This window comes from Streptomyces sp. NPDC002309 (assembly GCF_053593375.1).
Genome location: NZ_JBSFCI010000002.1, coordinates 65,761 through 123,431, shown reverse-complemented (window position 1 = coordinate 123,431; position 57,671 = coordinate 65,761). Strand labels below are relative to the sequence as shown.

Here is a 57,671-nt window from a genome sequence, read left to right as displayed (position 1 = left end):
CGAACCGTCCAGGGGGATCTGCCGAGATGTCCCAAGGACGACCGCTCGATAGCTAGGTGCTGGAGGATCCGTGGACCTGTCCCTGTCGACCGAGACCATCGGCGATCGCACGATCGTCAGGGTCGGTGGCGAAATCGACGTATATACCGCGCCCAAGCTGCGCGAGCAGCTGGTCGAGCTGGTGAACGACGGCAGTTTCCACCTCGTCGTCGACATGGAGGGCGTGGACTTCCTCGACTCCACCGGGCTCGGCGTGCTGGTCGGCGGCCTGAAGCGGGTGCGTGCCCATGAGGGCTCGCTGCGCCTGGTCTGCAACCAGGAGCGCATTTTGAAGATCTTCCGCATCACCGGCCTCACCAAGGTGTTCCCGATTCACACCTCGGTCGAGGAAGCGGTGGCGGCCACCGACTGATCACCGTGCCCGGGCCGAGGCCCCGGGGCGGCAGCTTCTTACAGGGGGTCCGGGCTTTCGGCGGCCCGGACCCCGGGCACGCCCGTAGCTCAGAGGGGGATGCATGGCCACCGTCGAACTCCGCTTCAGCGCGCTGCCAGAGCATGTCAGGACCGCCAGGTTGGTGGCGGCCGCGGTGGCACGCAGGGCCGGGGTGGACGAGGCCGTCCTCGACGAGGTCAGGCTCGCCGTCGGCGAGGCGTGCTCGCGAGCCGTGGGGCTGCATCAGCTCCACGGGATCACGGCGCCGGTCAAGGTGGCGCTGATCGAGGAGGAGAAACAGTTCTCCATCGAGGTCGGCGACGAGGCGCCGCACGCTCCGACCGGGGTCCGGGCATCCGGCGCAGCCGCCGACGACCCCGACGCGGAGGCCGAGGAGGACGAGATGGGCCTCGCGGTCATCAGTGGTCTCGTCGACGACGTCGAGGTGACGGCCGGGGAGCACGGCGGCCTGATCCGCATGACGTGGCCGACCACCCCGCAGCCGGCCGAGATGCTGCCCTGACGTCACTCCATCGGAGCAATCACAGCGAGGGCCCTGCCGAAGCAGGGCCCTCGCTGTTTCCCCTCTGAAGCGGCCCGGAATTCGTGAAGGAATTCACGACCGAAGTGGATCAATTGCCTGATCAGCGGCGCCGCAATTCGATCAAGCGTGCACACTTCTGGGGCGTTACCACTTTCGGGTTCGCGGCCTTCCTGCGATCATTTGCGGTGAAGTACGGGACGGCTAATTCCGCTTGCCGCGCCCTGTTTTGATCAGGACCGGCTCCCTACAATCCGTCCACATCTTGAGCTCAGCCCAAGCGTCAAGGAGGACGAATGGCGGGGCTTTCTACCCCTCATCAGCTGGACCGTCTGGACCACTCGACAACCTTCGCAGCCGCGGTGCTGACCGACGACAACCGCGTCATGGTGATGGTCATCGCGGCCGTCGCCCTGGCCGCCCTGGTCGTCGCCGGCGTGCTGCTGCGTCAGGTGCTCGCGGCAGGCGAGGGCACCGACAGCATGAAGGAGATCGCGGCGGCGGTGCAGGAAGGCGCCAACGCCTATCTCGCACGGCAGTTGCGCACGCTCGGTGTATTCGCCGTCGTCGTGTTCTTCCTGCTCCTGCTGCTGCCCGCGGACGACTGGAATCAGCGCGCCGGAAGATCCATATTCTTCTTGATCGGCGCGGCGTTCTCGGCGGCCACGGGCTATATCGGCATGTGGCTCGCCGTGCGCAGCAATGTCCGGGTCGCCGCGGCCGCCCGGGAAGCGACTCCGGCGGAGGGTGAGCCGGAAAAGGATCTCACTCTCGTCTCCCACAAGGCGATGAAGATCGCTTTCCGTACGGGCGGCGTGGTCGGCATGTTCACGGTGGGCCTCGGTCTGCTCGGCGCCTCCTGCGTGGTGCTGGTCTACACGGCCGACGCGCCGAAGGTGCTGGAGGGCTTCGGACTCGGGGCCGCCCTCATCGCGATGTTCATGAGGGTGGGCGGCGGCATCTTCACCAAGGCCGCCGACGTCGGCGCCGACCTGGTCGGCAAGGTCGAGCAGGGCATTCCGGAGGACGATCCGCGCAATGCCGCGACCATCGCCGACAACGTCGGCGACAACGTCGGGGACTGCGCGGGCATGGCGGCCGACCTCTTCGAGTCGTACGCCGTGACCCTGGTCGCCGCGCTGATCCTCGGCACGGCTGCCTTCGGCGACTTCGGTCTGGCCTTCCCGCTGCTGGTCCCCGCGATCGGTGTGATCACCGCGATGATCGGCATCTTCGCCGTGGCCCCGCGACGCGCCGACCGCAGTGGGATGAGCGCGATCAACCGCGGGTTCTTCATCTCCGCGGTGATCTCCCTCGCGCTGGTGGCGATAGCCGCCTTCGCCTATCTGCCCTCGTCCTACGCTGAACTCGACGGCGTCACGGATCCGGCCATCCTCGCCAAGGGCGGCGACCCGCGCGTCCTCGCGCTCGTCGCGGTGGCCATCGGCATCCTGCTCGCCGCCGTGATCCAGCAGCTCACCGGCTACTTCACCGAGACCGACCGGCGCCCGGTGCGCGACATCGGCAAGACCTCGCTGACCGGCCCGGCCACCGTCGTCCTCGCCGGAATCTCCGTCGGTCTCGAATCGGCCGTCTACACCGCCCTGCTGATCGGCCTCGGCGTCTACGGGGCCTTCCTGCTCGGCGGTGCGTCGATCATGCTGGCGCTGTTCGCGGTCGCGCTCGCCGGCACCGGTCTGCTGACGACGGTCGGTGTGATCGTCGCCATGGACACCTTCGGGCCGGTCTCCGACAACGCGCAGGGCATCGCCGAGATGTCCGGCGATGTCGAGGGCGCGGGCGCGCGGGTGCTCACCGACCTGGACGCCGTCGGCAACACCACCAAGGCCATCACCAAGGGCATCGCCATCGCCACCGCCGTGCTCGCGGCGGCGGCCCTCTTCGGGTCGTACCGTGACGCGATCACGACCGGCGTGCGGGACGTGGGCGAGAAGCTCAGCGGTGAGGGCGCGCCGCTGACCCTGGCGATGGACATCTCGCAGCCCAACAACCTCGTCGGTCTCATCGCGGGCGCGGCGGTCGTCTTCCTCTTCTCGGGGCTGGCGATCAACGCGGTCTCGCGGTCGGCGGGTTCGGTGGTGTACGAGGTGCGGCGGCAGTTCCGCGAGCATCCCGGGATCATGAACTACACCGAGAAGCCGGAGTACGGGAAAGTCGTCGACATCTGTACGAGGGACGCGCTGCGGGAGCTGGCCACACCGGGTCTGCTCGCGGTGATGGCGCCGATCTTCATCGGGTTCACGCTGGGCGTCGGCGCACTCGGCGCGTTTCTGGCGGGCGCGATCGGGACCGGCACCCTCATGGCGGTCTTCCTCGCCAACTCCGGCGGCGCCTGGGACAACGCCAAGAAGCTCGTCGAGGACGGTCACCACGGTGGCAAGGGCAGCGAGGCCCACGCCGCGACGGTGATCGGCGACACGGTCGGCGACCCCTTCAAGGACACCGCCGGCCCGGCGATCAACCCGCTGCTGAAGGTGATGAACCTGGTCGCGCTGCTCATCGCACCCGCGGTGATCAAGTTCAGCTACGGGGACGACGCGAGCCTGGGCATACGGATCCTGACCGCCGTGCTGTCCCTGGCCGTGATCGTCGGGGCGGTGTACGTCTCCAAACGGCGCGGTATCGCCATGGGCGACGACGACGCCGAGCCGACGGCCAAGTCGGCCGATCCGGCGGTGGTTTCGTAGCTCGTCCCACCCGGCTCCATCCAAGGGGCGGGCGGGAGGCGCGCATTGACGCGTCACCCGCCCGCTCCTTCGTGTGCGCGCCCGCACCGTGAGCCTTCTCTCTCTTGGTGCAAATGGCTGCAATAAGGTGAATATAGGACCTCGGTCATGCGATTGCTGTGCGCTTGGCGTGTATGTTCCGGGGCCGAGAGCCATGGAAGGGGCCGAACCGGTGAACAAGAAGCTCGCGGCCGCGCTGTCCGGCGGCGCGGTACTGGTGCTGGCGCTGTCGGGCTGCAGCAGCGACGACGGCAACGAGAAGCTGGACGCGTGGGCCAAGCAGGTCTGTGACGACCTGCAGCCGCAGGCCAGGAAGATCGCGGCCGCCAACTCCGCGATCCAGAAGGAGACCTCGGACAACAGCACGCCGGAAGAGGTCCAGAAGACCGACGCGGCGGCCTTCCAGGACATGTCCGACGCCTACAAGGCGATCGGCGTCGCCGTGAGCAAGGCCGGCGCGCCCGACGTCGAGAACGGCGAGAAGAAGCAGCAGGACGCGGTCAAGGAGCTCAACACCATCTCCTCGTCCTACGCCTCCCTGCGCAAGCAGGTCGACGACCTCGACACGAAGGACCAGGCGAAGTTCGCCGACGGCCTCAAGGGGATCGCCACGGAACTGGACAAGCTCAGCCAGAGCGGCAACGACGCGCTCACGCGGCTGGAGGAGGGCGAGGTCGGCCAGGCGATGGCCAAGCAGGAGACCTGCAAGAGCGCCGCGTCCACGCCGCCGGCGGCCCAGGGCTGACGTTCGCGGAGGCCGTGCCGCACGGTCACAATGGGGGGCGTGAGCAACGCCAGCCTCTCCGCCCTGCCGTCCACCGACCGCCCCGACGTCACCGCGCGACTGCGGGAGGCCCTCCTGGGGGCCGCCTTCTCCGCCGACGGACTGCTCGAACTGCTCGGCGCACCCGCCTACGCGGCCCTGGCGCGCAGCGAGGTGGTCCCCGCGCTCCGGGCGACACGCGGGGACACACCTCTGGAGGTGCTCGTACGGCTGTTCCTGCTGCAGCAGCCCGTGCCGTACGCGCGCGTGGAGGGTGTCCTGCCCGTCGACGTGTGTCTGGAGAGCGGATGGCTGACGCGGGTCGGCGGTGACGAGATCGCCGCCACCGTGGACGTCCGGCCGTACGGCGGGCTCGACGGCGAGGACTGGTTCATCGTGTCCGACCTCGGCTGCGCGGTCGGCGGCGCCGGTGGCATCGGAAGCCAGGACGAGGGCGTCGTGCTGGGTGTCGGCGGCGCGTCGACGACACTGGCCGGGATCACGGTCCGCACGCCCGTCTCCGCGGCCCTCGACCTCGGCACCGGGTCCGGCATCCAGGCGCTGCACGCGGCACAGCACGCCACACGCGTCACGGCGACCGACGTCAACCCGCGCGCGCTGCACATCACCGCGCTCACCCTCGCGCTGTCCGGCGCGCCCGCCGCGGACCTGCGTGAGGGCTCGCTGTTCACGCCGCTCGCCGACGACGCGACGTTCGACCTGATCGTGTCGAACCCGCCCTTCGTGATCTCCCCGGGCGCCCGGCTGACCTATCGCGACGGCGGCATGGGCGGGGACGATCTGTGCCGCACGCTCGTTCAACGGGCGGGGGAACGGCTGAACGAGGGCGGGTTCGCGCAGTTCCTCGCCAACTGGCAGCACGTCGAGGGGGAGGACTGGCAGGAGCGGCTGAGGTCCTGGGTGCCGCAGGGCTGCGACGCGTGGATCGTGCAGCGCGAGGTGCAGGACGTCACGCAGTACGCCGAGTTGTGGCTGCGCGACGCGGGCGACCACCGGGGCGACATGACCGAGTACCAGGCGCGGTACGACGCCTGGCTGGACGAGTTCGAGGCGCGCAAGGTGCGGGCGGTCGGGTTCGGCTGGATCACCCTGCGCAAGCGGGGGGCGGCGGTGCCTTCGATCACCGTGGAGGAGTGGCCGCACCCGGTCGAGCAGCCGCTCGGTGACACGGTCCGGGCGCACTTCGAGCGGCTCGACTATCTGCGCTCGCGCGACGACGCGGCGCTGCTGGAGGAGCGCTTCCGGCTCGCCGTCGAGGTCGTGCAGGAGCAGGTCGGGCTGCCCGGGGCCGAGGACCCCGAGCATCTGGTGCTGCGGCAGAACCGCGGGATGCGGCGCGCCACCAAGGTGGACACGGTGGGCGCCGGGTTCGCCGGCGTGTGCGACGGTTCGCTGACCGCGGGGCGGATTCTCGACGCCATCGCCCAACTGGTCGGCGAGGATCCGGTGTTGCTGCGGGACCGGACTCCGGCGCAGATCCGGCTGCTCGTGGAACAGGGGTTCCTGGAGCCCGCGGGCTGAGTTCCGGGGTCTGCGGGGTGGTTCCCGGGGTCTGCCGGCTGATTCCCGGGAGTCTGCGGGGTGATTCCCGGAGTCTGCCGGCTGATTCCCGGGAGTCTGCGGGGTGACTCCTGGAACCTGCGGGTGAACGGGGGCGCATTCGGCCGCGTGGGTGGGGCGGGGTGCTGGAGCGGGGCGGCCGTGGGGGTGGGTGCCCCGCGGCAGATGTGCCGTATGGGGCGCGTACGCCGGAGTGGCCGCCCGGGACAGGTGCGGCGCGCTGGCGCGGGCGCCCGCGCACCCCTGCCCTCCGACGCGGACCCCCTTCGCCGAGGGCGATGAAGCGCGATCGCCCGCTCGGCTCGCTCGGATCGCAGGGTTCTCAAGGGGAGTCGCCGGAGCACGACCGGACGCCGGTGACCCGCGCGCCCGGCCCGCGCGGGAAGGGAAACCGGCCAACATCCCGCTCCCGCGTTTCCCGGCGCCCCCGCAGTCGATCATGGAACTCGGGCCGGCGGGATCATGCGAGGAGCCGATCCTGATCATGGCCGGGGATCGCCTCAGGGAGCGGCGGCCGAAAACCGCTGAAAAAACTTTTCGAAAGTCCCGGCGCGGTGAGCCGGGCCATGGCCGGAAGTAGACGCACCGTCCCGTCGACGCCCCGTTCACATCAGGTTCGCCTGGAAGAAGTCCGTAGGTGTCAACCTCCCGGAAATCGAACTCTCACCGATGGGAAAAGGGGGCGCACGGAGCCATGGAGAGTGGACCGGCGATCTTCGCGGGGACGGTGTTCGCCCTGTTCGGAGGCGGCCTGCTGGTGTGGACGGCGACTCGGGTGCGTCGTCGCGAGCCGGTCGCCCATGGTGTGAACCCCGTCGCATCGGCGACCCTCGCGACCGTCGCCGCGGTGATCGCGCTGACCCTCGGAGCGTGGTGCTTCACGCAGCTCTGACAGCCGGGTAGGCGTTCCACCTGGGGTAATCGGTAGGACACGCTCCGGATGGAACCGGTCGGTTCGGTGGACACTCCGGGCGGCAGGAATGGCGGTAGTCGGGTTACCGTTCGAGTGGCCGTTGCGGGCTTTTCCCGTTTGACACGGGGGCGGGATGTACCGTCACACTCCGCAGCGTCACCAGCGAGTGAGCCATGAAAGGTGCCCTGACCCCAGGGAGTGCAAGGCCTGGGGAGGCCCCAGCGTCGACCGGAGAGAAGAGCGAAGTTGTCCCCGACCAGCGAGACCGCACAGGGCGGCCGCCGACTCGTCATCGTCGAGTCGCCTGCCAAGGCGAAGACGATCAAGGGCTACCTCGGCCCCGGCTACGTCGTCGAAGCGAGCGTCGGGCACATCCGCGACCTCCCCAACGGCGCGGCGGAGGTGCCGGAGAAGTACACCGGCGAGGTCCGTCGTCTCGGCGTGGACGTCGAACACGATTTCCAGCCTATTTATGTGGTCAACGCCGACAAGAAGGCGCAGGTCAAGAAGCTCAAGGATCTGCTGAAGGATTCCGACGAGCTCTTCCTCGCCACCGATGAGGACCGGGAGGGCGAGGCGATCGCCTGGCATCTCCAGGAAGTCCTCAAGCCCAAGGTCCCGGTCAAGCGGATGGTCTTCCACGAGATCACCAAGGCCGCGATCCAGGCCGCCGTGGCCAACCCGCGCCAGCTCAACCAGAAGCTCGTCGACGCCCAGGAGACCCGCCGCATCCTCGACCGCCTCTACGGCTACGAGGTCTCGCCGGTGCTGTGGAAGAAGGTCATGCCGCGGCTGTCGGCGGGCCGCGTCCAGTCGGTCGCCACCCGGCTCGTGGTGGAGCGGGAACGCGAGCGCATCGCCTTTCGTTCGGCTGAGTACTGGGACCTGACAGGCACCTTCGCGACCGGCCGCGCGGGGGACACGTCGGACCCGTCGTCGCTGGTCGCCCGCCTGCAGACCGTCGACGGCAGGCGGGTCGCGCAGGGCCGCGACTTCGACTCCCTGGGACAACTGAAGAGCGCGAACACCCTCCACCTCGACGAGGCGAACGCCCGCGCCCTCGCCGCCGCCCTGGAGGACACCCGGTTCTCCGTCCGCTCCGTCGAGTCCAAGCCCTACCGCCGCTCGCCGTACGCCCCGTTCCGTACGACGACGCTCCAGCAGGAGGCCAGCCGCAAGCTCGGCTTCGGCGCGAAGGCGACCATGCAGGTCGCGCAGAAGCTGTACGAGAACGGCTTCATCACGTACATGCGTACGGACTCCACGACCCTGAGCGACACGGCGGTGTCCGCCGCCCGCGCCCAGGTGACGCAGCTGTACGGCGCCGACTACCTGCCCGACCGGCCGCGGACGTACGCCGGCAAGGTCAAGAACGCGCAGGAGGCGCACGAGGCGATCCGGCCCTCGGGTGATCGTTTCCGTACGCCCGCCGAGACGGGCCTGACCGGCGACCAGTTCAGGCTCTACGAGCTGATCTGGAAGCGGACGGTCGCCTCCCAGATGAAGGACGCGACCGGCAACAGCGTGACGGTGAAGATCGCCGGCGCAGCGGCCGACGGCCGGGACGTCGAGTTCAGCGCGTCCGGCAAGACGATCACGTTCCACGGCTTTTTGAAGGCCTACGTCGAGGGCGCCGACGACCCGAACGCCGAGCTGGACGACCGCGAGCGCCGGCTGCCGCAGGTGAGCGAGGGTGACCCGCTGTCGGCCGAGGAGATCACGGTCGACGGACACGCCACCAAGCCGCCGGCCCGCTACACCGAGGCCTCGCTGGTCAAGGAGCTGGAAGAGCGCGAGATCGGCCGCCCGTCGACGTACGCGTCGATCATCGGCACGATCCTCGACCGGGGCTATGTGTTCAAGAAGGGCACGGCACTCGTGCCCTCCTTCCTGAGCTTCGCGGTGGTCAACCTCCTGGAGAAGCACTTCGGCCGGCTCGTCGACTACGACTTCACCGCCCGGATGGAGGACGACCTCGACCGCATCGCCCGCGGTGAGGCGCAGGCGGTGCCGTGGCTGAAGCGGTTCTACTTCGGTGAGGGCACCGTCGCGGCCGTCGCCGCGGACGCCGGCAACGGCGACGGGGACCACCTCGGCGGCCTCAAGGAACTGGTCACCGACCTGGGCGCGATCGACGCGCGCGAGGTGTCGTCGTTCCCCGTCGGCAGCGGCATCGTGCTCCGCGTCGGGCGCTACGGCCCGTACATCGAGCGCGGCGAGAAGGACACCGAGCAGCACCAGCGCGCCGACATCCCGACCGACCTGGCGCCGGACGAGCTGTCCGTCGAGCTCGCGGAGGAGCTGCTCGCCAAGCCGAGCGGCGACTTCGAGCTGGGCACGGACCCGTCCACCGGCCACACGATCGTCGCCAAGGACGGCCGGTACGGCCCCTACGTCACCGAGGTGCTGCCCGAGGGCACCCCGAAGACCGGGAAGAACGCCGTGAAGCCGCGGACGGCCTCGCTGTTCAAGTCGATGGCGCTGGACACGGTGACGCTGGAGGAAGCCCTCAAGCTGATGTCGCTGCCGCGTGTCGTCGGCAAGGACGCGGAGGGCGTGGAGATCACCGCGCAGAACGGGCGCTACGGGCCGTACCTGAAGAAGGGGACGGACTCGCGGTCGCTGCAGACCGAGGACCAGCTCTTCACGATCACGCTGGAGGAGGCCGCCGCGATCTACGCGCAGCCGAAGCAGCGTGGCCGTGCCGCCGCCAAGCCGCCGCTGAAGGAGCTGGGCGAGGACCCGGTCAGCGCCAAGCCGGTGGTCGTCAAGGACGGTCGCTTCGGTCCGTACGTCACGGACGGCGAGACCAACGCGACCCTGCGGTCCGGTGACAGCGTCGAGGAGATCACGCCGGAACGTGGTTTCGAGCTGCTCGCGGAGAAGCGCGCGAAGAGCCCCGTGAAGAAGACGGCCAAGAAGGCCCCCGCCAAGAAGGCCCCCGCGAAGAAGGCGACGGCGGCGAAGAAGACGGCCGCCAAGAAGACCACGACGGCGAAGAAGACGACGACCGCGAAGGCGGCGGCCGCCAAGGCGACCACCGCGAAGAAGACGACCGCCAAGAAGGCGGCCGCTTCGAGGACGACGTCGGAGGACTGAGCGGGCAGGTTCCGGCACTTCGGGCGGCCGGACGGTCCCGCCCGGCCGGCAACGGCCGTTCCTTCACGCGAGGTTTGCGAGACGCGCGCCCCGGCACCACATCGGTGCCGGGGCGTGCGGACGTTCGGGCGGACGCACTGGAGTGTCGGTCCGGCCCGATAGGCTGAAAGCATGACGCGAGCCGAGCAGCCAACGGCCCATCACCCGGCCCCCGACGAAGCCCTGGTCGCGGACTCCCGCGAGCGTGCCGTGCGCGCGCTGTTGCGCCGGCCACAGCTGAAGCGGCTGTGGAGCGCACAGCTCGTCAGCGGCATCGGCGACATGCTGGCCCTGCTGGTGCTGGTCCTCCTCGTTCTCCAGGCGGCGATCGCCGAGGGGTCGTTCGGTGGCGGGTACCGGGGCGTGGCGTTCGCGGTCGCCGTGGTCTTCGCGGTGCGCGTCCTCGCGACGCTGCTCTTCGGCGCCGTGCTCCTCGGGCCGCTCTCCGCGCTCACCTCGCAGGACGGCCCGCTCGACCGCCGCTGGACCATGGTCGGGGCGGACGGGCTGAGGGTCGCGCTGCTGATCGTCGCGCCGCTGTGGATCGACTGGACGCCGGACGACGCGCTCGCCCTGCTGCTGGTGACCGTGTTCGTCACGGGTGTCGCCGAGCGGTTCTGGACGGTGTGCCGCGAGAGCGCCGCGCCCGCGCTGCTGCCCGCGCCGCCGCCGGAGGGCGCGACGGTACGGCCGCTGCCGGACCACATGGACGCGCTGCGCCGCCTGTCGCTGCGTACGGCCTTCGTGACCGTGCCCCTCGCGGCCGCCGCACTGGTCGTCGCGGGACTGTTCAACAATCTGCTCGGTGCCGGGATCGACTGGTTCGGCCAGCACCAGGCGGCCCTCTCCTCGTACGTGGCCGCGGGCCTGTTCGCCGCGTCCCTGTCCGTGCTGACCTTCCTGGAGGTCCCCGGAACCCGCACCCCGCGCGCGCGGTCCCCGCTGGAGGGGCTGCGCCGCCCCCGCACGACCGACGGCGCCGACAAGGGCCGCACGGGTGCGATGACGCTGCTCGTCCTGGCCTGCGCGGTCGTCGCCGGCGCGGTGGCCGCGGCGGTCGCGGTGTCCGTGCTGCACGCCAAGGACCTGGGAGGCGGCCCCGTGACGTACGGGCTGCTGGTGGGTCTGCTCACTGGCGGTGTCGTCATCGGGGTGCGTACGGCGCCCAAGGTGCTGGTGTCGCTGTCGCGGCGCCGGCTGCTGGCGCTGGCGATCGCCTTCACCGGCGTCGCGCTGCTGGCCGCCGGGCTCGTCCCGGACGTCGCCACGGTGCTGCTGATCGTCGCGCTGGCCGGCGTCGGCGCGGGTGTGGCGGCCAACACCGGGCACACCCTGCTCGACCAGGAGGCCGAGGACTCGCGCCGGGCCCGCACGACGGAGCACCTGCACGCGATGGTGCGGGTCTTCGTGGCGCTCGGCGTGCTGGTCGCGCCCCTGGTGGCGGCGCTGATCGGGCCGCACCGGCTGGAGAACGGCAAGTTCGTGTTCGCGCACGGCGGCGCGGCGTTCACTCTGATGCTGGTCGGCGCCCTGCTGCTGCCGGTGGCCGCGCTGGTGCTGGCCAAGCTCGACGACCGCTCCGGGGTGCCCCTGCGGCAGGACGTGCGCCACGCGCTGCTCGGCGGCGACGACCCGGAGCCGACGCCCGCCGCGGGCGGGTTCTTCATCGCCCTGGAGGGCGGCGACGGCGCCGGCAAGTCCACCCAGGCCGAGGCGCTCGCCGAGTGGATCAGGGCCAAGGGCCACGAGGTCGTGCTGACCCGCGAGCCCGGGGCGACCCCGGTGGGCAAGCGGCTGCGCTCGATCCTGCTGGACGTCTCCAGCGCCGGGCTCTCGCACCGCGCCGAGGCGCTGCTGTACGCGGCGGACCGTGCCGAGCACGTCGACACCGTGGTGCGGCCCGCCCTGGAGCGCGGCGCGGTCGTGATCTCCGACCGGTACATCGACTCCTCGGTGGCGTACCAGGGGGCGGGCCGTGACCTGTCCCCGACCGAGATCGCCCGCATCAACCGCTGGGCGACCCACGGTCTCGTCCCGCACCTGACCGTCCTGCTGGACGTCTCGCCCGAGGCCGCGCGCGAGCGGTTCACCGAGGCACCCGACCGGCTGGAGTCGGAGCCGGCGGAGTTCCACGCGCGCGTGCGCTCCGGCTTCCTGACGCTGGCCGCGGCCGACGCCGGGCGGTATCTGGTCGTCGACGCCGGGCAGGAGGCCGAAGCCGTCACGACGGTGATCCGCCACCGCCTCGACCAGCTGCTGCCGCTGTCCGAGGCCGAGGTGAAGGCCCAGGAGGAGGCGCGCCGCAAGGCCGAGGAGGAGGCCCGCCGCAAGGCGGAGGAGGAGGCCGCCCGCAAGGCCGAGGAGGAGCGTCTGGAGCGGGAGCGCCAGGAGCAGCTCGCCCGGCTGCGCGCCGAGGAGGAAGAGCGCAAGCAGCGCGAGCTGGAGGAGGCGCAGCGGCGCGAGGCCGAGCGGCAGGCGGAGGAGGCCCGGCAGCGGGCCGAGGAGGCCCGCCGCCGCGCCGACGAGGAGCGGGTCCGGCTCCTCGCCGAGGAGCAGGCGCGCGCCGAGGAGGAGGCCCGCCGCAGGGCCGAGGAGGACCGGCGCCGGCAGCAGGCCGAGGAGGAGGCCCGGCTGCGCGCCGAGGCCGAGGAGCGCCGCATGGAGAAGCAGCGCAAGGCCGAGGAGGCGCTGCTGCGGGCCGAGGAGGCACGCCGGGCCGCCGAGCAGGCCGCGTCGGCGGCAGCGGCGGGACCCCGGCCGACTGCTCCCGCGACGCCGGCGGCGCCGTCGGACGCGCTGACCGTGCCGACGCCGGTGGTGACGCCGGCCGCCGAAGGGTCCGGCGGCTCCGGCGTATCCGCGGAGGACACGGCGGTACTGCGGCCGGTGCGGCCTTCGGCCGACAAGCCCCAGGCGCCCGCCGACGCCGCCGTGTCCGACGCCGAGGTGACGGCGGAGCTGCCGCAGCCGGGGACGGCCGCGCGGGCGGCGGACGAGACGGCGGTGCTGCCGCCGGTCCGGCCGTCGGACGGCGCGGCGGACGAGACGGCCGTACTGCCGCCGGTCGTGCCAGGGGCCGCCGACGAGACCGCGGTGCTGCCGCCGGTCGTGCCAGGGGCCGCCGACGAGACCGCGGTGCTGCCGCCCGTGCGGGACGAAGCCCCCGCCGACCGGGTACCGCCGGGGTTCTTCCGGGACGAGCGCCGGGGCGTGGGTCCGGACGTGAGCGAGGACCGCACGCGGGAGCTGCCCCAGCTCGACGCCGACGGCAGGCCGCAGCGGCGGCCGCGTCCGGACTGGGCCGAGGAGACCCCGCTGGACGACCTGCCGACGCTGGCCGACGAACTGCTCGGTCCGCATGACGGCGGGTACGACGAGGAGCAGGACGGGCGCGGGAAGCGCCGCGGTCGCTGACGCGGGGCGGCGGGCGGCAGGGCCCGGGGCCCTGCGCGGCGCCGGCCGTCCGTCGGGCGGCGGGACGGCCCGGGAGCCCTGCGGCGCCCGGGCCGTCCGGCGTTGTCGGTGGTCGCCCGCACACTTGTCAGTGGTCGCCCGCACAATGGACGGCGTACGGCGGAATGTGACGGAAGGGCGGCGTGACCCATGAGCGTCTGGGACGACCTCGTCGGGCAGGAGCGGCTGAGCGAGCAGCTCACCGCCGCCGCCCGGGACGCCGACGCGCTGGTCACCGCCGCCGCGGCCGGCACCCCGCCGCCGGCGGCGTCCAGCATGACGCACGCCTGGCTGTTCACCGGGCCGCCCGGCGCGGGTCGGGTCCAGACCGCACGGGCGTTCGCGGCGGCGTTGCAGTGCGTCAGCCCGGACCGCGCGCTGGGCGGCGCCCCCGGGTGCGGGTTCTGCGACGGGTGCCACACGGCGCTGATCGGCACGCACGCCGACGTCTCCACGATCGTCGCGGTCGGCGCGCAGATCCTGGTCAACGACATGCGGGACACGGTCCGCAAGTCGTTCACCTCTCCGGCGAACGGCCGCTGGCAGGTCATCCTCGTCGAGGACGCCGAGCGGCTGAACGAGAAGTCCGCCAACGCCGTCCTCAAGGCGGTCGAGGAGCCAGCCCCCCGTACGGTCTGGCTGCTGTGCGCCCCCTCCCTGGAGGACGTGCTGCCCACCATCCGCTCCCGCTGCCGCCATCTGAACCTGAACACGCCCTCGGTGGCCGCCGTCGCCGACATGCTCGTACGCCGCGAGGGCGTCGAGCCCGCCGTGGCCGCCGCGGCCGCCCGCGCCACGCAGGGGCACGTCGACCGCGCCCGCCGCCTCGCCACCGACCCGGCGGCGCGGGAACGCCGGGCGGCAGTGCTGAAGCTGCCGCTGCGCGTCGACGACGTCGGCGCCTGCCTCAAGGCGGCGCAGGAGCTGGTGGACGCGGCGGCGGAGGACGCCAAGCAGCTCGCCGAGGAGGTCGACGGCAAGGAGACCGAGGAGCTGAAGGCGGCGCTGGGCGCGGTGCAGGGGGGCCGGATGCCGCGGGGGACGGCGGGCGTGATGAAGGACCTGGAGGAGAAGCAGAAGCGCCGGCGCACCCGCACGCAGCGCGACAGTCTCGACGTCGCCCTCACCGATCTCACCGCCTTCTACCGCGATGTCCTCGCCCTCCAGCTCGGCTCTCGCGTCGCGCTCGCCAACACGGACGCCGAGGACGCGCTGGAGCGGCTCGCGCGTGGCAGCGCGCCCGAATCCACGCTGCGCCGCATCGAGGCGATCGCCGCCTGCCGGGACGCGCTCGACCGGAACGTGGCGCCGTTGCTCGCCGTGGAGGCGATGACCATGGCGCTCAGGGCGGGGTGAGCGGGGCCCGCCGGAGACGGGAGCGGGCCTCACACCCCTGCCCCCCGCGTTGACGACGTACCTCGTCCGTGGGACAGCCCGCACTCGTCCGGGGCACAAGGCGTACGCAGGGCACCCAGACGGTCGCGCAGCGTTACGCTCGCGGGATGCACACAAGGCGCACCCACCGCAGGTCCAGGTCCGTGTTCAGCGTCAGGTCCCGCACCGGAGCCGGCTTCCTCGCCGTCGCGGCGCTGGTCGCATCCGCCTGCTCCTCCGGGAGCTCGACGGGTTCCGCCACTTCGCCGGCGGCCCGGGCGGTGCTCGCGGCGCTGCCCCAGGCGGCGTCCTCCGGGCTGACGTCGTACTACGGGCAGAAGCCGGGCTGGCACTCCTGCGGTGTCCCCGGCTTCGAGTGCGCCACGCTGCGGGCGCCGCTCGACTACGCCAGGACCGACGCCGGCGACGTGCGGCTCGCGGTGGCCCGGAGGAAGGCCACGGGGCCGGGCGAACGGCTGGGCTCGCTGCTGGTGAACCCGGGCGGGCCGGGCGGCTCGGCGGTCGGCTACCTCCAGGCGTACGCCGGGATCGGCTACCCGAAGGAGGTGCGCGACCGGTACGACATGGTGGCGGTCGATCCGCGGGGAGTCGCCCGCAGCGAGCCCGTCGAGTGCCTCGACGGGCGGGAGATGGACACGTACACGCAGACGGATGTCACGCCGGACGACGGGCGCGAGGTCGACGAGCTGGTGGCGGCGTACAAGAAGTTCGCCGAAGGGTGCGGTGTGGACGCGCCCGAGCTGCTGCGGCATGTCTCGACCGTCGAGGCGGCGCGGGACATGGACATCGTGCGGGCCGCGCTGGGGGACCGGAAACTGACCTACGTGGGGGCGTCGTACGGGACGCTGCTCGGGGCGACGTACGCCGGGCTCTTCCCGAAGCAGGTGGGGCGGCTGGTGCTGGACGGCGCGATGGATCCGACGCTGCCGGCCCGCCGGCTGAACCTGGACCAGACCGCCGGGTTCGAGACGGCGTTCCGGGCGTTCGCGAAGGACTGCGTCCGGCATACGGACTGCGCCGTCGGGAGCCGTGGGTCGAAGCCGGAGCAGGTCGGCCGGAACCTGAAGGCGTTCTTCGACAGGACCGACGCGAAGTCGCTGTCCACGGGGGACAAGGCGGGCCGCCGACTCACCGAGTCCCTGGCCACCACCGGCGTGATCGCCGCGATGTACGACGAGGCGGCCTGGCCGCAGTTGCGCACGGCGCTGAACGCGGCCGTGAAGAAGAAGGACGGCGCGGGGCTGCTCGCCCTGTCGGACAGCTACTACGAGCGGGACGCAGAAGGCCGCTACTCGAACCTGATGTACGCGAACACCGCCGTGAACTGCCTGGACCTCCCGCCCTCCTTCGACACCCCCGACCAGGTGCGCGAGTCCCTGCCCGCATTCGAGAAGGCGTCCCCGGTCTTCGGTGAATCCCTCGGCTGGGCCGCCCTGAACTGCGCGTACTGGCCGGTCGCGCCCACGGGCGAGCCGCGCCGCATCGAGGCGAAGGGCGCGGCGCCGATCGTGGTCGTCGGCACCACCCGCGACCCGGCGACGCCGTACCACTGGGCGCAGAGCCTGTCCCGCCAGCTCTCCTCCGGCCGCCTCCTCACCTACGACGGCGACGGCCACACCGCGTACGGACGAGGCAGCGCGTGCATCGACCGTACGATCAACGCATACCTCCTCCGCGGCACGGCGCCGTCGGACGGAAAGCGCTGCTCGTAGCGGTGTCCCGGCCCTGGATCCGTACGCTCCGGGGCCGGTGCGGAGCACCCTTGGAAACTGTGTAGACTTACCGACGTTGCTGATCGCACCATGGTGCGGACAGCGCGCCGCCTTAGCTCAGATGGCCAGAGCAACGCACTCGTAATGCGTAGGTCTCGGGTTCGAATCCCGAAGGCGGCTCTGTGGTGAACCCCAGGTTAGGCCTCTGACCTGGGGTTTCTTGTTTTGGTTGACCTTGGAATCTCGGTAGATCGGGCAACTGTCTGTCTGTGCATCGTAATGCGTGGGTCTGACGTTTGGTTTCTGTGTCAAGATCGACGATCTAACGCTCTGACCTGGTCTTTTCTTGGTCTGAAGGGGATGGGTCGGGCCTGCGCGCAGGGTCCCGGTGGACAACCGGTGGACAGCCGTGCGTGACACTCCATCAGGCACTCTTGCTGTTCCTGGGGCGATGGCTGGAATTTACCGGTCTCCGATGGGACGACGGCGTTGTCGGGACTGTCCGGTCCGGACAGGTCTCGCGTCCGGCTCGGGTCCTGGCGTTGGTTGGCCATGAGTGCAGGCAGTAGCCGATCAGGGCAGGGAGATCGACGGAGCGGCCGCATCCTGTCCAAGCCGGACCTGCGCGACCGCGTTCAGGCCGTCGTCCTCCCGTACGAGACGGGACTTGCCGCGCTCGCCGGAGCGGACCAGCACCCGTGGCGGCACCCAGGCCTCCGCCTCACGCGGCGGCCACTGGGCGGGACACCGTGGCTGGCGGCCCCTCATGGTGCCGGTCGACGAGCGGCAGACGAGCATCCCCCTGAACGAATGCCACCCCGGGTCTCCACGTCGCCCGCTGCCGGCTTCTCAGCCGTCCTTCACTCGTTTCCGTAGTCCTCGACATAGGTGGCGATCAGTGCGAGGAGTGCGTCGGCGCGGTGTCGGTCCTCTCGCTGGGCGCGCAGGGACCTGTCGGCGGCCCGGAGGCGGGCCAGGGCCGCCGGTTCGCCGTCCACCACGTCGTCGAGCAGCGGTGGGGTGATCAGGTCCATACGACGTTCCGCTGCTCACGTTCGGCCGTCCGAACGGAGTCGCCGGAGCCAGGGATGTCCGGGCACGGTCAGTTTGATGGCGTTCGCGAGCCACGAGCAGGCGGGAGCGGTGAGCAGGGGCAGTACAGCCTCGAAGTCGGTTTCGTCCTTCTTCCGGGTCGCTTTTGCCTTGTAGAAGAGCTGGACCTCGGGGGCGAGATACGGAATTCCTGTCTCGCTCGTTCGTCCGATCCGGTCGATCGGAAGCCGGACCGCAGGGTTCCGCCGGGAGACCCACTGCGTGCCCTCGGCCTCGTCCAGCATGAATTGCACAGACCAGGGTGCTTCTGGTCTTCGTCTGCACCAGATGTCGTGGAGCGGTGGCTGAAGAACTTCTCCGGGGCGCCACGATCGGAGTGTCCCCTGACCGGGCGGGTCCGCGACGTAAAGGTCCCAGCCGGACAGCAGGTCTTGTGTCAGGGTTTGGTCCCGCCGGAGGACGAGGACGTCGAGATCGCCGTGTGCGCGTAGCTCGCGGCCGACCGCGAGTTCGATCGCGTAGCCGCCGGCGATCCACCATGGGAAGTCCGCCGTGGCGAAGGCCGTGGCCATGTCCTCGGGACGATCCGGCACCCAGCGTTCCGACGTCTCAGTACTCACCCGCCCATATTGCGTGTCATTCACTACACTTCAGCAGTCGGTCGAGGCCGTGTTGTCGCGCGGCCATGGGCAGGGGTTCGGCCGGTGGGGGAAGGCGACTGATGCCGGGGGCGGTATGAGGGACCAGAAGGTACGTGTCGGCGGGCGTAGCGTGGAGACCGAGGTGGCGGCCCGGTGGGTCCGCTCCTACTTCGACGAATCGGCGAACAGGGCTGCCGCGGCCGCCAAGGGGGGCAAGCCGTTCGCCTATCCGTCATATGACCGCATGGCCACGGGCAGCGGTCCGGATGAGTTGAACGATGGCGACCTCCTCGCTCCGCTGCTCCTCAACGCCGGCCCCACGATTGCCGCCGTGTACTCACTGCAGGCAGTGCGGCCGGTGCTGGAGGCCGGGCTGGCCGCCATCCCTGAGAACCTCACGCTGCAGACCGCGGTCTCCCGTGGTGGCCATGGCCCCCTGCTTCAGGCTCTGGCCGGCGTCCTGGACGCTCCGGGAAAGGTGCCCGGGATCGGACTGACCAAGTTGACCAAGGTCCTCCATCGGAAACGCCCCCATTTCGTGCCCCTTTTCGACCAGCAGGTCAAAGCTTGCTACCACGGCACTCACACGGACTACCCGATGCATCCCAAGCGGGGACGCCCGGAAGCGGTCTTCTACTCGACTCTCGCCGAGTGCATGTCCCAGGACCTCGAGGAACAGCCGGAGCAGTGGGAAGCCCTGGCGTCGCAGGCCCCGGACGGCGTGTCGCTGCTGCGGATCCTTGATGTCGTGGCCTGGAATCTGGGTGCCTGTCCGCCCTGATCCGTGTCGACGACACTGTGACGGGTTCCGGCAGCGCGCTGAAGCGAAGCGCTGCCGACTCGCCGGTCGTGTCGGGAGCGAAGGCGGCAGTCCTGCCCACATGGCCGCACGGCCTTGTCGGCGCCGTCGCACGCGCGAGGTCGTCGAGGACGGAACCGTAGAGGTCCCACGTGATCCGGGTGGCGGAGTGACCGAGGCCGTCTGTGTCACCTTGCCGCGGGCGCCCCGGCGCGAGCCCGGTCCGTGCCCGGCGTTCGGATCGTCGTGTGCTTCAGGACTCCAGGGCCGCGACGGCCCTCTCCCGTGACCATCCGAAAGCGCGGCACAGCGCGGCGGGCTTCACCTCGACCATCGTGTCCACGAAACGGGCCGCCGCCCGCCCGTCGCGCTCGGCGCGGCTGCCGTGCGACGGCACGGAGAAGACCCGGCTGGTCAGCTCGATGACGCAGCTCGCCCAGCCGGGGCCCTCCTCGACGCCGTAGTGGGTGATCAGCAGGCGGCGTCCCAGCTCGGTCAGCACCTGGTCGAACCTCTTGCCCGTCACTCCGACGGCCTCGCGGAGCGCACGGGTCGCCATCGGCCCCTCGTCGAGGAGGAGGTCGGCCAGTCGGGCGGCTTCCTCGGAGAGGCCGGCCGCCGAGAGGACGTCGTCCTCCTCGCCCTCGAACTCGTAGAGCTCGGAGAGCAGTCGGCAGGACAGCAGGGTCTGCTTGCCGGACAGGTAGCGGCCGAGCCAGGCGCGGCCCTGGACGGGAAGGGTGTCCTTCCAGGTCCACATCGCCTCGAGGTCGTCCCCCCATCCGGAGGGGAGACGGGGGAGGGACTCGTCGCGCGAGGCCTCGCGGAGCGACGGGTAGCGAGCGGCGGCTCCGCCGAAGAGCAGCGAGATGCCGACGTCCTCGATGTACTCCCGTGCCTCGTCGAGGGAACGCAGCGGGGGACCGCCCTGCCACCAGCGTTCCCGGCGTGCCTCGGCCAGGGTCCCGCCCGCCACTCGTGACTCCCCCCGACACGCGGTGCGTCCGGCCTGGGTGCCGTCGGCTCCGCGTCCACGATTCGGACACCTTCGGCCTCAACCTACGCGCCGCGCCGGAGCGAAACAAGCCTTGCTTGTTGGCTGGGAGTTGATGAATGATCGGGCCGCCGTGGTCCACAAGACCCGTCAACTGGGGGAATTCATGGGGAAGTTACTGATGGTCGGGTGTGGCTGGATGGGCCGCCCCTATCTGGGTCGGGCCCATGCGCGCGGCCTTGACGTGTCGGTTCTGGACACCTCCGCCGCGTTCGGGTGGGAGGAGACCAAGGCCGCTCTGGGCCCGGGCGACCGGGGGTACCCGGTGACGGCGACGGACGACGAGGGCTGGCTGTCCGCGGCCACCGCCGCGCTGGCCGACGGGCCGGTGGCCGGCGTGCTGGGCTTCTCCGAGCAGCACATCGTCGCGGCCGCGATGCTGGCCGAGGAGCTGGGTCTGCCGGGGCCCGGGGTGCGGGCAGCGGTCGTCTCCCGCAACAAGCTGATGCAGCGGGAGGTGTTCGGCCGGGCCGGTCTCAGGCAGCCCGAGTACGTCCACGCCCGGGGCGTCGAGGCGGCCGAGGCGTTCGCCGCCGACCGCTACCCGGTGGTGCTGAAACCTTTGTCCAGCATGGGCAGTCTGGGCGTGCGGATCGCCGCGGACCGAGACGAACTGCGAGCCTGGGCCGAGGAGCAGCCCGCGAACGCCTCGTTCCTGGTCGAGGAGTTCCTCGACGGCCCGGAGTTCAGCGTCGAAGCCCTGATCGTCGACGGAACGCCCGTCTTCGAGAGCGTCACCGCGAAGACCACCACCGTGGCGCCCTACCGGGTCGAGCTGGCCCACCACGTGCCCGCCGCCCTCGACGAGGGGGAGCGGCAGGAGATCTCGGCGTTGCTGCGGCAGGTCGTCGGGGCGCTGGGCATGCGTACCGGCGTCGTTCATTTCGAACTCATCCTGCGCTCCGGCAGCCCGCACATCGTGGAGATCGCCACCCGCACGCCCGGCGACTACCTGATGGACGTCATCGAGGCCGCCACGGACGTCGACCTCTACGACGCGGCGGTCGCCGCGGCCTGCGGCCTGCCGCTCAACCTGCCGCCCGGCGCGGCCGGAACGCCGCCGAGGGTGGCCTCGGTCTGGTTCCCGACGCCCGCCGCCGGCACGGTGAGCGCCGTCGCGGGCGTGGAGCGGGTGGAGAAGCTCCCCGGTGTGGTGAAGATCGAGATCGACGTGGCGCCGGGCGACGAGATCCATGAGCTGTGCTCCTCGATGGACCGGGTCGGCATGGTGGTCTACCAGGCTCCCGAACGGCAGGAACTCGATGCGGTGCTCGCCCGTGTGCGTGACGAGCTGCGCATCGAGGCGGAGGGGTGAGCCGACTTCCGGCTCACGGGGGAAGCGTCGTCCTGGTGGACCCGGCCATGACCGGGCAGCCGTTCAAGGACGCCTGCCGTCGTCGGGCTCTGCCGACCATCTCGCTGTACACCCTGGACGAGACGCTGCTCACGTCCTACGACCCCGACTACCGGCGCGACGACGAGCAGGTGGTGCACGCCGCCGACGCGGGTGAGGCCGCCGGGCGGCTCGCGGGGCCGATCCGCGCGGTCGTCCCGACCACCGAGCCCTCGGTGGAGATCGGCGACCGGTTGAGCGAACTGCTCGGGGTGCCGGGCAATCCGGCGGTCACCGCGTCGGCCCGGCGCTCCAAGGCGGCGATGCGAAGACACGCCGTGGAATCGGGCATCCGGGTGCCGTCCTTCGAGGTCGTCTCCCGCGACCAGGTCGCCGAGGCGGCGGCGCGGATCGGACTGCCGGCCATCGCCAAGCCGCAGCGGGGCGCGGGCTCGCACGGGGTGACGGTTCTTCCGGATCTGTCGGACGTGGGGGACCTTCCGGCCCACGACCTGTTCGGCGGCGCCAACGAGGAATGGCTGGTCGAGGAGTACGTACGCGGCCGGGAGATCGCCGTCAACTGCTTCAGCCAGGACGGCCGTCACCGGGTGCTGGACATGTGGGAGTACCGGCAGCCCGGCAGCGGCGACTACGACCAGCCGTACTGGGACCTGGTCCAGCTCGGGCCGGACGACCCGGACTGGCCGGCCGCGGAACGCTTCGTCACGCAGGCGCTGGACGCCTACGGCGTGCGGCTCGGGCCCAGTCACACCGAGATCAAGACGGATGCCGCCGGACCCTGCCTGGTCGAACTGGCCAGCCGCCTCCCCGGCGCGCACATGACCGACCACTGGCGTCTGCACAGCACCATCCGTCCCTACGACGACACCCTGGCCGCGTACCTGGGCGAGGACACGGGGCTGCTCTCCCGCGACCTCGGATTCGACGCGGCACTGGGCATCTGCTGCCTGCGCAACGACGAGCGGCCCGGAGTGCTCACGCGGCTGGCCGGCCTGGACGAGGTCCGGCTGACCGCCGGGGTCGACGCCGTCCACCCCTGTGTCGCTCCCGGCGACTTCGTGCCCCTGACCCGTGATCTCGGATCCCTCATCGCCTTTGTCCTCGTCCACGGCCGGGACGCGGCCGAGGTCGACGCCCTGCTGCGCACTGTCCGCCAAAGCGTGCGATTGGAACTCGAATGATCAACCTCATGCCCGGTAAGACGCTGATGAAGTTCGACCGCCAGCTCCCCTTCTACAACTGGCTCTACCCGATGAAGGGCCAGGAGCTGGACACGGTCACGCACCATGAATTCCACTCCGGGATGAGGACGGAGGGGGTGCGGTCCCGCGCGCTCTACTTCCACATCCCGTTCTGCGACACGATATGTACCTTCTGTACGCTCAATCGCGGTCTGGGAAGCACCGGGGACGAGCAGATCGAGACGTACGTCCAGGCCCTGCTCAAGGAGATCGCGCTCAAGGGCCGCTACGCCGAGGCGACGTCGATACCGATCCGGGCGATCTTCTTCGGCGGCGGCACACCGACCACGCTGACGGCGGACCAGATCACCCGTATCGGCCGCGCCGTGCACGACCACTTCGACCTCTCCCAGCTCCAGGAGTTCACCTTCGAGGCGGAGGTGAAGAGTGTGACCGAGGAGAAGTGCGCGGCGATGCGGGACATCGGCGTGGACAAGGTCCGGTTCGGACTGCAGAGCTTCGACCCGCTCTACCGCGAACTGTTCAACATCACCGCGACGATCGAGCAGGAGTACGCCGCGGTCGAACTCTTCAAGCGGTACTTCGCGCACACGAGCTTCGACATGATCTACGGGATGCACGGGCAGACGTTCGAGCAGTTCTCCCGCGACATCGAGTACGCCACGAGCATGGGCACCCCGACGATGGAGCTGTACCCCATCAGCAACGTCGTCACCCAGGCACCGCTGCACCACTCCTACGCGGCGCGCGGTCTCGAACCGCTGAGCTTCATCGACAAGATGGCCATGACCATCTACCTCAACCAGTACATGCGCGCCTCCGGGTTCCAGCAGCACAACGGGCACGGCTACTTCCGCCTGCCGCAGGGGCAGCGGCCGACGACGCCGTTCATCTCCCGTGACTACCTCAACCTGTACAACACCCACACCTGGTCGTATCACGACGACGAACTGATCGGGCTGGGCAACAGCGCCATCTCGCAGGTCGCCAACTACACCGTGATGAACGACGAGAACCGGGTCACGTACGTCAAGAACCTGCTGGAGAACGACGATGTGAAGATCAACATCACGGTCGGCGACGGCATCCCCTACGAGCGGGGAGTCATCCTGCATCTGCCCTACTTCGGCTGGCTCGACAAGAGCCGGATCGCCTGGGACCACATCGCCGGCGAACTCAAGGACAAGCTGGCTCTGCTGGTCTCCGAGGGGATGCTGGAGGAGGACGAGAAGGAGTTCCGGGTCACCGAACTCGGCTGGGTCTGGTACGCCAACATGATGTACTACCTCTCCCCGGCCTCGGACCAGAAGGTGCTCGACGAGTTCACCGCTCTCAAGCGCAGGACCAGGGGTCTCACCGACGGCGACGACCGCATGCTTCCCCTGCTCCCGATGGCGTCGGCCCGGTGAACGAGCCCGTCAGCGGGAAGGCTCCGCCGCTGTGGCGGCTCGACGGTCTGCAGGCGCTGCTGGCGGCGGGCTCCCTGCTCAACGCCATCGCGTTCTTCGCGGCCATGCCCTTCGCATCGATCTATCTGGCCTCCCGCACCTCGCTGTCCGACGTGGCCATCGGAGCCGTCGTCGGATCGATCGCGCTCATCGCCTCGGTCGGCGGCGTGCTCGGCGGGCTGCTCGTCGACCGCTTCGGCACCGTGCCCATGATGGTCCTCGGGCTCTCCGCGTACGTGGGCATCTACGCGGGACTCACGGTGGCGGACGGGACGTCCGCGATCGTCTCGCTGCTCCTGGGGCTGGGCGTGGCCCGTCTCTTCGTCGAGCCGGGCGGGAAGAAGCTGATGTCGCTCGCGGCCGACGAGGACGGCCGTATCTTCCGCGTGCGCTACATGGTGCTGTGCTTCGGCGGCATCGTCGGTCCGGCGATCGGCGGAATCCTCTACAGCGTCAGCGCCGTCGCGTTCTTCGCGGTTCCCGCCCTGTTCTACACGGGGTACCTGCTGCTGATCCTCGCCCGCCGGGGGCGGCTCGCTGCGCTGGAGGGCAGCGCCGAGGACGCGGGCCCGCGCTTCCCGCTCCGTGCCGCCCTGCGCGACCGGCTGCTGCTCGCCGCGACGGCCGCCGGGCTGGTCATCTTCTTCGTCTTCTCGCAGTTCGAGTCGATGATCCCGCTCTACATCGCGGGTGAGTGGGGCGACGATGCCGTGCGCTACTTCGCGGGCCTCTTCATCGCCAACGCCGTTCTGGCCCTGCTGCTCCAGATGCCCATCGTGTGGCTGTCCCGCAAGGTGCGGCCGAACCTCATGGTCGTCATCGGGTGCGTCGGCTTCGCGCTGTCGTTCGCGTGCTTCCACCTGGCCGCGACCGAGGGCCTGCCCATGCTCTACCTGGGCGTCGTCTTCTGGACCGTCGGTGAGGGCGTGCTGCTGCCGCTGCCCGACATCGCGGTCCACGAGATCGCCCGTGACGACCGCAAGGGGACCTATTTCGGCGTCGCCGAGATCCGCTACCTCGGGTTCTTCGCCGGCCCCTTCGCCGGCGGACTCCTGCTGGGCGGCGGCGTCCTCTACTTCGTGGTGATGGCCCTGTCGATATTCGTGTGCGCGCCGCTGCTGATGACCAGACGTGAGACCGCGGCGGGCAACGGACGAACGGAGGTGACCGTCGGTGCTGACGCATGACGACGGCCTGATCCTGTTGGCACATCGAATTCCGGCCCAGGTCACGCCGGTCAGTGAATGGCTGGCCGAGGTGGCGGACCGAGTCGTGCTCATCACGAGCGAGGAGGCCGGGCCGGGGTACGCCGGCCAGTTCGGCGAGGTGATACCGGTCGCCGACTACTCCGGCTCGGATTCCGTGACCGCGCACGTCGACCGGCTGTGCGCCGAACGCTCGGTGTCCGCCGTCGTCCACGGGACCGAGGACGACATCCTGCGGCTGGCCCGGGCGCGCGACCGGCACGGGATCGCCGGGCTCTCCGGTGCGGACGCGCTCGTCTTCCGGGACAAGCACGCCATGAAGACCGCCGTGGCCGCGGCCGTGCCGACACCGCGGTTCCTCGCCCCCGCCGGACCCGCCGGCGCCGAGGAGTTCGCGGAGCGGAACGGCTGGCCCGTGGTCGTCAAGCCGCGGCTGGGCTACGGATCGCGTGGCGTGGCCGTGGTCCACGACCCGGCCGAGCTGACGGCGCAACTGTCGGGCCGTGATCCCGACGACGTTCTGGTCGAGGCGTACGTGCCGGGGACCGTCCACCATGTCGACGGCTTCATGCGGGAGGGCAAGGTGCTTTTCGCCCTTCCCTCGCGCTACGTCAACTCGTGCCTGTCCTTCGCGGACGGGGAGTGCTTGGGAAGCGCCCAACTCGACGCGCACGACCCGCTCGGGGAGCGCCTCGTCGAGTTCGCGGAGAAGGCCGTCTCCGCTCTGCCGCCCACCGGTTTCAGCCCCTTCCACCTCGAGGTGTTCCTCCACGAGGAGACGGGGGAGCTGTACTTCTGCGAGATCGGGGCGCGCCTGGGCGGCGGGCATGTGTACGAGACGCTCACCCTCAGCACCGGGGCCAACCCCGTGGAGCTCTGGTTCCGCGACCAGGCCGGGGTGAGCCGCGGCGACGTGCCCGTCGCCCGCGGCCCCGAGTGCTACGGCTGGCTTCTAGTGCCTCCACGCCGCGGGACCCTGGAGGAGATCAAGGACATCCCCGTGCCCGACTCGGTGGTCCAGTACCGCCGGCCCGACGTGGTCCCCGCCGCCCATACCGCGGCCGCCGCGTCGACGGACGCGGTCGTGTCGTTCGTCGTACGCGGCTCCGGCAACGCGGCGGTGGAGACCGCTCTGCGCGAGTGCGCGGACTGGGCCTCCCAGGCTCTGAGGTGGTCGGTGTGAGCATGTACGCCTTCTCCGGGACCCATGTGCTGTGCGACATCGTGGGCATCGCCCCCGAGCGGATCCACGACAACGAGCTGATCCTCGCCGCCATCAAGAGGGGCATCGAGGCCAGCGGGGCGGAACTGTGCGGGATGCAGGCCAAGGAGTTCGAACCCGTCGGCGTCACGGCGGTGTACGTCCTGGCCGAATCGCATGTGTCGGTGCACACCTATCCCGAACAGGGTTCGCTGTTCCTGGACGCCTTCACCTGCGGCACGCGCTGCGATCCGCGGCGCATCGTGGACGTGGTCCTCGAAGCGCTCGGGCCCTGCGAGCACCGCACCAGTGTGATGAGCCGCGGGGAACCGGTCCGCGTCCTGGCCTCCGCGGGGTACGCCGCGTGATCGGCGAGGCCGTCCGGACGGCGCACGAGGAACTCGTCGGGCGCGGCACGGGTCTGGGGGCGGCTTCCGAGGCCGCGGCGGACGCCACCGGTCGTCAGCGGGCCGGTGCGGACGCCCACGCGGCCCTGGACGCCTGGGAGAATCGATTCCTCCCCTCGTTCCCCTACACGGAAGTGGGCACGCACTTCCGGGCGGTGGGGCGCGCCCGGGCGGACGCGTCACTGGTCCGGCGCCTTTCCGCGGTGTCCGCGGACCGGCAGGACGCCTTCCTGGCCGCCTGGCTCCCGATGACCTGCGACCAGGAGACCGGAGGGTACGTCACCTACGCCGGCCTGCGTCCGCATCTGCTGGCGGCACAGACCGGTCACGACGACGACGCCGGAGCCGCCCCGCCGCACGGCGGAGTGCGCGACCGGCTCCGCGCCCGTCTGGACGAACTCATCGTGGCGGTCCTGGGCGAACTCCTTCGCACCGAGGCGGCGACAGCCGTCCTGGGGGCGCCGACGCCCGCGGTGCGCACTCGTCTGCGGGCGACGGCGCGTCTGCTGGTCGTGTCCGGCGAACTCGCCCCCGGACACCGTGTCGACCCGTCCGTCACGGCCGACGTGGCCGTGGCCCTGGCGCGAACCCAGGACCCGCTGGAGCCGCTGGCGGAAGCCTCGGTTCGCGCCGCGAAGACCGTCCTGGAGCTGGTGTCCCCCTTATCGGCGCGGACCGTCGCACGTTCCTTATTGCCGGTCACCCGTCTGCACGACGAGATCATGTTCATCCGGTCCATCCAGGTGTTCGAGGCGCTGTACGAACAGATCGGACTCGCCGTCACCGAAGCGCGCGACGCCCTCCTCGAAGAGCGCCTCGACGACGCGGCCGACGCCCTGGCCGCGGTCACGGACCGGATGACCGTGCTCCCGGCGCTCTTCCGGCTCCTGGGCACCATGCCCGTCGAGGTGTTCGCGGTGATCCGCGGCTACACCGACGGCCGCAGCGCGGTCCAGTCGCGCTCCTACCGGCGCATCGAAGCGGCGTGCGCGCCCCACCCGACGTCCGGTCCCGCGGACGCCCTGTGGAGCGGACCGACCCTCCAGGACCTCTGGACCGATGTCCGCACCCGCCCCGGCGCCGACCGGCTCACCGGACAACTGAGGCGCCTGGACACCTCGTGGCGCGGAATGAAGCGCAGCCACTGGGGCATCACGCTGCGCGTGATCGGCCAGGTCCCCGGTACCGGTGGCACCGCCGGGGCCTCCTACCTGAGGACCACCTCCGAGACACCGCTGTTCCCGGCGCTGACGGGGAAGGGAGAACGTTGACCACGGAAGAGGCTTCCGCGGCCCGCCACAACGAGCTGCTCCGCCGCAAGATCATGGGGTATCTGGTGTCGCGGTCCGTCTTTGCCGTCTGCGAACTCGGCGTCCCCGACCGCCTCGCGGACGGACCGCTGCCGGTGCCCGAGCTCGCCCGGGCGGTGGGAGCGCATCCCGGGGCACTCGGCAGGTTCCTGCGGGTACTCGCCGGGGAGGACCTGTTCGACGAGGTGGCACCGGACGTCTTCGGTCTCGCTCCGCTCGGCCGCCTCCTGTGCGCGGACACGCCGGGCTCGCTGCGGCAGTTGGTCGAGCTGATGGACGGCGAGGCCTACCGGGTCTGGGAGGCCGCGGACCACTCGCTCCGCACGGGGGAGGCCGCCTTCCCGCACGTCTTCGGGCAGCCCTACTTCCCGTGGCTCACCGAACACCCCGACGCCGCCAAGCGCTTCGACGAGGGGCAGGCCGGACTCGTCGAACTGCGGCTGCTGCCGCTGCTGGGCCTCGACTGGTCCGGCGCCCGCAGCGTCGTGGACATAGGAGGGGGCACCGGTGCTCTGCTGAGCCGGCTGCTGACCCGCAACGCCCATCTGAGCGGGACGGTGTTCGACCTGCCGCACGTGGTGACCGCCGCTGCCTCGGCGCTGGCCGACGCCTCGGTCGCCGACCGGGCGACCGTCACCGAAGGCGACTTCTTCGAGCGGATCCCGCGGGGCGCCGACGTCTACGTCCTGTCGCAGATCCTCCACGACTGGGCGGACGACGACGCCCTGCGCATCCTGCGCAGGTGCCGTGAGGCCATGGACGCCGACTCCCGCCTGCTGATCGTCGAACATGTGCTCCCGGAGAACGCCGGGGCCGGCGCGGCGGGGCTGCTCGATCTGCACATGCTGGTGCTGCTCGGCGGGCAGGAGCGGACCCGGGCCCAGTGGGAGAGCCTGCTGGCCCGGGGCGGATTCCGCCTCGCGTCCGTCACCGAGGGGCCGCGGTCCTCGGTCCTGGAAGCACGGACATGACGTGACCGACATCGTTCTCACGGGCGGTCGGGTGCTGGGGCACGATCACGCGGACACCGTCGTCCTGCGCGGGGAGCGCGTGCTCGCGACCGGGTCCGCGCGGGACGTGCTCGCCCTGGCGGGCCGAGGTGCCCACGTGGTGGACACCGACGGCCGTCTCGTCATGCCCGGCTTCCAGGACGCCCATGTGCACCCGATGGCGGCGGGACTGCTGGAGTCCTGGTGCGATCTGAGCGACGCCGTCGGCCTCGGCGACGCGCTGGCACGGGTGGGCGCGTACGCCCGGCGGCACCCGGAACTCCCGTGGATCGTCGGCGGCGGACTCGCCTCGGCCTTCCTGCCCCACGGCACCCCGGTGGCCCGACTGCTCGACACGGTCGTACCGGACCGACCCGTCCATCTCCTGGGCTCGGACCTGCACGACGCCTGCGTGAACAGCGCGGCGCTGGCTCGGGCCGGAGTCGGCGCGCACACGCCGGACCCGCCGTTCGGCGCCGTCGCCAGGGAGCCGGACGGGCGGCCGACGGGCTTGCTGCACGAGACGGCCGCCGACCTGGTGGGGCGGCACGTACCGCCGCCGGACCTCGTGACGCAGAGGGACGCCCTGCTCACCGCCCGGCGTCTGCTGCACGGACACGGCATCACGGCATGGCAGGACGCCCTGGTCGGCCCCTACCTCGGTCTGCCCGACCCCCTCCCCGCCTATCTGGAGCTGGCCCGCCGGGGTGAAGCGGCCGGGTCCGTGTCGCTGGCCCTGTGGTGGGACCCGTGCCGCGGGCCGGAACAGATCGAGGACCTGCGCGAGAGACGCGCGCTCGCCCGTGCCGCGGGGCTTCGGGCCGACCACGTCAAGATCATGCAGGACGGCATCTGCGAGAACGGCTGGGCGGCCCTGCTCGCGCCGTATCTCGACAGGTCGGTCACACCGCCCGGCCGGCTGGACGCCACGCAGCTGCGCGAGGCCGTCGCGGCGCTCGTCCGGGCGGAGTTCTCCGCGCACTTCCACGCCGTGGGGGACCGGGCGGTGCGCGCGTGCCTCGACGCCGTCGAGTCGGTCGGCCGCTTTCCGGGACAGCGGCACCACATCGCCCATGTGCAACTCGTGGACGACGCCGATCTGCCCCGGTTCGCCGAACTCGACGTGACGGCCAACGTGCAGCCGCTGTGGGCGGCGGAGATCCCGCACATGCGCGAGACCTACGAACCGATGCTCGGCCCGCGCCGTGTGGACCGGCAGTACCCCTTCGCGGGTCTGACGCGAGCCGGAGCGCGGCTGGCGGCCGGCAGCGACTGGCCCGTCAGCAGCCCGAACCCGCTCTGGGGCGCCTATGTCGCGGCCACCCGGCTCCCGGCCCTGGCCAGCGCCCCCTGGATGGGGCCCGACTACCGGCCGGCGCCGTTCAACCCGCGGGAGCGGATCGGCGTCGCGGAGATCCTTGGGGCCTACACGGTCGGCTCGGGCCATGTGCACGGGCGTCCGGCCACCTTGGCGCCGGGCTCGCCCGCGGACGTCGTGGTCCTCGACGTCGATGTGCTGCGGGAGGGACCGGACGCCCTGTGCGAGACGCGGGTGGACCTGACGATCGCGGGTGGCCGGCCCGTCCACGACCGGCTCGCCGGGCAGATCCCCCGGGCGTGCGGCGCCCCCTGACCGGCGAACAGCACGCAGCGACAAGTGACTTGACCGCGACGAGTTCCGTCCTGCCGGGCGCCGCTCGCACCGAGCGCTGCTTTGCGGGTCGTCCATCTGGAGAGGAAGCACTGTGACAACGACCCAAGTCAGTACTGTGCAGTCCCCCACGACCGGCGTCAGCACCCGGGTCGAGGGGTGGGAGTGCGAGCTGGTCACACCCGAGATCGTCTGGAAGGGAGTGCTCGGCGCCGTGCGCGCCGTCATGGCGGGCGACGACCAGCGCGAGCTGATAAAGATCACCGTGGGCGGCGATGTGCTCTCGGACCATGCCCTGATGCCGGCTCCGGACGGCAGCGAGTCGCCGGACGAGTGGCTGACCCGGATGCAGCAGAAGTTCGGCGCCGAGACCCCGATCCTGCTCTACGCCCGTGAACTGCCCTCGCACGAACGGAGTCTGTTCGACCTGCTGCTCTCCGCGTTCGGACGTACGGTCTTCGAGGCGCACGGGCTGGTCCGCGGGAACATAGACATCGAGGTCTTCCTCGGCGAGTACCGGGCCACTCCCGGCGGCATCCACCGTGAGCAGTGCGGCAACAGTCACTTCGTTCTCCAGGGACGCAAGTACATGCATTTCTGGCACGGCGAGGAATGGATCCCCGAGACCGCCGGCTGGCAGGCGGCGGAGGGTGCCAACGCCATCGACCCGGAGGAGTACCTGCCCACCCTGCGGGTGCCCGAAGTGGTCGACCGCGGCACCTCGTTGATCGCTTCCGCCGGTGAGTTCTTCACCTGGGACCCGGGCACCTGGCATGTGGCCGAGACGGTCGGTCCGGCCTTCGCCGTCAACATCGCCCGCTACACCAGGTCCTTCGCTCCAGGGGAGGGGACCTATCCCTTCGCCGCCGAGCACGACGGCCGGGTGAGCGCCGAATGGCTGGAGGGATACCGGGACTTCCTCGGCGGCGGGGCCGACCTGTCCTCGGCGCTTGCCGGTGCCTCCGCCTACGGGCTCGCGGGGGCGGACCCGCAGCACCACGAGTTCGCCGATCCGGCCCGGGTGGCCGTCTCCAGCCACGCGCGCCGCCTGTGGCACGAGTCGGGGGGCGTCGTGCACGTCGCGGCCCACGGGCGGAGCGGCGTCTTCCCCGCTTCCGTACTGCCCTGGCTGATCGTCCTGGCCGACCTGCAGTACGGTGCCGAATGCGACGTGCCCGACGACCCGGACACCCGGGCTCTCGCCAGGTTCCTGGTGGAGAACAACTCCTTGCGAAGCGTCCGGGGCGGCAGGGCGTAAGGGCGGGGTTCCTCGCTCGCCGGACGTGCGACGGCGGTGTCCGAAGGGGGTGTGGCGGTGTACGAACTGAAAGCGGTGATCGCCGAGGAGGCGGTGCTGCGCGACCTGACGCGGGGCCTGCCCGTCGCCCGGGCGGCGTCGGTGGGGCAGGGCCTGTGGCTGATGCCGATGACGAACGCCGTTCTCGACGCCGTCACGGACGGCGGCGGTGAGCGCGTACCGGGTTTCCGGCGGTTGCCGGCAGGGTTCGAGAAGGCCCTCGCCGCCTGTTCGGCCGCTGGGCCGGCGGCCTATGTGGAGGCCGAGTACTTCGGCGGTGCGGGGGAGCAGCACGCGGTGGTGTGGGAAGGCGGCGCCGTCGTGCTGGGGCCGCTGCACCTCGACGAGGGCGAGCCGTTCCCGCCCGCCGGCAGTCCGGTCTCCCGGGCGCTGCGGCGGCTGGGCGTGGCGGCGGGCGCCGGCGAGGACGAGTTCTCCGCCGTGGGACTCGGCCGGCACCGCCGCGGTGAGGAGTGGATCGCCTGACGGGCGGCCCTCCCGGTGCGCCGCGGTTCTGTCGGGCCCCGCTCGGACCTGGTCCGGGCGGGGCTCCTTCTCGGTGCGGTGGGCCCGTGCCGAGAAGCTGCCGTCGGAGATGTCCGGTTAGGCTCGCTCCATGACGACCGTCCCGCGGCGCGAGGACGCCGTCCGCGACGGGGAGCGGATCGTCACCGCGGCCGGCGAACCCGTGGACGGGGGCACATACCCCGGTGCCGTCGAGCGGGGGCGGCCGTCCTCGTGGGGCAGGCCGGCGTGAAGGCCCTCGCCCGCATCGACCCCGCCCTGCCGGCGGACCGGCGTCCCGAGCGGGTCTGGTACACGTCCTACGGCTCCAACACGCATCTCGACCGGCTCGCCTGCTACCTCAGGGGCGGCCGGCCCCCCGGTGCCGGGCGGGAGTACCCGGGGTGCCGCGATCCGGCGATGCCCGCCCGGTCGGTCGCGGTGGAGCTGACCGGAGCCGTGTACTTCGCCACCAGGTCCCCCGTGTGGGGCGGTGGCCGGGCCTTCTACGAGCCGCGGGCCGACGGCCGGGTGCTCGCCAGGGCGCACCTGGTGACCGCCGGGCAGTTCCTCGACATCGCCGCCCAGGAGATGTACCGGCACCCGGGGACGGACCTCGACCTGGACGAGGTGCTGACGAACGGCCGGGCCGTCCTGGGGGAGGGGCGCTACGAGACCCTGGTGTGCGCCGGACAGGTCGCGGGGCTGCCCGCGCTGACCTTCACCGCTCCCTGGCGGATGAACGAGGTGCCCTGGGTCCCGCCCTCGGCCGACTACGTGAGGTTCCTGTCCGCGGGCCTGCTGGCGGCGGGTGTGTGGGACCGGGAGGCGGTCACGTCGTACGTCGCCGCCTGCCCCGGCGCGTCCGGTCACTGGTCGGAGCAGGCTCTCGCGGCCCTGCTGGCCTGAGGGGGACGAGTGAGGGGCCGGGGCCCGGTCAGCCGAGGACGCGGACGGGAGGCCGGCGAGAGAGGCCTCGATGTCCTCGACGGCCTGGCCGTCGGTCCCTGCTCCCGCGACCTTCCTGATCACTTCGCGTCGGCGTAGCACTCCACCACCGCCGTGGAGAACGGGAACCGCACCGGCGTCTCCCCGAACGTCAGCCGTGCCGCCAGCGCCCCGGCCTCGCGGATCGCCGCCGCGACCGTCTCGGCCTCCTCCCGCGGACAGTGCACGATCACCTCGTCGTGCTGGAAGAAGACCAGCTCGGCGGCCAGGTCGGCGCACGTGCGGCGCAGCGCGGCGAGCAGCAGCAGGGTCCAGTCGGCCGCGCTGCCCTGGACGACGAAGTTGCGGGCGAAGCGGCCCCGGGCGCGGGCGTCGGTGGACGCGTAGCCGGGCACCCACTGCGAGGAGTCGCGTTCGTCCTCCGCCGCGGTGACGGGGATGCCGGCCTCCTCCGCCGCGTCCTCGCCCGCCCCGGCGGCCGGCGGGCAGGTCCTGCCGAGCCATGTCCGCACCAGCCGCCCCTCCTCACCGGCGCGGGCCGCGTCGTCGACGTACGCCACGGCCCGGGGGAAGCGGCGTCTGAGTGCGGCGAGGTTCTTCAGGCCGTCTCCGGAGGTCTGGCCGTAGACCGCGCCGAGCACGGCGAGTTTGGCCTGGGCGCGGTCGCCGGAGAAGGCGCGGTCGGAGACGGACTGGTACAGGTCGCCGTCGCGGCCGGCGACCTCCATCAGGCCGGGGTCGCGGGAGATCGCCGCCAGCACCCGCGGCTCCATCTGGTCGGCGTCGGCGACGACCAGCCGCCAGCCCGGGTCGGCGACCACGGCACGCCGGATGACCTTGGGGATCTGCAGGGCGCCGCCGCCGTTGGTCACCCAGCGGCCGGTGACGGTGCCGCCCGCCAGGAACTCCGGCCGGAAGCGTCCGTCGCGCACCCAGTCCTGGAGCCAGGACCAGCCGTGCGCGACCCGGATGCGGTAGAGCTTCTTGTACTCCACCAGCGGCTTCACCGCCGGATGGTCGAGGGACTCGATCTCCCAGCGCCGGGTGGAGGCGACCTTGATCCCGGCCTGCGCGAACGCCTTGATCACGTCGGCCGGCAGATCGGGCCGCACCCGGCGCCCGAAGGCGGCGGACACCTCGTCCGCCAGCTCGGCCAGGCGGCGCGGCTCGCCACCACCCGCGTAGCGCTCGCCGAGCAGTTCGTGCAGGACCTGGCGGTGCACCTCCGCGCTCCACGGCACCCCCGTGCGGTTCATCTCGGCCGCCACCAGCATCCCCGCCGACTCGGCGGCGGTCAGCAGCCGCATCCGGCCGGGGTGCGCGGTCCGGTCGTGCCGCCGCTGCTGCTCGGCGTACACGGCGATCAGGTCGTCCAGGGGCACGTGCCTGCCCTGGGGTTCGAACAGCGGGGACTGCGCGCCCGGTTCGGCGGCGCGCTGCGGGGGATCGGGCGGTACGGGGCCACCGCGCAGGCGGGCGAGTGCGGCGACCGCCGAGCGGGGTTCGCCGTAGCGCCCCTCGTGGCCGAGGAGGAGCGTCTCGGCGTCCTCGACGTCGTAGCACCGCTCCACCCGCACTCCCGCGGCGAGCAGCCGCGGATAGACCTCGGCGGTGGACCGCCACACCCACCGCGTCACCTGCGGCCGGCCACGCACCGCCTCCGTCAGGTCCCGTTCCCGCCGCACCGGCCCGGCGGGCAGCCCGTCGGGGCCGAGGGGGGCGACGTCCACGCCACCGTCCTCGGCCGGGGCGAGCGCCCACCGGTCTGCCATGTCCGCGAGTGTCGCAGGAGGGTCTGACAACGGGCGGGCGCGAACTCCCCCCAGCCCATCCCCCAGCCCTCCCACGGCCCTCCCCTCAGCTCTCCCCGCCGGCCTCCCCCGCGCTTCCCTCGCGCTCCTCGCGCATCAACCGCTCCAGCGCCTCGGTGACGTACTGCTCCACACCCGCCTTGGTGACGCCGAGGCCGGACAGCACTCCCTCGCCGTTCTCGAACTCCAGCAGGGCCAGCAGGAGATGCTCGGTGCCGACGTAGTTGTGACCGAGACGGAGGGCTTCGCGGAAGGTGAGCTCCAGGACCTTCTTGGAGTCCGAGGCATACGGGACGAGCTCCGGCCCCTCCTCCGCCGCCGGCGGCAGCGCCGCGGTCGCCGCCTCGCGGACCGCGTCCAGGGTGACGCCCTGCGCGGTGACGGCCAGCGCGGCGAGCGCCTCCGGCTCCGTGAGCAGGCCGAGGACGAGATGCGCGGGCACGCCTTCGGAGTGGTGCGCCGCCCTGGCCGCGTCGTGCGAGGCCATGACCACCTTCCGCGCGCGGGGGGTGTAGCGGCTGAAGCCCTGGCTCGGGTCCAGGTCCATGGACTCCTTCGGCACGAACCGCTTCTGCGCGGCCTGCCGGGTGACGCCCATGCTCTTGCCGATGTCCGTCCAGGAGGCACCGGAGCGCCTGGCCTGGTCCACGAAGTGACCGATCAGGTGGTCGGCCACGTCGCCCAGGTGCTCGCCGGCGAGCACCGCGTCCTGGAGCTGGTCGAGCGGCTGGTCGTGGACCTTCTTGATCGCCGCGATGAGGTCGTCGAGACGGATGGATGACGTGGCGTCGGGGTTCTTCGGCATGCGTCAACCGTAGGTTGACACCCTGAGGGCGTCAACCCTGAGTTGACGACAATCCGCATGACACGATCCCCTAGTGGACACCAGCACCGTCGACCGGGCCTTCCAGGCCGCCCTCTACGCCCCCACCGACGACCATTCCGCGCTCGACACCGGCGCCTCCCTGCTCGCGGCCGACCCCGCCGCGGACGGGGAAGTCACCCGGCGCGGCCTGGAGTTCGTCGCCGGTGCCTGGCGCCGCGGCTGGCAGCCCGCCGACGTCGTACGGCTGGTCCGCCGCGACCTGGACGACGTGCACGAACGCCTCGTGGCCGCGCTGATCCTCGACCAGGCGCCGGACGACCGTCCCCGCGGCCCCCGCTGGGCCGCTCAGCTGGCCCAGCTCGCCGAGGAGGCGCCCGCCGCCCCCGCCCGCACCGACCGCTTCACGCACGCCACCGCCGTCCTGGAGCTGTACCGCCTCCTGCTCCGCCTTCCCACCCTCGAAGACCTCGACGAGCCGCAGTCGCAGCAGCACACGCGTACGACGGCAGGGTCGAGGACCGGCGCCGGGACGCACTCGTCCGAGTCCCGCATGCTCACCCGCATCCGCGCCCTGCTCGCGAAGGCCGAGGCCACCGAGTATCCGGACGAGGCGGAGGCCCTCAGCGCCAAGGCGCAGGAGCTCATGGCGCGGCACAGCATCGACGAGGCGCTGCTCGCGGGTCAGGCGGAGGGCGGGACCGGGCCGACGGCCTGGCGGATCGGTGTCGACCAGCCGTACGAGCAGGCGAAGGCGGTGCTGCTGGACGCGGTCGCCACCGCCAACCACTGCCGCGCGGTGTGGAACGAGCCCTTCGGCTTCTCCACCGTCGTCGGTTTCGCCCCGGACCTGGAGGTGGCCGAACTCCTCTACACCTCGCTCCTCGTCCAGGCCACGACCGCGATGACGAAGGCCGAGGCCGCTCAGCGCGCGGGCGGCCGTAGACGGACGAAGACCTTCCGGCAGTCCTTCCTCGCCGCGTACGCGCACCGCATCGGCATCCGCCTCGCCTCGGCCGCCGAGGAGACGGCCAGGCAGGCCGCCGAAGAGGCCGCGGGAGAAGCCGCCGGGCAGACCGACGGGGAGGGCCCGGCGGCGGGCGGACTGCTTCCGGTGCTGGCCTCGCGCGAGGCCGCGGTCACCGAGCACGCCGAGAGCATGTTCCCGGAGACGACCACGACCAGGCTGCGCGGAGTGACCGACGCGGCGGGCTGGAGGGAGGGCTCACGCGCGGCCGACCGGGCGGAGGTCAGATCCCGCCGACGTCTCGACTGACCTTCAGTCGCCCGCCGGCTGGAACGCCCCCACCGAGGCGTCCGGCACGTCTCCCGCGCCGAGCGCGACAGGACCGTACGACCACGCGAAGCCACGCGTCGCGGAGTCGCCCGGCAGGCCGATCTTCACCCGCGTCGCGTCGAGGCTGCCGCCGACGCCCGCCTCACCCCGCACATACGTGATCGTGAACGTCGCGGCCGTGCCCTCGGCGAGCGTCAGCTCCTGTGCTTGGGCGGCCTTGTCCTCCGTCACGGTCGCCGAGGTGGCGTCGGCCTGGAGGCCGACGGTGGGGAAACCGTTCAGCACGCACGCGGCGCCCTGGTTGGTGACGGTCACGGGGATGTTGCCGGTGTCCCCGGCGAGGGGTGCGGCGTTGGCCGGTCCGACCTCCATGCCGACCTCGTCGAGTACGCAGGCGGACGTGGCCTGCCCGTCGTCGTCACCTCCCCCGCCGTCACCGCCTCCGCAGGCGGTCAGCAGCAGGGCGGCGGCGAGGGCGGCGGAGCCTACGGTGAGTGAGGTAGCGCGCATGAGTGGGTTCCCCTGGGGTTCGTGACGATGCCCCTGGATCATCACGTACGCGGGCGCCGTACGGTCACCCGGCCCGTCCTACCGGCGTCGGCTCACGAACCGGTCCCCGTGGTGGGCAGTCCTCCGGTCGGCAGCCCCGACGGCAGTCGCCCGCCCTCGGCCCTGGTGTACGTCTCCTCACCGAGTCCGCCGTCCCACGTCACCTTCAGGCTCGTGGCGCCGACGGAGCCGATCGTGCCGGTGCCGCGTTCGTCCTTGCCCTTCGAGCAGGTCAGCCGGATCGTCGTGGGGGTGCCCGCGGTCTCGCCCACGCTTCCGCCGCACACCGTCCCCCCGGTGGCGAAGAGCCCGACGGTCTCGCCGGTGACGACCAGCGCGACCGCGTCGCCCTGGCTGGTGGCGAGCCAGCTGCCCTCCAGCTTCCCGGCCGCCCCGGACGGCGAAGCGCCGACCTCGCCGGTCTTCGCCGGCGGCGTCCCGGGGACGGGAACGGTGCCCGCCGAAGCCCCGCCCCGGTCCGAGCCGCCGCCGCTGCAGCCGGTCAGCGCGACCGCGCCCGCCACAGCCGCGGCCGCCGCCATGGCCGCGATCCGCATCCGCCCGCGCACCGCACCGCGTGCGTGGGCCACCGAAGTCGTCGCGGAAGTCACTGCATGCCCCCAGGGGTGAGCCGGTAGCCGATGGGCCGCACGAGCGGCGCGGCCGTAAGGACGGACAGCCGTACCACCGGATAACAGCACAGGAGGACAGCCCGACAACAGCACAGGCAGACAACAGCACGGCCCGAAAAGACCACCGTCCGTCAACCGCACAGAGTGACCACTGCACAGAATGACCACCGCACAGTCGTACGACAGCACGGTCGTACGACAGCACGGCCGGACAAGCGCATGGCCTCACGGCGATACGGTCCTACAGCCGGACTGCCCTACAGTCCGACGACCGCCCACCCGCAAAGCCGACAGTCGCAAGGCCGTACAGCCCTACAGCCCTACGACACGACAGTCCCACGGCCCTACGACACGACAGTCCCACGGTCGCCGTCGACGACGGCCGCCGGACGACATCCTTCAGCTCGGCCCGCCGGGCGGCGTACCCCGCGGGCGCGGACGCGCGCCACCGCAGCCGCAGCCGCACGTACCGCCTCCCGCCGGGCGGACATCAGTGACGCACCTCTCCGCTCACGCTCTCGCACATGGGATTCATTTTCAGTAAGATATCGGACATGGCACGCAACGAACTCCGCCCCGTCGTCAGGCTCCGGTCCACGGCAGGTACCGGCTACACCTACGTCACCCGCAAGAACCGCCGTAACGACCCCGACCGGGTGACCCTGCGCAAGTACGACCCGCTCGCGGGCCGGCACGTCGACTTCCGGGAGGAGCGCTGATCCACCGCCATGCGAATCGCGACGGGGCGAACCTCGGCTGACGCGGCACTGGTCCCTGCCTGAGATCCCCGTCGCGGTCGTCGGCGGACCGCACGCCGACGCCCGCAGGGCCACTGCCGGGCACCTCCTCGCCGAGGTGCCCGGCAGCGTCGTGCTCCACCACGATCTGCCCCGCGCGACGATGCCGCGTACGCCGCGGGGCGCCTCGGCCGCGACGTCGAGCGGATGCCGTGCGTCCGGCGGACGGAGGCCGACCGCGCCGGCGTTGTCGAACCGGACCATCACGTCGACCCTGGAACAGGAAGGGCGCGGAATGCGTCTGTTCCTAGTGCACGAGGGATTCGATCCGGACGATCCACTGCGTCCGACGACGCGGAGGATCATGGACGGGGCCGGCTTTCGCATGTCACGCGGGCCCCGGGGCAGACGCTGGAACAACTTCGGTCGTGCGGCCGTCGGAGCTGTAACCGCAGGAACACCCCTTGTGCACGTGCATCTGCCCATGCATCTGCACATGAACAAGGTTATGATCCGCCTCAGTTGACCACTGCATTCTTGGCCATACCAGCCAGTGCACCACCGGGGAGCGACCTGTGGATCACGACGTGTACGACGGTGCCGTGTACGACGGTGACGTGCACCACGGCGCCGGCGCGGCCGGCGTGTACAACGGCATGGCCGCCACCAGGCTGCGCGGGGTGGCCTGGCAGAAGAGCCGGCACAGCAACTCGCAGGGTTCCTGCGTGGAGTTCGCGCGGTTGCCGGGCGGGAGGGTTGCGGTGCGCAACTCGAACTTCCCGGACGGCCCGGCGCTCGTCTACACCCGCGCGGAGATCGAGGCGATGCTCGCCGGTGTGAAGGACGGCGAGTTCGACCACCTGATCGCGGGCTGATCCCGGAGTCACACCGGGTGAGTGGTCGTGGACCCCTGGTGACGCGCGTAGAACCCCGGCGCCAAGAGGTGCCGGGGTTCCTCAGCCGTCGGGTTGCAGCCGGAACATCGCCCAGACGACCTTGCCGCTGAGCGTGCCGGCCAGCGGGTGCCAGCCCCAGCTGTCGCAGAACGAGTCGACGAGGAACAGTCCGCGACCGGACTCGGCCGAGAAGTCGTCGCCCTCGCGTGCGACCGGACTGTCGTTGCTGGGATCGCGTACCGCGCACACCAGCCGCTCGGTCCAGCGCATCAGGTGCAGCCGTACCTGGGGCGGGGTGTGGTCGCCGTCCCTGGCCGGCGGGCGCGGCGCGACGGACGGCAGGCCGTGCCGCAGGGCGTTGGTGACCAGTTCGGAGACCACCAGGCAGACGTCGTCGAAGCGGTGGCCGACATCCCACTGGTCCAGGGTTCTGCGGGTGAACTGCCGTGCCTCACGCACCGCTTCGTAGCGGGCGGGCAGTGCGCAGGAGGCGGCGTCGGACACGGCCGTGGGGTCCAGCGGCGGAAGGCCCTGCCGTAAAGGCTCGAGCATGGTCGATCCATTCGTCCCCATGCGAGGCACTCCCCCGGGAATTCGCGGTCGTGGCGATGCAGCGGTGGCGCGGGACCATGGTTTCGGATGCGTACAGCAGATGCAAGGGCAGATGCACGTGCACGCGACCGAATTAGGCCCTCCCGTACTACTTGTTGGCCATTTTTTCCGCCATCTTCACGCTGTCCGCTCGCCCTCTTCTCCCCCCGTCCTCTTCATGTGATCCAGAATCTTTGGCCTCTTTCCATCTGTGTAATCGGACGAGTACAGCTCGGAGTGTTTTAGTGGCAGACTGCGGGCCCTGAAGACGGTTGGGGAGGCTGGAACGTGAGCGCGGGAGAGCCCGGATCGGTGGTGCGGCGCATGCTGCTCGGCTCGCAACTCAGGAGGCTGCGAGAGGCGCGGGGCATCACGCGCGAGGCCGCGGGCTATCACATCCGTGCCTCCGAGTCGAAGATCAGCCGGATGGAGCTGGGCCGGGTGAGCTTCAAGACGAGAGACGTGGAAGACCTGCTGACGTTGTACGGAATCGTGGACGAGACGGAGCGGACCTCGCTGGTGTCCCTCGCCCGGGAAGCCAATGTCGCGGGCTGGTGGCACAGCTACTCGGACGTCCTGCCGAGCTGGTTCCCCACCTATGTGGGCCTGGAGGGCGCGGCGTCCCTGATCCGCGCCTACGAGGTGCAGTTCGTGCACGGCCTGCTCCAGACCGAGGCGTACGCGCGTGCCGTCGTCCGGCGCGGTATGAAGGGGGCCGGCGACGCCGACGTGGAGAAGCGGGTCGCGCTGCGCCTGGAGCGGCAGAAGCACCTCGTCTCCGAGAACGCCCCCGACTTCCACATCGTGCTCGACGAGGCCGCGCTGCGCCGGCCCTACGGCGACCGCGAGGTGATGCGAGGCCAGCTCCAGCACCTGATCGAGATCTCCGAGCGGCCCAACGTACGGCTCCAGATCATGCCGTTCGGCTTCGGCGGTCACTCCGGCGAGTCCGGCGCCTTCACCGTCCTCGGCTTCCCGGAGCCCGACCTGTCGGACGTCGTGTACCTGGAGCAGCTCACCAGCGCGCTCTACCTGGACAAGACGGAGGACGTCGCCCAGTACGAGAAGGCGCTGAAGGAACTCCAGCGGGACAGTCCGGGGCCGGACGAGAGCCGGGACCTGCTGCGGGGCCTGCTCCAGCTCTCCTGAGCGGTTCCCCGAGTCCTGCTCCAACCCCGTTGCGTCACACGTACGATGACGTGTGATCAGGCACTGCTTCACCGGCGGCAGGGATTGAGGAGTCACATGTCGTCCTACTTCACCGACCTGGCTCAGCAATACATCGACGGCGAGTGGCGTCCGGGCACCGGTTCCTGGGACATCATCGACTTCAACCCGTACGACGGCGAGAAGCTCGCCGCGATCACCATAGCCACGGTCGACGAGATAGATCAGGCCTATCGGGCCGCCGCCCGCGCCCAGCGCGAGTGGGCCGAGGCCGGCTCCCACGCCCGCCGCGCGGTGCTGGAGAAGGCGCTGCGGCTGGTCGAGGAGCGTGAGCCGGAACTCACCGAGGTGATCGTCGCCGAGCTGGGCGGTACGCGCGTCAATGCGGCCTTCGAGCTGCATCTCGCCAAGGAGTTTCTGCGTGAGGCCGTCAGCCTCACCACGCGCACCGAGCACCGCCTGATCCCGTCCCCCGACCCCGGCAAGGAGAACCGCCTCTACCGCGTCCCGGTCGGCGTCGTCGGGGTGATCAGCCCCTTCAACTTCCCCTTCCTGCTGTCCCTGAAGTCGGTCGCCCCGGCCCTCGCCCTGGGCAACGCCGTCGTCCTCAAGCCCCACCAGGACACCCCCGTCATGGGCGGCACCGCCATCGCCCGGCTCTTCGAGGACGCGGGACTGCCCGCCGGTGTGCTCAACGTCGTCGTCACCGACATCGCGGAGATCAACGACGCGTTCCTGGAGCACCCGGTCCCCAAGGTCATCTCCTTCACCGGCTCCGACACGGTCGGCCGGCATGTCGCCACCGTCTGCGCGCGGCACTTCAAGCGCGCCATCCTCGAACTCGGCGGCAACAGCGCGCTGGTGGTCCTCGACGACGCCGATCTCGACTACGCCGTCGACGCGGCGGTCTTCAGCCGGTACGTGCATCAGGGCCAGGTCTGTGTGGCCGCCAACCGCGTCCTGGTGGACCGCTCGGTCGCCGACGCGTTCACCGAGAAGTTCGTCGCCAAGGTGCGCGACCTGAAGGCCGGTGACCCGAACGACCCGGAGACGGTCATCGGCCCGCTGATCAACTCCTCGCAGTCGGAGGCGATCACCTCCGTCGTCGACCAGGCGGTCGCGGAGGGGGCCACCGCGCTGCTGCGCGGCTCCACGCGGGGCAACCTGGTCGAGCCGTCGGTCCTGACGGACGTGCCGGCGGACTCGGGGCTGCTGCGGCAGGAGATCTTCGGCCCGGTCGCGCTCCTCGTGCCCTTCGACGGCGAGGAGGAGGCCGTGCGCCTGGTCAACGACACCCCGTTCGGCCTGAGCGGCGCCGTGCACACCGCCGACGTGGAGCGCGGGGTCCGTTTCGCCCAGCGCATCGACACCGGCATGTTCCACGTCAACGACGGCACCGTGCACGACGAGCCGCTGGTGCCGTTCGGCGGCGAGAAGGACTCGGGCATCGGCCGGCTGAACGGTGAGACCACGCTGGACGCGTTCACGACACTCAAGTGGATCTCGGTGCAGCACGGACGCAGCGTGTTCCCCTTCTGAGTTCGCCGGGACCGGCCCCCGGGCGGTCCGGTGCGCGGCCTAACCTGGACGGCATGTCAGCGATCCGTCTCCTGGTGCTGGGTGCCGTCCGCCAGCACGGGCGGGCCCACGGGTACCAGGTGCGCAACGACCTGGAGTACTGGGGCGCCCACGAGTGGTCCCACGCGAAACCCGGCTCGATCTACCACGCGCTGAAGCAGATGGCCAAGCAAGGGCTGCTGCACGCGCACGAGATCGCCCCCTCCACCGCGGGCGGCCCGCCGCGCACCGAGTACGAGATGACGCCGGCGGGTGACGAGGAGTACTTCACCCTCCTGCGCGACGCGCTGACCTCCTACGACCAGAAGGTCGACGTCAAGTCGGCGGCGATCGGCTTCATGGTCGACCTGCCGAGGTCCGAGGCGGTCGCGCTGCTCAAGGAGCGCATCCGGCGCATCGAGGAGTGGCGCGGTGCCGTCACCGACCACTACGTGCCCGAGGACGGCCCCGCGCAGCTGGGCCATATCGGCGAGATCATGAACCTCTGGATCCACACGGCCGACGCCGAGGCGGAGTGGGCCAGGGGTGTGATCGGCCGGATCGAGGGCGGTGCCTACACCTTCGCCGGCGAGGGCGAGCCGTTCGTCGGCGTCCTCGCCGAGGGCGAGGAGAACCCGTACGCGACGCGGGAGCGGCACCCCGAGGATCTCCGCTGACCGCCGCCGCCCTCTGACCGGCTCGGCCGCTCATCGAGCCGGGCCGTTAATCAAGTTTGACCAATCGCTCCAGCGGGCATTACGGTGAGCGCCATTAGTCAAGCTTGACTAGTTATCTCGGTGAGTGAAGGAGTGGCCCAGTGGGCGACACGGCGATCACCGTCGTAGGAGCACGCAAGAAGTACGGCGGCGGGAAGGACGTCAAACACGCGCTCGACGGGCTCGACCTCACGGTCGCGCGCGGCGCGGTGCACGGAGTGCTCGGGCCGAACGGCGCCGGCAAGACCACCCTGGTCCGCATCCTGTCCACGCTGCTGCGCCCCGACGCGGGCCGCGTCGAGGTGGCCGGGCACGACGTGGTGCGGGCGGCCTACGAGGTGCGCACGCGGATCGGGCTCCTCGGCCAGCACGCGGCCGTGGACGAGGAACTGAGCGGCTTCCAGAACCTGGAGATGTTCGGCCGGCTCTACCACCTGGGCGCCCGCCGCGCGCGCGTGCGGGCCGGTGAGCTCCTGGAGCGCTTCGGACTCGCCGACACCGGCCGCAAGGCGGTCAAGCAGTACAGCGGCGGCATGCGGCGCCGCCTGGACCTCGCCGCGTCCCTCATCACCGACCCGGAGGTGCTGTTCCTGGACGAACCCACCACCGGCCTCGACCCACGCGGCCGCGCCGAGGTGTGGGCGTCGGTCCGCGCCCTGGCAGGCGGGGGTACGACCGTGCTGCTGACCACGCAGTACCTGGAGGAGGCCGATCAGCTGGCCGACCGGATCTCCGTCGTCGACCTCGGCCGGATCGTCGCCGAGGGCACCTCGGACGAGCTGAAGGCGCTGACCGGCGGCGACCGGATCGACGTCGTCCTGCGCGACGCGGGCCAGCTGGGCGCCGCCGTGGCGCTGCTCCCCGTACCGAAGGACGACATCACCGTCGACGCCGACCGGCGGCTGCTCAGCGCTCCGGTCACCGACCGGATGGCGGCGCTCGCCGGGGTCGTCAGGGCGCTGGAGGAGGCCGGGGTCGAGGCCGAGGACGTGGCCCTGCGCCGTCCCACCCTGGACGAGGCGTTCCTGCACCTGACCGCCGACCGCGCCAAGGAGGCCGTATGACCACGCACGCGCTGACCGACTCCTGGACCATGACCCGCCGTGAGCTCTCCCACTGGGCCCGGCAACCGGTCCAGGTGGCCGTGGGCGTCGCCTTCCCGGTGATGCTGCTGGTGATGTTCGGCTACCTGATCGGCGGCGGCCGGGCCGTCACCGGCGAGTACATCGACTACCTGCTGCCCGGGATGCTCGCGCTCACCATGGCCTTCGGCCTGGAGGGCACGATGATCGCCGTCACCGAGGACCTCAACAAGGGCGTGATCGACCGCTTCCGGTCGACGCCCATGACCAACGGCGCGGTCCTGGTCGGCCGTTCGATCGCCGACATGCTCCAGTCGGCGATCGCCCTGGCCGTCCTCCTCGGTGTCGGCCTCGCCCTGGGCTGGCGCGCGCACGACGGACTCGTGGCGTTCCTCGGCGGCGTCGGACTGCTGCTGCTGTTCCGGTTCGCCATGCTCTGGATCGGCATCCACCTGGCGATGGTCGCCGGGAAGCCGGAGTTGGTGCAGGCCGTGCAGATCCTGGTCTGGCCGATCGGCTTCCTGTCCAACGCGATCGCCACACCGGAGGCCATGCCCGGCTGGCTCGGCACGGTCGTGCAGTGGAACCCCATGTCCCAGACCGCGACCGCCGTGCGCGACCTGTTCGGCAACCCCGGAGGTGAGCCCGGTCACCTGTGGGCGGCGGTGCTCTGGCCGCTGGCGCTGCTCGCGGTCTTCTTCCCGCTGGCGGTACGGCGTTTCTCCCGCCTGAGCCGCTGAGGGCGCCGATTCCGGCTTGCACCTAACGTGGCGTGAGGGCGCAGCGTGGAGGCGTACCGAAGGAAGGAGCGGAAGTGAGCCACTCCGTGGGACAGGTCGCCGGCTACGCCGGGGTGACGGTGCGCACCCTGCACCACTACGACGAGATCGGCCTGCTCGCCGCGAGCGAGCGCAGCCACGCGGGCCACCGGCGTTACAGCGACGCCGACCTCGACCGGCTGCAGCAGATCCTGTTCTACCGGGAGCTCGGCTTCCCGCTCGAGGAGGTCGCCGCGCTGCTCGACGACCCGGCCGCGGACCCGCGCGCGCACCTGCGCCGCCAGCACGAACTGCTGACCGCCCGGATCGAGAAACTGCAGAAGATGGCGGCGGCCGTGGAGCACGCCATGGAGGCACGCAAGATGGGCATCGATCTCACGCCCGAGGAGAAGTTCGAGGTGTTCGGGGACCACGACCCGGACCAGTACGAGGACGAGGTGCGCGAGCGCTGGGGCGACACGGACGCCTACCGGCAGTCGCGCGAGCGCACCGCGTCCCACACCAAGGAGAACTGGAAGCGCGTCAACGAGGAGTTCGGCGCGATCCATCTGCGCATGGCCGACCTGATGGCCGCCGGAACCCCGGCCGACTCCGAGGCCGCCACGGACACGGCCGAGGAGCACCGCCTGTTCATCACGCGGTCGTTCTACGACTGCTCCCACGAGATGCACAGCGGTCTCGGTGAGATGTACGTCGCCGACCCGCGCTTCACGGCGACGTACGACAAGATCCGTCCCGGCCTCGCGGTCTACCTGCGCGACGCGATCAAGGCCAACGAGGCACGGCGGGCGTCCTAGGCGCCCGGCCCGGGAGCCCCGCGCTCCCGGGCCGGGTACCCCCGCGGCGATCCGGTGGAACCCGGGGTGGACACTTTCCGTTGATAGCTTTGTCCGGCCGTATTGGACGCCGTACTTCCCGACCCCTCAGGAGCCCGGAACCGTGACGACGCTTGCACTCGGACCGAGCTGGCTGGATCCGAACTATCTGCTGGACAGCTTCGGGATCTGGGGCCTGCTCCTCATCGTGTTCGCCGAATCGGGCCTGCTCATCGGCTTCTTCCTGCCGGGCGACTCGCTGCTGTTCACGGCCGGTCTGCTGATCACGTCCGACCAGCTGGACTTCCCGCTGTGGGGGGCCATCGCGCTGATCTGCGTCGCCGCGATCCTCGGCGACCAGGCGGGCTACATGTTCGGCAAGAAGGTCGGGCCGTCGCTGTTCACCCGCCCCGACTCGCGCCTCTTCAAGCAGGAGAACGTCACCAAGGCCCACGAGTTCTTCGAGAAGTACGGTCCGAAGTCCCTGGTCCTGGCCCGCTTCGTGCCCATCGTGCGCACGTTCACGCCGATCATCGCGGGCGTCAGCGGCATGCGTTACCGCTCGTTCGTGCTCTGGAACGTCCTCGGCGGCATCCTGTGGGGCGCGGGCGTGACCATGCTCGGCGCCTGGCTGGGCAACATCGGCTTCGTCAAGGCGAACATCGAGGCGATCCTGCTCCTGATCGTCTTCGTCTCGGTCCTGCCGATCATCCTCGAGTTCTGGCGCGCCCGCTCCCACAAGAAGAAGAACCCGCCCCAGCAGCCCCAGGACGAGCAGAACCTGTTCCAGCGGCAGCCTCCGGTCCGGCAGCAGCCCGTGAGGGACGACGCCACGACCCAGCTCCGCCGCATCGAGCCGGACCACCGCGACGACCAGCACTACGGCGACCAGGGCTACGGACAGGGCTACGGCCAGCAGCAGGGCTACGGCCAGCAGCAGGGCTACGGGGACCAGGGTTACCCGCAGCAGCAGGGGAACGGCCGGCAGGGCTACGGCGACCAGGGCTACGGACAGCAGCAGGCGTACGGCGACCAGGGGTATCCGCAGCAGTACCCGCCCCAGCAGCAGCAGTACGCGCCCCCGCAGCAGTCGTATCCCCAGCAGCAGCAGCCGTATCCCCAGCAGCAGGAGTCGTACGACCCTTACCGGCAGGGCTGACACACCCTGAGGTCCCCGCCCGGCGCCGACGCCTCGGGCGGGCCTCAGAACCCGCGCGTCCGCTTCGCCGCCCGGCGCCCCCCGGTGGCGGCGCCGGGCAGCCGCAGGAACAGCCGCGAGATCTCGGACCCCAGGTTGACCCCGATCGCGATGGCCATCGCCAGCGCCGCGGCCTTGGTCAGCGACCCCAGCCCGGAGTCCACGTCGTTCCCGGCGATCGACAGCAACCCGAAGTACGTCGCGGAACCCGGCAGCAGCGGCCCGATCGCCGCCGTCGTGTAAGGCAGCGCGGACGCGTACCGGTAGCGCGACAGCAACTGCCCGAACAGCCCCACCAGCCCCGCGGCCACCGCCGTGGAGGCGACCGGCGAGATGTTCCCGGCGTAGTGCATCGCGCCGTAGACGGTCCACGCGACGCCGCCGTTCAACGTCACGGCGAGCACGGTGGACCGTTCCTGCTGCAACAGCACCGCGAAGGTGAGCGAGAGCAGCATCGACGCGGCGATCTGGAGCAGCGGCCGCTCGGCGATGTACAGCGCCGCCTCGGGGACCAGCTGGGCCCCGAGCTGCACGCCGAACCACAGCATCACGAGCACCCCGACGACGATGCCCACGAAGAGGTACATGACCTCCAGCAGTCGCGCCGCCGCGGTGATGTAGAAGCCGGTCAGTCCGTCCTGCACGCCCGCCACCAGCGCCCGCCCGGGCAGCAGCGCGAACAGCCCGCCCGTGATGACCGCCGACGCCTTCACGTCGACGTGCAGCAGAGTGAGCGCGACCCCCATGGCGGCGGGCGGCATGGCGGCCACCGTGAACTGGTAGAACTCCGGCAGTCCGCGCCCCGCGCACAGCCAGGCCAGCCGGTCGCCGAGCATCGCGCCCAGCGCGGCCGCGACGAACACGACCAGGTCACCGCCGACGAGCACCGAGGCCGCGCCGGCGAGCAGCCCGCTCGCGGACGTCAGCACCCACGTCGGGTAGGGGTGCCGGTTGCGGCGGATTTCCGCCAGACGCCGGTAGGCGTCCTCCAGGGAGAGGTGCGTCCCGGGGTCGCTGAGACGGTCGACGAGCCGGTAGACGGCCGCCAGGCGGGTGTAGTCGGTGCCCCGGCGGCGTACCGTCCGGGTCGCCGACACGGGGTCCTCGACGAGGGACGGCTGGTACGAGATCGACAGCAGGGTGAAGGTGACGGTCGGTTCACAGCGGTCCAGGCCGTAGGAGCGGCAGACCGCGAACATGGCCGCCTCCACGTCCTCGGCGCCCTCACCGCCGGCCAGCAGCAGCTCACCGATGCGCAGCGTCAGGTCGAGGACGCGCGGGACGGCCGGGCCCTCCTCCTCCTCGGCCTTGTGGACGAGCTCGGGGGCGGGCCGCTCGGCCACCGGCAGCCGCAGCATCGTGCGCATGCGGTCCTGCCACGGCGCGTCCTCGGTGAGCCGGACCGCGGGAATCCCGCCGGCCGGAGTGAACGCGGCGGGCGCGCCGCGCGAGCTGTACGTCCGCGGCGGGCTGAACGCCGACCCCTCGCGCTCCGCCGCGGGCGGCGACGGCGCGTCCAGCCCGTCCGGCAGCGCGAACTCGGAGGTCGTCTCCGGCTCGGCCGGCGCCTTCGCGAGGTCCAGCCCCTCGGGGATCGCGAACTCGGAGGTGACCTCGGGGTCGAACGTGCCCCTGGCCTCGTCCGACTGCGGTTTGCGGTCCTCCGCCTCCGTCACCTGCCAACGCTCCCTGTACGACGCACCCGACCGGTCTCAGTATGCGCACCGACATGCGGACGGGCCGCACGCCTGCGCGTGCGGCCCGTCTACCCGGAAAGCGCGGTCTCAGTGACCGCCCTCCTCCTGGAAGCGCTTGTAGGAACGCTCGATCTCGGCCTCGGCCTCGGTCCTGCCCACCCAGTTGGCGCCCTCGACGGACTTGCCGGGCTCCAGGTCCTTGTAGACCTCGAAGAAGTGCTGGATCTCCAGGCGGTCGAACTCGGACACGTGGTGGATGTCGCGCAGGTGCTCCACACGCGGGTCGTGGGCGGGCACGCACAGCAGCTTGTCGTCGCCGCCGGCCTCGTCGGTCATCCGGAACATGCCGATCGCACGGCACTGGATGAGGCAGCCGGGGAACGTCGGCTCGTCCAGGATGACCAGGGCGTCCAGGGGGTCGCCGTCCTCGCCGAGGGTGTTCTCGACGAAGCCGTAGTCGGCCGGGTAGCTGGTCGACGTGAACAGGCGGCGGTCAAGGCGGATCCGACCGGTCTCGTGGTCCACCTCGTACTTGTTCCGCGAACCCTTCGGAATCTCGATCGTTACGTCGAACTCCACCGGTGGCTCCTCCATGATCAACACGCAGTTCTGGTGGTTAAGTGTCCCTCACGCAGCTACGTGATCGCGAAAGGGGCTGGTGGGTCGTGCCCGAGCTGAGGCCTTGGCGGGCCGCGAGACCGCATGTGGCGCGGCTCGCGAACGCCGTCCGTCCCCGTCTCGCCCGGGCCCGCGCGGCCACCGCACCCCGGGTCACCCGGTGGGCATCGGCCGCGAAACCGCAGGTCGGCAGGGTGATGAGGGCGAGCCCGTGGCCGTACACCGCGGTCGCCGCCACCGCGGGCCTCGCGCTGGCCGCCACAGTGGTGACGGCGGCGGGGCCCTGGGACTCCTCAGGCCAGCGTACGGCGGAGCGGGACCGGGCCGCCGCCCACCGGAGCACGGGTGGCGCAGATCACGGCGCCGGTTCCGGCAGGGCGGGCGCGCCCAGGCCCGCCCCCAGCGCGGCCTCGGTCCTGACCGGCCTCGGCGGCGCCACGAACGTCGTCAGGTCCTCACCGGACGGCCGGGCCCTCGCCGGCGTCCTGGACCCCCTGCTGTCCGACGTCGCGCTCGGCGACCGCCGTACCGCCGTGGTCGTCGACCTGGCCACCGGCAAGCGGCTCTACGGCAGCGGCCCCGACGAGCCGCTCACGCCCGCCTCCACGACGAAGATCGCCACGGCGGTCGCCGCGCTGTCCGCCCTCGGCCCCGACCACCGCCTGACCACCCGCACCGTCTACGAACCCGACACCGAGGAACTCGTCCTGGTCGGCGGCGGGGACCCCACGCTCACGGCCCGCGAGAAGAGCACGGGACTGGCGAGCCTGCGCACCCTCGCCGCCGCCACCGCGGCCGCCCTGAAGGAACGCAAGGTGCGCCAGGTGACCCTGTCGTACGACACGACCCTCTACACGGGGCCCGAACTCCACCCCATAGGGGTCAACGACAACCTCGCCCCCGTCACCGCCCTCATGGCCGACGAGGCCCGTGTCGACGCCTCGACCAGCGGGCCGCCGGTGCAGCGGATCCCCGGCCCGGCGGCGGACGCCGCGGGCAGGTTCGCGCGGTTCCTGAACGAGCACGGCATCGGCACGACGCCGCCCGGTCCCTCCAAGGCGACCGAGCGGGCCCAGCCCCTCGCCAAGGTCCAGTCACCGCCGCTGTCCGCCCTGGTCGAGCGGATGATGACCGAGAGCGACAACGACATCGCCGAGGCCCTCGCCCGCCACACCGCCGTCGCGACCGGCAAGCGCGCCGACTTCACCGGCGCCGGACTCGCGATCGAGGCCCAGCTGAAGAAGCTGGGCCTGCCGCTCAAGGGCGCCCGCTTCACGGACGGCAGCGGCCTCGACCGCGAGGGCAGGCTCACCGCGAACCTGCTGTCCCGCCTGCTCCTGAAGGCCGCCGACCCGGCCCGCCCCGAACTGCGCCCCGCCCTCACCGGCCTCCCGGTCGCCGGCTTCACGGGCACCCTGACCACCCGCTACGCCGACGGCGCGGCCGGCATCGTCCGCGCCAAGACCGGCAGCCTCAACGGTGTGAACACCCTGGCGGGAACGGCCGTCACCGGCGACGGGCATGTCCTCGGCTTCGCCTTCCTGACGTCGGGGTCCTACGAGGCGACCTCGGCCCGGGCCGCCCTGGACCGGGCGGCGACGGCACTGACGACACCCCGGTGAGCCGTTGTCCGCGGTCCGGCACCGGGCCGCCACCGGCCGCCACCGGCCGCCACGCCCTGCCCGAAGTGGTACCGCTCACGTACCGTTGACGCATGACGAGCTTCGGTGCTTCTTCCGGGATGGTCGACTGGAACCTCGCGGTGGCGACCGCGACCAGGCTCGTGCGGCCGGGTCCGGAGGTGAGCCGCGACGAGGCCCGGGCCGTCGTCGCGGAGCTCCGTCGGCACGCCAAGGCGTCCGAGGCGCACGTCCGGGGCTTCACCCGGATGGGCACCGGGGAGATCCACGACACCCCCGTCCTCGTGGTCGACCGCCCCGGCTGGGTGCGGGCCAACGTCGCCGGGTTCCGGGAACTCCTCAAGCCGCTGCTCGGCAAGATGCAGGAGCGGCGCGGCAACACCGCGGGCGGCGCGGTCCTCGGCGCCGTCGGCGGCAAGGTCACCGGCGTGGAGCTCGGGATGCTGCTGTCGTTCCTGTCCTCGCGCGTCCTCGGGCAGTACGAGACCTTCGCCCCGGCCACCCGCGAGCTCCCGGCCGGCGCGAACGGCGGCGGCAGGCTGCTGCTCGTCGCGCCGAACATCGTCCACGTCGAACGCGAACTCGACGTCGACCCCCACGACTTCCGCCTGTGGGTCTGCCTCCACGAGGAGACCCACCGCACCCAGTTCTCCGCCGTGCCGTGGCTGCGCGACCACCTCGAGGGCGAAATCCAGTCGTTCCTCGCGGAGACCGACGTCGACCCCATGACCGTCCTCGAACGCGTTCGCGAAGCCGCCCAGACGCTCGCCGGAGGGCGTCCGGAGGGCGAGGAGGACGACGGCGGCCGCTCGCTCGTCGAACTCGTGCAGACCCCCTCCCAGCGGGAGATCCTCGGCCGGCTCACGGCAGTGATGTCCCTGCTGGAGGGCCACGCCGACTTCGTGATGGACGGCGTCGGTCCCGACGTCGTCCAGACCGTCGCGGAGATCCGCGAGAAGTTCCAGCAGCGTCGCGCCAAGGGGGCCTCCCGCCTGGACCTCGCCCTGCGCAAGCTGCTCGGCCTGGACGCCAAGCTCAAGCAGTACCGGGACGGCGAGCGCTTCGTGCGGGCCGTGGTCGACGAGGTCGGCATGGACGGCTTCAACCGGGTCTGGACCTCTCCGAACACCCTCCCGACCAAGCTGGAGATCGCCAAACCGGCGGACTGGATCACACGGGTGCACCGCAGGAGCGAGAGCTGAACCACGATGAGACGTCGTGAACCGGATCCGGCCGACGGCAGGCGGACGCCCCTTCAATCACCCGTCCGAGGGACCGTGAGCCATGGGTAGGCGTGCAATGCTCGGGGAACGGCCCGGTTCTGTCACCATCTACACACTCTGAGTGACCGAGCTCGGGCTCACCCCCCGAAAAACTTCATGAAGGGAACCGGACAATGGGTCCCCATCCTGCGGTCGCGGCGATACGCCTGGCGGTCCGCCGCGTCCTCCACGACATCCTCACCGAGTACACCTCCACCGCCCACCTCGCCGACCCACACGAGCGTCCCCCCTCGCCGCTCGTGCTCGTGGCGTGCTCCGGCGGCGCCGATTCCATGGCGCTGGCCTCCGCGCTCGCCTTCGAGGCCCCCAAGCTCGGCGTCCACGCGGGCGGCGTCACCGTCGACCACGGGCTGCAGCCCGGCTCCGGGCTGCGCGCCGAGGAGGTCGTGCTGCGGCTGCGCGAACTCGGCCTCGACCCGGTCGAGTCCACCGCCGTGCACGTCGGCCGCGAGGGCGGCCCCGAAGCCGCCGCCCGCGACGCCCGCTACGCCGCCCTCGACGCCGCCGCCGTACGCCATCGCGCCGCCGCCGTCCTGCTCGGCCACACCCGCGACGACCAGGCCGAGACCGTCCTGCTCGGCCTCGCCCGCGGCTCCGGCATCCGCTCCCTGTCCGGAATGGCCGCGGTCTCGGGGGCCGGCGGCCGCTACCGGCGGCCCTTCCTCCAGCTCGACCGGCAGACCGCGCGCAAGGCCTGCATGGTCCAGGCCCTGCCCGTCTGGGACGACCCGCACAACGCCGACCCGGCGTACACCAGATCGCGACTGCGGCACGAGGGACTGCCCGCGCTGGAGAAGGCCCTCGGTAAGGGCGTCGTCGAGGCGCTCGCCCGGACGGCCCAGCTCTCCCGCGACGACGCCGACGCCCTCGACAGCTGGGCCAGTCAGGCCGAGGGCTCCGTCCGCGACGCCGCCGGCGGCCTGGAGTGCGCCAAGCTCTACGCCCTGCCGCCCGCGGTACGCCGCCGGATCGTGCGCCGGGCCGCCATCGAGGCCGGTGCGCCGGCCGGTTCGCTGTTCGCCCGCCACATCGAGGAAGTCGACCGCCTGATCACCGGATGGCGAGGCCAGGGAGCCATCAACCTCCCGGGCAAAGTCGTGGCCCGGCGGCAGGGTGGCAGACTGGTGATTCGGCAAGGCTGAATCCGGGACACTCCCACCGGACCGTGCACACGGTCCCGCGAAAGCCGCTCACGCGGCAGGGATGTCCGGTGACGGCCGGTGGGACGACCGAAAGTGATGCGGGTGGACGCGAAAGACATGGGTGCCGACCTTCAGCAGGTGCTCATCACCAAGGAAGAGATCGACGCCAAGCTGGCAGAGCTGGCGGCGAAGATCGACGCGGAGTACGCGGGCAAGGACCTGCTGATCGTCGGAGTGCTCAAGGGCGCGGTCATGGTCATGGCGGACCTGGCGCGGGCGCTGTCCACCCCCGTCACCATGGACTGGATGGCCGTGTCGTCCTACGGCGCGGGCACCCAGTCCTCGGGCGTGGTGCGGATCCTCAAGGACCTCGACACCGACATCAAGGGCAGGCACGTCCTGATCGTCGAGGACATCATCGACTCCGGCCTGACCCTGTCGTGGCTGCTGTCGAACCTCGGCTCGCGCGAGCCCACGTCCCTCAAGGTGTGCACCCTGCTGCGCAAGCCGGACGCCGCGAAGGTCGCCATCGACGTGGAGTGGGTCGGTTTCGACATCCCCAACGAGTTCGTCGTGGGATACGGCCTCGACTACGCCGAGAAGTACCGCAACCTGCCGTTCGTCGGTACGCTCGCGCCTCACGTCTACGGCGGTTGAGCCAGACGGCCCAAGCCTTGTAGGACGATCGGGAACCCCGGCGGGTTTCGCGCCGTTGGAGCATGCAGACGGGTTCGCCAGCCCTCCCGTGCGGCTTCGGGCGACAAAGCTGGGGTACCGTCAGAAGAACTGTCTTATCAAACTCACTATGGCAGGAGGGACGGGGCGACACCGCTCCGTATGGATGGACGTGAAGCGATACTTCCGTGGGCCGGTCATGTGGATCGTGCTGGCCGTCCTTGCCGTGGTCGTGTTGATGCAGGTCGTCGGCTCGTCCGGGGGCTACAAGACGGTGGACACCGGCCAGGTCGTCCAGGCGATCAATGACAACAAGGTCGAAGCGGCCAAGCTGACCACCGGCGACGAGCAGACCATCAAGGTCACGCTCAAGGACGGCCAGAAGATCGAGGACAGCTCCAAGATCCAGGCCAGCTACATCGGCGACCAGGGCGCCAACCTCGCCAACACCCTGCAGGACAAGTACCAGAACAAGCAGATCCCCGACGGGTACACGGTCTCGCCGACCAAGCAGAACGCGTTCGTCAGCATCCTGCTGTCCCTGCTGCCCTTCGTCCTCATCGTCGTCGTCTTCCTGTTCCTGATGAATCAGATGCAGGGCGGCGGCTCCCGGGTGATGAACTTCGGCAAGTCGAAGGCCAAGCTCATCACCAAGGACACCCCCAAGACGACGTTCTCCGACGTCGCGGGTGCCGACGAGGCGGTCGAGGAGCTCCAGGAGATCAAGGAGTTCCTGCAGGAGCCGGCCAAGTTCCAGGCCGTCGGTGCCAAGATCCCCAAGGGTGTGCTGCTGTACGGCCCGCCCGGCACCGGCAAGACGCTGCTCGCGCGCGCCGTGGCCGGCGAGGCGGGCGTGCCCTTCTACTCGATCTCCGGTTCCGACTTCGTCGAGATGTTCGTCGGTGTCGGTGCCTCCCGGGTCCGTGACCTGTTCGAGCAGGCCAAGGCGAACGCCCCGGCGATCGTCTTCGTCGACGAGATCGACGCGGTCGGCCGCCACCGCGGCGCCGGCCTCGGCGGCGGTCACGACGAGCGCGAGCAGACACTGAACCAGCTGCTCGTCGAGATGGACGGCTTCGACGTCAAGGGCGGCGTGATCCTCATCGCCGCGACGAACCGGCCCGACATCCTCGACCCGGCGCTGCTGCGCCCGGGCCGCTTCGACCGCCAGATCGCCGTCGACCGCCCGGACATGCAGGGCCGTCTGGAGATCCTCAAGGTCCACCAGAAGGGCAAGCCGGTCGCGCCGGACGTCGACCTGTCGGCCGTCGCCCGCCGCACGCCGGGCATGACCGGCGCGGACCTGGCCAACGTGCTGAACGAGGCTGCCCTGCTGACGGCGCGCAGCGACCAGAAGCTGGTCGACAACAAGATGCTCGACGAGGCCATCGACCGCGTCGTGGCGGGCCCGCAGAAGCGGACCCGGATCATGTCGGACAAGGAGAAGAAGATCACCGCGTACCACGAGGGCGGACACGCCCTGGTCGCGGCGGCCTCCCCCAACGCCGACCCGGTCCACAAGATCACGATCCTGTCCCGCGGCCGCGCCCTCGGCTACACGATGGTGCTGCCGGACGAGGACAGGTACTCGACCACGCGCAACGAGATGCTCGACCAGCTCGCGTACATGCTGGGCGGCCGCGCGGCCGAGGAGCTGGTCTTCCACGACCCGACCACCGGTGCCGCCAACGACATCGAGAAGGCCACCAACCTGGCCCGCGCGATGGTCACCCAGTACGGCATGACGGAGCGCCTGGGCGCGATCAAGTTCGGTGGCGACAACAGCGAGCCGTTCCTCGGCCGCGAGATGTCCCACCAGCGCGACTACTCCGAGGAAGTCGCGGCGCTGGTCGACGAAGAGGTCAAGAAGCTCATCGAGACCGCGCACAACGAGGCGTGGGAGATGCTCGTCGAGAACCGCGACATCCTCGACAACCTCGTCCTGGCGCTCCTGGAGAAGGAGACCCTGGGCAAGGAGGAGATCGCCGAGATCTTCGCTCCGATCGTCAAGCGGCCCCCGCGTCCGGCGTGGACCGGCTCCTCCCGCCGTACGCCGTCCACCCGTCCGCCGGTGCTCTCCCCGAAGGAGCTCGCACTGACGAACGGCGCCAACGGCGCGACGGCGGCGATCACCGCGAAGAGCACGGCCGCGGAGCCTGCCGCCGCGGCCGAGCCCGCCGTCCCGGAGGATCGTCCCGAAGCCTGACACCAGGCCCGGAGTGGATGC

At 71.1% G+C, this 57,671-nt stretch carries 49 protein-coding genes, 1 tRNA gene and 1 pseudogene; 41 read left to right on the top strand and 10 right to left on the bottom strand.

Going from position 1 to position 57,671, the window contains the following annotated elements; genetic code table 11:
- Positions 1-70 precede the first annotated feature (70 nt).
- The 12 genes and pseudogenes from bldG to ACWCPM_RS02000 form a co-directional block, all read left to right on the top strand.
- Positions 71-412 carry an anti-sigma factor antagonist BldG gene (bldG, locus tag ACWCPM_RS02055; protein WP_024885807.1) on the top strand — a complete coding sequence of 114 codons (342 nt, stop codon included), beginning with the start codon at positions 71-73 and terminating at the stop codon, positions 410-412.
- A 103-nt stretch (positions 413-515) separates the two neighbouring features.
- Positions 516-956, top strand: coding sequence for an ATP-binding protein (locus ACWCPM_RS02050; RefSeq protein ID WP_450974192.1), 441 nt, complete (start codon positions 516-518; stop codon positions 954-956).
- 314 nt (positions 957-1,270) lie between these two features.
- Positions 1,271-3,682 (top strand): sodium-translocating pyrophosphatase, encoded by a 2,412-nt coding sequence (locus tag ACWCPM_RS02045; protein ID WP_450974191.1) that lies wholly within the window; start codon positions 1,271-1,273, stop codon positions 3,680-3,682.
- 193 nt (positions 3,683-3,875) lie between these two features.
- Entirely contained in the window at positions 3,876-4,466 is a 591-nt protein-coding gene (locus ACWCPM_RS02040) for a small secreted protein (protein WP_450974190.1), read from the top strand.
- Positions 4,467-4,496: 30 nt separating this feature from the next.
- On the top strand, positions 4,497-6,026 hold the full coding sequence (locus tag ACWCPM_RS02035) for a DUF7059 domain-containing protein (protein WP_450974189.1): 1,530 nt from the start codon (positions 4,497-4,499) through the stop codon (positions 6,024-6,026).
- A 733-nt stretch (positions 6,027-6,759) separates the two neighbouring features.
- Positions 6,760-6,957 carry a hypothetical protein gene (locus ACWCPM_RS02030; protein ID WP_450974188.1) on the top strand — a complete coding sequence of 66 codons (198 nt, stop codon included), beginning with the start codon at positions 6,760-6,762 and terminating at the stop codon, positions 6,955-6,957.
- A gap of 267 nt (positions 6,958-7,224) precedes the next feature.
- Positions 7,225-10,077 (top strand): type I DNA topoisomerase, encoded by a 2,853-nt coding sequence (gene topA, locus ACWCPM_RS02025; protein ID WP_450974187.1) that lies wholly within the window; start codon positions 7,225-7,227, stop codon positions 10,075-10,077.
- A 171-nt stretch (positions 10,078-10,248) separates the two neighbouring features.
- Positions 10,249-13,530 carry a dTMP kinase gene (gene tmk, locus ACWCPM_RS02020; RefSeq protein ID WP_450974186.1) on the top strand — a complete coding sequence of 1,094 codons (3,282 nt, stop codon included), beginning with the start codon at positions 10,249-10,251 and terminating at the stop codon, positions 13,528-13,530.
- 189 nt (positions 13,531-13,719) lie between these two features.
- Positions 13,720-14,925, top strand: a complete 1,206-nt coding sequence (locus tag ACWCPM_RS02015; RefSeq protein ID WP_450974185.1) for a DNA polymerase III subunit delta' — start codon at positions 13,720-13,722, stop codon at positions 14,923-14,925.
- Between the two features lie 146 nt (positions 14,926-15,071).
- Positions 15,072-16,676 carry an alpha/beta hydrolase gene (locus ACWCPM_RS02010; protein ID WP_450974184.1) on the top strand — a complete coding sequence of 535 codons (1,605 nt, stop codon included), beginning with the start codon at positions 15,072-15,074 and terminating at the stop codon, positions 16,674-16,676.
- A 106-nt stretch (positions 16,677-16,782) separates the two neighbouring features.
- Positions 16,783-16,856: transfer RNA gene (locus ACWCPM_RS02005), tRNA-Thr, on the top strand.
- Positions 16,857-17,273: 417 nt separating this feature from the next.
- Positions 17,274-17,363 (top strand): annotated as a pseudogene (locus ACWCPM_RS02000) (DNA-binding response regulator); the annotation flags it as partial.
- Positions 17,364-17,536: 173 nt separating this feature from the next.
- Here ACWCPM_RS02000 and ACWCPM_RS01995 read toward each other — a convergent pair.
- Together ACWCPM_RS01995 and ACWCPM_RS01990 are read right to left on the bottom strand one after the other, a co-directional pair.
- Positions 17,537-17,710 (bottom strand): hypothetical protein, encoded by a 174-nt coding sequence (locus ACWCPM_RS01995; protein WP_450974183.1) that lies wholly within the window; start codon positions 17,708-17,710, stop codon positions 17,537-17,539.
- A gap of 15 nt (positions 17,711-17,725) precedes the next feature.
- Complete coding sequence (locus ACWCPM_RS01990) at positions 17,726-18,301, bottom strand: nucleotidyltransferase domain-containing protein (RefSeq protein ID WP_450974379.1); 576 nt, start codon at positions 18,299-18,301, stop codon at positions 17,726-17,728.
- 199 nt (positions 18,302-18,500) lie between these two features.
- Between ACWCPM_RS01990 and ACWCPM_RS01985 the strand changes: the two genes are divergently transcribed.
- Positions 18,501-19,151, top strand: a complete 651-nt coding sequence (locus tag ACWCPM_RS01985) for a DUF6308 family protein (protein WP_450974182.1) — start codon at positions 18,501-18,503, stop codon at positions 19,149-19,151.
- Positions 19,152-19,422: 271 nt separating this feature from the next.
- On the opposite strand, the gene ACWCPM_RS01980 is transcribed toward ACWCPM_RS01985, so the two are convergent.
- Positions 19,423-20,145, bottom strand: a complete 723-nt coding sequence (locus tag ACWCPM_RS01980; protein WP_450974181.1) for an AlkZ-related protein — start codon at positions 20,143-20,145, stop codon at positions 19,423-19,425.
- Positions 20,146-20,329: 184 nt separating this feature from the next.
- Here ACWCPM_RS01980 and ACWCPM_RS01975 point away from each other — a divergent pair, with 184 nt between their 5' ends.
- The 13 genes from ACWCPM_RS01975 to ACWCPM_RS01915 all read left to right on the top strand — a co-directional run bounded on the left by ACWCPM_RS01975 (position 20,330) and on the right by ACWCPM_RS01915 (position 33,700).
- On the top strand, positions 20,330-21,538 hold the full coding sequence (locus tag ACWCPM_RS01975) for an ATP-grasp domain-containing protein (RefSeq protein ID WP_450974180.1): 1,209 nt from the start codon (positions 20,330-20,332) through the stop codon (positions 21,536-21,538).
- A gap of 47 nt (positions 21,539-21,585) precedes the next feature.
- Entirely contained in the window at positions 21,586-22,758 is a 1,173-nt protein-coding gene (locus ACWCPM_RS01970) for an ATP-grasp domain-containing protein (protein ID WP_450974179.1), read from the top strand.
- 8 nt (positions 22,759-22,766) lie between these two features.
- Complete coding sequence (locus ACWCPM_RS01965; RefSeq protein ID WP_450974178.1) at positions 22,767-24,188, top strand: coproporphyrinogen-III oxidase family protein; 1,422 nt, start codon at positions 22,767-22,769, stop codon at positions 24,186-24,188.
- Positions 24,185-25,414, top strand: a complete 1,230-nt coding sequence (locus tag ACWCPM_RS01960) for an MFS transporter (protein ID WP_450974177.1) — start codon at positions 24,185-24,187, stop codon at positions 25,412-25,414. Before ACWCPM_RS01965 ends, ACWCPM_RS01960 begins: the two co-directional genes overlap by 4 nt.
- Positions 25,401-26,615 carry an ATP-grasp domain-containing protein gene (locus ACWCPM_RS01955; protein WP_450974176.1) on the top strand — a complete coding sequence of 405 codons (1,215 nt, stop codon included), beginning with the start codon at positions 25,401-25,403 and terminating at the stop codon, positions 26,613-26,615. Before ACWCPM_RS01960 ends, ACWCPM_RS01955 begins: the two co-directional genes overlap by 14 nt.
- Positions 26,616-26,617: 2 nt before the next feature.
- Positions 26,618-27,001 carry an adenosylmethionine decarboxylase gene (gene speD / locus ACWCPM_RS01950; RefSeq protein ID WP_450974378.1) on the top strand — a complete coding sequence of 128 codons (384 nt, stop codon included), beginning with the start codon at positions 26,618-26,620 and terminating at the stop codon, positions 26,999-27,001.
- Positions 26,998-28,311, top strand: coding sequence for a hypothetical protein (locus ACWCPM_RS01945; RefSeq protein ID WP_450974175.1), 1,314 nt, complete (start codon positions 26,998-27,000; stop codon positions 28,309-28,311). The genes speD and ACWCPM_RS01945 overlap by 4 nt, the downstream gene beginning before the upstream one ends.
- Complete coding sequence (locus ACWCPM_RS01940) at positions 28,308-29,321, top strand: methyltransferase (RefSeq protein WP_450974174.1); 1,014 nt, start codon at positions 28,308-28,310, stop codon at positions 29,319-29,321. Before ACWCPM_RS01945 ends, ACWCPM_RS01940 begins: the two co-directional genes overlap by 4 nt.
- A gap of 1 nt (position 29,322) precedes the next feature.
- Positions 29,323-30,972: an amidohydrolase gene (locus tag ACWCPM_RS01935; RefSeq protein ID WP_450974173.1), complete on the top strand. Its 1,650-nt coding sequence runs from the start codon at positions 29,323-29,325 to the stop codon at positions 30,970-30,972.
- Between the two features lie 112 nt (positions 30,973-31,084).
- Complete coding sequence (locus tag ACWCPM_RS01930; protein WP_450974172.1) at positions 31,085-32,248, top strand: hypothetical protein; 1,164 nt, start codon at positions 31,085-31,087, stop codon at positions 32,246-32,248.
- A 57-nt stretch (positions 32,249-32,305) separates the two neighbouring features.
- On the top strand, positions 32,306-32,773 hold the full coding sequence (locus ACWCPM_RS01925) for a hypothetical protein (RefSeq protein ID WP_450974171.1): 468 nt from the start codon (positions 32,306-32,308) through the stop codon (positions 32,771-32,773).
- A gap of 130 nt (positions 32,774-32,903) precedes the next feature.
- Positions 32,904-33,044 carry a hypothetical protein gene (locus tag ACWCPM_RS01920; RefSeq protein ID WP_450974170.1) on the top strand — a complete coding sequence of 47 codons (141 nt, stop codon included), beginning with the start codon at positions 32,904-32,906 and terminating at the stop codon, positions 33,042-33,044.
- Entirely contained in the window at positions 33,041-33,700 is a 660-nt protein-coding gene (locus tag ACWCPM_RS01915) for a histone deacetylase (protein ID WP_450974377.1), read from the top strand. Before ACWCPM_RS01920 ends, ACWCPM_RS01915 begins: the two co-directional genes overlap by 4 nt.
- A gap of 119 nt (positions 33,701-33,819) precedes the next feature.
- Here the strand turns inward: ACWCPM_RS01915 and ACWCPM_RS01910 are convergent, their stop codons facing one another.
- Together ACWCPM_RS01910 and ACWCPM_RS01905 are read right to left on the bottom strand one after the other, a co-directional pair.
- Positions 33,820-35,511: a bifunctional 3'-5' exonuclease/DNA polymerase gene (locus tag ACWCPM_RS01910; RefSeq protein WP_450974169.1), complete on the bottom strand. Its 1,692-nt coding sequence runs from the start codon at positions 35,509-35,511 to the stop codon at positions 33,820-33,822.
- 85 nt (positions 35,512-35,596) lie between these two features.
- A complete protein-coding gene (locus ACWCPM_RS01905) occupies positions 35,597-36,355 on the bottom strand; it encodes a Clp protease N-terminal domain-containing protein (protein ID WP_450974168.1) in 759 nt (252 codons plus the stop codon).
- A 73-nt stretch (positions 36,356-36,428) separates the two neighbouring features.
- Here ACWCPM_RS01905 and ACWCPM_RS01900 point away from each other — a divergent pair, with 73 nt between their 5' ends.
- On the top strand, positions 36,429-37,649 hold the full coding sequence (locus tag ACWCPM_RS01900) for a DUF2786 domain-containing protein (protein WP_450974167.1): 1,221 nt from the start codon (positions 36,429-36,431) through the stop codon (positions 37,647-37,649).
- A 3-nt stretch (positions 37,650-37,652) separates the two neighbouring features.
- On the opposite strand, the gene ACWCPM_RS01895 is transcribed toward ACWCPM_RS01900, so the two are convergent.
- Both ACWCPM_RS01895 and ACWCPM_RS01890 read right to left on the bottom strand, forming a co-directional pair.
- Entirely contained in the window at positions 37,653-38,180 is a 528-nt protein-coding gene (locus ACWCPM_RS01895; RefSeq protein WP_450974166.1) for a DUF4232 domain-containing protein, read from the bottom strand.
- 92 nt (positions 38,181-38,272) lie between these two features.
- Complete coding sequence (locus tag ACWCPM_RS01890; RefSeq protein WP_450974165.1) at positions 38,273-38,830, bottom strand: hypothetical protein; 558 nt, start codon at positions 38,828-38,830, stop codon at positions 38,273-38,275.
- Positions 38,831-39,405: 575 nt separating this feature from the next.
- On the opposite strand from ACWCPM_RS01890, the gene rpmG reads away from it, so the two are divergent.
- Both rpmG and ACWCPM_RS01880 read left to right on the top strand, forming a co-directional pair.
- Positions 39,406-39,570, top strand: coding sequence for a 50S ribosomal protein L33 (gene rpmG / locus ACWCPM_RS01885; RefSeq protein ID WP_450974164.1), 165 nt, complete (start codon positions 39,406-39,408; stop codon positions 39,568-39,570).
- 593 nt (positions 39,571-40,163) lie between these two features.
- The gene (locus ACWCPM_RS01880; RefSeq protein ID WP_450974163.1) at positions 40,164-40,463 is read left to right on the top strand and encodes a DUF397 domain-containing protein; all 300 of its coding nucleotides are present in this window, start codon (positions 40,164-40,166) and stop codon (positions 40,461-40,463) included.
- Positions 40,464-40,544: 81 nt separating this feature from the next.
- Here ACWCPM_RS01880 and ACWCPM_RS01875 read toward each other — a convergent pair whose 3' ends face one another.
- The gene (locus tag ACWCPM_RS01875) at positions 40,545-41,036 is read right to left on the bottom strand and encodes an ATP-binding protein (protein WP_450974162.1); all 492 of its coding nucleotides are present in this window, start codon (positions 41,034-41,036) and stop codon (positions 40,545-40,547) included.
- A 363-nt stretch (positions 41,037-41,399) separates the two neighbouring features.
- On the opposite strand from ACWCPM_RS01875, the gene ACWCPM_RS01870 reads away from it, so the two are divergent.
- The 7 genes from ACWCPM_RS01870 (at position 41,400) to ACWCPM_RS01840 (ending at position 48,350) form a co-directional block, all read left to right on the top strand.
- Positions 41,400-42,224, top strand: a complete 825-nt coding sequence (locus ACWCPM_RS01870) for a helix-turn-helix domain-containing protein (protein ID WP_450974376.1) — start codon at positions 41,400-41,402, stop codon at positions 42,222-42,224.
- 96 nt (positions 42,225-42,320) lie between these two features.
- Positions 42,321-43,781, top strand: coding sequence for an aldehyde dehydrogenase family protein (locus tag ACWCPM_RS01865; RefSeq protein ID WP_450974161.1), 1,461 nt, complete (start codon positions 42,321-42,323; stop codon positions 43,779-43,781).
- Positions 43,782-43,834: 53 nt separating this feature from the next.
- Positions 43,835-44,476: a PadR family transcriptional regulator gene (locus tag ACWCPM_RS01860; protein ID WP_450974160.1), complete on the top strand. Its 642-nt coding sequence runs from the start codon at positions 43,835-43,837 to the stop codon at positions 44,474-44,476.
- A 140-nt stretch (positions 44,477-44,616) separates the two neighbouring features.
- Entirely contained in the window at positions 44,617-45,579 is a 963-nt protein-coding gene (locus ACWCPM_RS01855) for an ATP-binding cassette domain-containing protein (RefSeq protein WP_450974159.1), read from the top strand.
- Positions 45,576-46,337, top strand: a complete 762-nt coding sequence (locus tag ACWCPM_RS01850) for an ABC transporter permease (RefSeq protein ID WP_450974158.1) — start codon at positions 45,576-45,578, stop codon at positions 46,335-46,337. Before ACWCPM_RS01855 ends, ACWCPM_RS01850 begins: the two co-directional genes overlap by 4 nt.
- Positions 46,338-46,411: 74 nt before the next feature.
- Positions 46,412-47,173 (top strand): MerR family transcriptional regulator, encoded by a 762-nt coding sequence (locus ACWCPM_RS01845; protein ID WP_450974157.1) that lies wholly within the window; start codon positions 46,412-46,414, stop codon positions 47,171-47,173.
- A 142-nt stretch (positions 47,174-47,315) separates the two neighbouring features.
- Entirely contained in the window at positions 47,316-48,350 is a 1,035-nt protein-coding gene (locus tag ACWCPM_RS01840; protein WP_450974156.1) for a DedA family protein, read from the top strand.
- 44 nt (positions 48,351-48,394) lie between these two features.
- On the opposite strand, the gene ACWCPM_RS01835 is transcribed toward ACWCPM_RS01840, so the two are convergent.
- The gene (locus ACWCPM_RS01835) at positions 48,395-50,065 is read right to left on the bottom strand and encodes a threonine/serine ThrE exporter family protein (RefSeq protein ID WP_450974155.1); all 1,671 of its coding nucleotides are present in this window, start codon (positions 50,063-50,065) and stop codon (positions 48,395-48,397) included.
- Between the two features lie 108 nt (positions 50,066-50,173).
- The gene (locus tag ACWCPM_RS01830; RefSeq protein ID WP_450974154.1) at positions 50,174-50,665 is read right to left on the bottom strand and encodes an inorganic diphosphatase; all 492 of its coding nucleotides are present in this window, start codon (positions 50,663-50,665) and stop codon (positions 50,174-50,176) included.
- Positions 50,666-50,901: 236 nt separating this feature from the next.
- Between ACWCPM_RS01830 and dacB the strand changes: the two genes are divergently transcribed.
- The 5 genes from dacB to ftsH all read left to right on the top strand — a co-directional run bounded on the left by dacB (position 50,902) and on the right by ftsH (position 57,650).
- Positions 50,902-52,326 carry a D-alanyl-D-alanine carboxypeptidase/D-alanyl-D-alanine endopeptidase gene (gene dacB / locus ACWCPM_RS01825; protein WP_450974153.1) on the top strand — a complete coding sequence of 475 codons (1,425 nt, stop codon included), beginning with the start codon at positions 50,902-50,904 and terminating at the stop codon, positions 52,324-52,326.
- Positions 52,327-52,418: 92 nt separating this feature from the next.
- Positions 52,419-53,546 (top strand): zinc-dependent metalloprotease, encoded by a 1,128-nt coding sequence (locus tag ACWCPM_RS01820; protein ID WP_450974152.1) that lies wholly within the window; start codon positions 52,419-52,421, stop codon positions 53,544-53,546.
- Positions 53,547-53,740: 194 nt separating this feature from the next.
- A complete protein-coding gene (tilS, locus tag ACWCPM_RS01815) occupies positions 53,741-54,769 on the top strand; it encodes a tRNA lysidine(34) synthetase TilS (protein WP_450974151.1) in 1,029 nt (342 codons plus the stop codon).
- A 96-nt stretch (positions 54,770-54,865) separates the two neighbouring features.
- The gene (hpt, locus tag ACWCPM_RS01810; protein ID WP_450974375.1) at positions 54,866-55,426 is read left to right on the top strand and encodes a hypoxanthine phosphoribosyltransferase; all 561 of its coding nucleotides are present in this window, start codon (positions 54,866-54,868) and stop codon (positions 55,424-55,426) included.
- 184 nt (positions 55,427-55,610) lie between these two features.
- Positions 55,611-57,650 (top strand): ATP-dependent zinc metalloprotease FtsH, encoded by a 2,040-nt coding sequence (gene ftsH, locus ACWCPM_RS01805; RefSeq protein ID WP_450974150.1) that lies wholly within the window; start codon positions 55,611-55,613, stop codon positions 57,648-57,650.
- Positions 57,651-57,671: the final 21 nt, after the last annotated feature.

What these genes read in the sequence shown, in the direction of transcription:
- ACWCPM_RS01820 (WP_450974152.1), top strand. Translation starts at nt 52,419, where the DNA reads ATGACGAGCTTCGGTGCTTCTTCCGGGATGGTCGACTGGAACCTCGCG.
- ACWCPM_RS01990 (WP_450974379.1), bottom strand. Translation starts at nt 18,301, where the DNA reads ATGGCCACGGCCTTCGCCACGGCGGACTTCCCATGGTGGATCGCCGGC.
- ACWCPM_RS01895 (WP_450974166.1), bottom strand. Translation starts at nt 38,180, where the DNA reads ATGCGCGCTACCTCACTCACCGTAGGCTCCGCCGCCCTCGCCGCCGCC.
- ACWCPM_RS02040 (WP_450974190.1), top strand. Translation starts at nt 3,876, where the DNA reads ATGGAAGGGGCCGAACCGGTGAACAAGAAGCTCGCGGCCGCGCTGTCC.
- dacB (WP_450974153.1), top strand. Translation starts at nt 50,902, where the DNA reads ATGAGGGCGAGCCCGTGGCCGTACACCGCGGTCGCCGCCACCGCGGGC.
- ACWCPM_RS01870 (WP_450974376.1), top strand. Translation starts at nt 41,400, where the DNA reads ATGCTGCTCGGCTCGCAACTCAGGAGGCTGCGAGAGGCGCGGGGCATC.
- ACWCPM_RS01875 (WP_450974162.1), bottom strand. Translation starts at nt 41,036, where the DNA reads ATGCTCGAGCCTTTACGGCAGGGCCTTCCGCCGCTGGACCCCACGGCC.
- tmk (WP_450974186.1), top strand. Translation starts at nt 10,249, where the DNA reads ATGACGCGAGCCGAGCAGCCAACGGCCCATCACCCGGCCCCCGACGAA.
- ACWCPM_RS02050 (WP_450974192.1), top strand. Translation starts at nt 516, where the DNA reads ATGGCCACCGTCGAACTCCGCTTCAGCGCGCTGCCAGAGCATGTCAGG.
- rpmG (WP_450974164.1), top strand. Translation starts at nt 39,406, where the DNA reads ATGGCACGCAACGAACTCCGCCCCGTCGTCAGGCTCCGGTCCACGGCA.
- hpt (WP_450974375.1), top strand. Translation starts at nt 54,866, where the DNA reads ATGCGGGTGGACGCGAAAGACATGGGTGCCGACCTTCAGCAGGTGCTC.
- speD (WP_450974378.1), top strand. Translation starts at nt 26,618, where the DNA reads ATGTACGCCTTCTCCGGGACCCATGTGCTGTGCGACATCGTGGGCATC.
- ACWCPM_RS01910 (WP_450974169.1), bottom strand. Translation starts at nt 35,511, where the DNA reads ATGGCAGACCGGTGGGCGCTCGCCCCGGCCGAGGACGGTGGCGTGGAC.
- ftsH (WP_450974150.1), top strand. Translation starts at nt 55,611, where the DNA reads ATGGACGTGAAGCGATACTTCCGTGGGCCGGTCATGTGGATCGTGCTG.
- tilS (WP_450974151.1), top strand. Translation starts at nt 53,741, where the DNA reads ATGGGTCCCCATCCTGCGGTCGCGGCGATACGCCTGGCGGTCCGCCGC.
- ACWCPM_RS02035 (WP_450974189.1), top strand. Translation starts at nt 4,497, where the DNA reads ATGGGGGGCGTGAGCAACGCCAGCCTCTCCGCCCTGCCGTCCACCGAC.
- ACWCPM_RS02010 (WP_450974184.1), top strand. Translation starts at nt 15,072, where the DNA reads ATGCACACAAGGCGCACCCACCGCAGGTCCAGGTCCGTGTTCAGCGTC.
- ACWCPM_RS01850 (WP_450974158.1), top strand. Translation starts at nt 45,576, where the DNA reads ATGACCACGCACGCGCTGACCGACTCCTGGACCATGACCCGCCGTGAG.
- ACWCPM_RS01860 (WP_450974160.1), top strand. Translation starts at nt 43,835, where the DNA reads ATGTCAGCGATCCGTCTCCTGGTGCTGGGTGCCGTCCGCCAGCACGGG.
- ACWCPM_RS01905 (WP_450974168.1), bottom strand. Translation starts at nt 36,355, where the DNA reads ATGCCGAAGAACCCCGACGCCACGTCATCCATCCGTCTCGACGACCTC.
- ACWCPM_RS01970 (WP_450974179.1), top strand. Translation starts at nt 21,586, where the DNA reads ATGACCGGGCAGCCGTTCAAGGACGCCTGCCGTCGTCGGGCTCTGCCG.
- ACWCPM_RS01965 (WP_450974178.1), top strand. Translation starts at nt 22,767, where the DNA reads ATGCCCGGTAAGACGCTGATGAAGTTCGACCGCCAGCTCCCCTTCTAC.
- ACWCPM_RS02045 (WP_450974191.1), top strand. Translation starts at nt 1,271, where the DNA reads ATGGCGGGGCTTTCTACCCCTCATCAGCTGGACCGTCTGGACCACTCG.
- ACWCPM_RS02015 (WP_450974185.1), top strand. Translation starts at nt 13,720, where the DNA reads ATGAGCGTCTGGGACGACCTCGTCGGGCAGGAGCGGCTGAGCGAGCAG.
- ACWCPM_RS01975 (WP_450974180.1), top strand. Translation starts at nt 20,330, where the DNA reads ATGGGGAAGTTACTGATGGTCGGGTGTGGCTGGATGGGCCGCCCCTAT.
- ACWCPM_RS01865 (WP_450974161.1), top strand. Translation starts at nt 42,321, where the DNA reads ATGTCGTCCTACTTCACCGACCTGGCTCAGCAATACATCGACGGCGAG.
- ACWCPM_RS02030 (WP_450974188.1), top strand. Translation starts at nt 6,760, where the DNA reads ATGGAGAGTGGACCGGCGATCTTCGCGGGGACGGTGTTCGCCCTGTTC.
- ACWCPM_RS01995 (WP_450974183.1), bottom strand. Translation starts at nt 17,710, where the DNA reads ATGGACCTGATCACCCCACCGCTGCTCGACGACGTGGTGGACGGCGAA.
- ACWCPM_RS01920 (WP_450974170.1), top strand. Translation starts at nt 32,904, where the DNA reads ATGACGACCGTCCCGCGGCGCGAGGACGCCGTCCGCGACGGGGAGCGG.